We start from the raw sequence: 57671 nt of genomic DNA, 5'->3' as shown, positions 1-57671 counted from the left end.
GCCCTCATCCTGCACCGACGACGACGCCGCGCCCCACCACCAGCCGCGATCGTCCTCGACCTGCCCCGGCTCGCCTGCCGCCATACTCGTCGCCCCTCCCGCCGACGCCGCCGCGGCGCCGTCCGACACGATCCGTCCTCGCGCCGTCACATCGTGGCACGAGTTCTGCGCGCGAAGGCTGTCGCCTCTCTGCCGCCGGATCGCGATCGCGGCCGGGAATCGACCAGTCGGCCCGCGGGCGTCACCGATCGGCGAGCAACGCCGCGAAGCCGTCGAGCACACGCCGCAGGCCGAACTCGTAGGCGTGGTCGGGATCGGCCGCCGCCTGGTGCTCCTCGCCCGCGGCGGTGCCGACCCGTGTCGCCGTCGGGAAGCGGCTCGGGTCGAGCACCTTCGCCAACAGCGGTCCGTTGGCCGCCCACCACTGCTCGTCGTTCATGGCGGAGTCGCGTGCCGCGACTTCCCGATCGACGGCCAGCCGCGCCACGTTGTGCACGAAGCCCAGCAGATACGTCAGTGCGGCGTCCATCTCGACGTCGGTCAGGCCGATGCCCTCGAAGGCCAGCAGTTCGTGCTCGTACTTCGCCATCTGCCCGGGGCCGAGCACGGGTCGGGTCGTGGAGGCGGCGGTGACCCAGGGGTGCCGGGTGAGCAGGGCACGGTTGTCCTCGGCCACGGTCGTCACCCGCTCCCGCCACGATCGGTCGCCGTGGTCGGGCCTGGGCATCGCGAGATAGACGGCGTCGAGCATCAGGTCGAGCAGTTCGGCCTTACCTCGGACGTAGGTGTAGAGCGACATCGGCGCGACGCCGAGGGACTGGGCGACGCGACGCATCGTCAGCGCCTCCAGGCCTGCGCCGTCGGCGAGGGCGATCCCGGTGTCGACCACGGCGTCGACCGTCAATCCCTGGCGCGGTCCCCGACTCGGACGTCCGGTGGTCGGCTCCCGCCAGAGCAGTGCCAGCGTCCGGGCTGGATCGGTCGTGCCGCTGCGCTCTTCGGCCATGGCACGATCCTCTCACGGCAAACGCCGTACGAAGTATGCTGTACGTTGTACGGAGTGGTCGTCGTGGCGTCGACAAGGTGGCGCTGGGACCACGATCCGCGAACGAACTCGGGAGCAGCCGTGCAGATCTCCGCCACCACCGTCTCCTTCACCGTCGAGGACGTCGCCGCGTCCGGCGACTTCTTCCGCCGCCACCTCGGCTACACCACGGCGATGTCCGCCGACGGCTTCGTCTCCCTCACACGTCAGGACGCCGCCGTCGACCTGGTGTTCCTCCGACGCGGGATCGAGGTGCTGCCGGAGTCGCTGCGTCAGCGGCGCGCCGCCGGGACGATCGTCGCGTTCGTCGTCGACGACCTCGCGGGCGAGCAGGAACGACTGAGGTCCGAGGGCGTCGAGATCACCCTCCCGCTGCGGCAGGAGCCGTGGGGCGAACGTCTCTTCATGGTGACCGACCCCAACGGGATCTCCGTCGAGTTCGTCGAATGGGCGACCGAGGACCACGCGGGCTGAGCGCCCGGCCCGCCCCGCGGGCCGACCGCGCGGCCTCGGCGAATCCGATCCGGCGGACGGCCGTGGGGTCGTCGCGTCGGGACCCCGTCGACACGACGCCACCGGTCCACCGCCGGGTTTCCGCGAGGCCTCGGTGCGATGCGTCGCAGACCTGCGACGGCGGGGCGGGCGGGCTCCCGTCTCGGCTCGATGAGGCGGGCCTCGACGTCGCCGTCGTCCGGTCGGCGGGGCCGCGCAGGCGACCGCGACTCTCAGCGAGCGCCGCCCCGCCTCTCGTCCTCGACGCGGGCGTGGAAGAACTCCCGGACGTCCTCGGCGAACAGCTCCGGCACCTCCATCGCGGCGAAGTGGCCGCCGCGCTCGAACTCCGACCAGTGCCTGATGTCGTACAGCCGCTCGGCCAACGGTCGCACCGACAGTGTGATGTCGTGCGCGAACACCGCCACGCCGACCGGCACCGGGCACGGCTCGGTTCGCCGGGGAGTCTCGTGGCTCAGCCGCGCAGCGGAGGCCGCGGTGGCGGTCAGCCAGTACAGCGAGATGTCGGTGAGCATCCGCTCGTCGTCGATCGGCGTGCGGGGGTCCGTCCACTGCGCGAAACGCTCGGCGATCCACACCAGCTGGGCGACCGGCGAGTCGGTCAGCGCGTAGCCGATGGTCTGCGGGGTGTGGGCCTGGAGCGCCTGATAGGGAGGCCGGTTCGCCATCAGGTGCCTCACCGTGTCCAGCCGGGCCTCGTCGGTCGTGGACAGCTGCACCTCGGCACCGGCGACCGGCGGGGTCGGCAGGTAGTTGACGTGCACGCCGACGACCTGCCGGGGCGCCGCCGCGCCCAGCGCCATCGAGATGCCGGAGCCGTAGTCGCCACCCTGCGCGCCGTAGCGCTCGTAACCGAGGCGGTGCATCAGCTCGGCCCAGGCCCGCGCGATCCGGACGGCGTCCCAGCCGCGTTCGTGCGTCGGCCCGGAGAAGCCGAAGCCCGGGATGGAGGGGATCACCAGGTGGAAGTCGCGGGACAGCGGCTCGATCACGGCCAGGAACTCCAGGAACGAGCCGGGCCACCCGTGGGTCAGGATCAGCGCGAGCGCGTCCGGCCTCGATGACCGGACGTGGACGAAGTGAAGCCGCTGGCCCTCGATCTCGGTGATGAAGTGCGGAAGTTCGTTGAGTGCCGCCTCGTGCTCGCGCCAGTCGTATTCGGTGCGCCAGTACTCGGCGAGCTCCTTCAGTCGCGCTAACGGGAAGCCGTGGTCCCAGCCCGCGTCGGCGACCTCGTTGGGCCAGCGGGTGCGGGCGAGCCGGTCGATCAGATCGTCGAGGTCGGTCTGAGGGACGTCGATGCGAAACGGCGTGATCATGGTCTCCGTCCTGGTAGAGCTGATTCGGATCTCGAACGTTAGTCCGACTAACGTTGGCGTGGCGAACGGTAGCACAGTCGTTAGTCGTACCAACGATTCGTTAGACTTTCCGCATGACGAACCCGCCAGAGGAGACGCCCGGTCGGTGGGAGAGGCTGCCGAGCTGGCTGCTCAACCGGGCCGCGGGCCATGCGCATCGGCTGGTGACCGACGGCTTCTCGTCGGTCGACGGTCGCGGCTACCACTACCGCCTGCTGGCGACGCTGGCGGATCGCGGCCCGGCGAGTCAGGCCGAGCTCGGCCGCCGGAGCGGCATCCACCTCAGCGACATGGTCGCCACGATCAACGAACTCGTCGATCGCGACCAGGTGGAGCGCGCCGCGGACCCGTCCGATCGGCGACGCAACATCGTCTCGCTGACCGCCGCGGGCAGACGGCAGCTGCGCCGCCTGGAGAAGCGGCTGGCCGAGACCCAGGACCACCTGCTGGCCCCGCTGTCCGCCGAGGAGCGGCGGCGGCTGACCGAGCTGCTCTCCAGACTGTCGGACCACCACGATCGACGAACCGGCACCGCGGAAGAGCAGTGACGTCCGCCTGCGGACCGGCCGGGGGCTCCTCGAAGGATCACCGGGCACCAGGCCGCCGTCGTTCCTCGGCACGCCAGGGAAGGGCGTCCGCCGCCTGCCCGGGAGAGCCGCAGGCCCGCACACTCGCCGAGTCCCTGGTCCGAGCCCCTGTGCCGGGACTCGGCCGCGGCGAGAGCAGCGGGCCGGCGGGAGCGGCACAGCCGAGCGGAAGCGGCTTCGACGTCGGACGCCCCGGCCCTGTCCGTCCGATCAGGATGACGGGTCTCGGGAATCCGCGCGGGGGTGCTCGGCGCGGCAGTGCCCGCCCGAGTGGGACTCTGTACCGGCCGATCACCAGAGGGAGGACGAGCCGACCTCCTCGGGTGTGGTGGGGTCGGAGCGCGCGTCCCGTCTCCCGGCACGGTGCGTCCCGAGGCCGACCGGTCACCGGGCCGCGCCTGGTCGGTGATCCGCACCGGGCCTGCGCGACCCGGCTCAGCACGGCGCCGGCAGTCCGGCCTTCCCCCTGGCGTACTCGTAGGCGCCGCCGACCTGAACGAGCGTCGCCTCGTCGAGCGGCCGTCCGATGAGCTGCATCCCGATCGGCAGGCCTGCGGCGTCGAAGCCGACGGGCACGCTCAACGCGGGGCCGCCGGTCAGGTTCGCGGGAGCGGCGAGCCGGACGTAGGCGTCGGTCACCGACTCGCGGGTCCCGTCGGCCCAGCGCAGCTCCGACCGGCCGGTCTCCACGGCCGTGACCGGGACGGTCGGCGCGGCCAGGACGTCCACCGACTCGAACAGCGACGCCCACCGCTGCCGGAGGAGCCGTCTGGCCCGCTGCGCCCGCAGATGGTCGGTGGCCGAGAGCAGCTCGCCCGCCTCCAGCACGGTGCGCACGTCGTCGCCGTAGTGCTCGGCGCGGGTGCGCAGCAGATGCCGGTGGTAGGCGGCGGCCTCGGTGAAGAGCAGGCCGGAATGGACGGCACGCAGGTACTCGCCCATCGGGATCGCGACCTCCACCAGCGTGGCGCCCAGCTCGGCGAGCGTCGCGACGGCGGCCCGCACCGCGTGCTCGACCTCGACGTCCACGTGATCGAAGAAGAAGTCACGGGGCACGCCGACGCGCAGCCCGGTCAGCTCGTGTCCCGACAGCCGACGCCGGTTCTCCGCCGCGACGGCCAGGCTCGCCGGATCACGGGGATCGTGCCCGGCCACGGCGTCCAGCATCGCGGCGGCGTCGGCGACGGTGCGGGTGATGGGTCCGACGTGGTCCATCGACCAGGCCAGCGGGGTCACCCCGTGGGTGGACACCAGCCCGAAGGTCGGCTTCAGACCCACGACGCCGCACAGAGCGGCCGGAATCCGGATGGAGCCGCCGGTGTCGGTGCCGAGCGCCGCCGTCGCCGACCCCGCGGCCACCGCGACGGCGGAGCCGCCGCTGGACCCACCGGCCACCCGATCGAACGCCCAGGGATTACGGGTCCGCGGAGTGGTCACGCCGAAGGCGAACTCATGGGTGTGCGTCTTGCCGAGCAGCACGCCGCCCGCCCGACGTAACGACGTCGTCACCGAGGCGTCGACGGCGGGGACGCGGCCCGCGCGGACCTGAGAACCCGCCGAGGTGGGCACGCCCGCGACGTCGATCAGGTCCTTGATGCCCATCGGGATGCCGTGTAACGGGCCACGCGGGCCCGAAGCGGCGATCTCCGAAGACGCCTGGGCGGCCTGGGCGAGTGCCGTCGTCGTCGTCACCGTCGCATACGCGGTGACTCGTTCCTCGACGTCGTGGAGTCTGCGCGCCACGGACTCGACGAGATCGGTCGGCGACAGGATGCCCGCGGCGATCGCCTGGGCGGCCTCGGTGAGGGACAGCTCGTAGGGCTGGGTCATCGCCGGGTGCTCCCGAGGTCGAAGGTCGTCGCGGGCACGGTGTCGTCCAGCTGGGCGTCGAGGGCGTCGAGCGGCGCCAGCGAGAGCCGGATCGCGTTGAGCGTCGCGGTCACCGACGGCAGCCGTTCCGGCGGCATCTCCAGTCCGACGCCGCGGGCCAGACGCGCGACGTCGTCGGTCGTGTACGGGTGAGTCATCGAGGATCGATCTCTCCTTCACGGTCGCCGCTCGGCGAGGCGGGCCGGGCGACGGGTTCGGTCCTTCGGTGGACGCGGGCCCGCCGTGCCGCGGCGGCCGCCCGGTCGAGCGGGCGGCGCCGACGACGGCGCACGGCGGGATCGGCAAGGGGTGTCGAGCGGTCAGGCGCGAGTCCGCAGCGCGCCCATCAGCGTGAGCGCCGCGAGCCCGATCAGCGCCGCGCCGTGCACGGCGGCGGCGGTGACGACGCCCTGGGAGTCGGCGAGGACGCCGGCGAGGATCGTGGGAACGGAGTTGCCGAGGTAGCAGACGATGTAGAACGTCGACATCAGCCCCGTCCGCTCCTGCGGCGACGCGAGCGGGACGAGCATCCGCAGCGCACCCTGGAAACCCGTGCCGAAGCCGACTCCGGCCGTGATCGAGGCGAGGTAGAACAGCCAAGACTGCCCGCCGTACACCGAGAGCAGGGTGAGCAGGACGCCGACGGCCAACGCGGCGGCGCCGACGACCACGGCGCGGTGCGGGGAGATCGAGGCGAGCAGCAGCACCGAGCCCGCGCCCGCGGCGGTGAGCGCGAAGACCAGCAGCCCGCCCGGTAACGCCGAGTCGGAGCCCGTCACGGTCTGGGCGAGCGACGGTCCGAGCGAGAGGTGGAAGCCGCCCAGCGCCCACGCCGCGATCGAGATCGGGACGACGACGGGCAGCACCGGCCGGGTCGCGGCGGGCAGCCGGATTCGGGGCCGCAGCGAACGCAGCGCTCCCGGCCGGCGTAGCGAGGTCTCCGGAAGCCAGATCAGGGCGACCGCCTGAAGGACGAACAGGATCAGCAGCACGAGGAAGACCAGCCGCATCGGGGCGGGCGCCGCCTGCACCAGCAGGCTCGACCCGAGCGCGCCGAATGCCATCCCGATGATCGGAGCGACGCTGTTGACCACCCCGCCCCTGGTCCGCGTGGTGTCGAGCACGCCCGCGGTCAGCGCGGCGGTGGCGATGCCGGTGGCCAGGCCCTGGACGACACGGGCGACGATCAGCCAGCCCGGCGCGTCCGCGATGAGGAAGACCACCATCGACGCCGACACCAGCCCGAGCGAGATCCACACGGTGGGCCGCCTGCCGAGGTGATCGGAGACCCGGCCCGCCACGAGCAGCGCGGCGAGCAGGCTCAGGGCGTACACGGCGAAGACGATGGTGAGGGTGCTCGCCGCGAGGTCCCAGTGCACGCGGTAGAGGTCGTAGACGGGGCTGGGCGCGCTGGACGCGGCCAGGAACGTGATCAGGATCGTGGCCTGGAGCGCGGTCGCGCCGCCGGACGGCAGCACGCGGCGCGGGGTCGGGTGGTCGAGGGCGGTGGTCATCGGGCTCCCAGCTAAAGCAAAGATTGTGCTTTAGTGGACGCTAGGCCATCGCCCCGGCTTAACGCAAACATTGTGCGTTAATCTGGGGCGATGAGTACGCGAGAGGGCAGCAGGCCGGGCGGACGCAGCGCCAGGGTGCAGCGTTCCGTGCACGACGCCGTGCGGGAACTGCTCGCCCTGCGCGGCCGCGAGGAACTCACCGTGCCGATGATCGCCGCACAGGCGGGCGTGACCAGCTCGACGATCTACCGTCGTTGGGGCGATCTGCACCAGCTCCTGTCCGACGTCGCCGTCGAACGCCTCCGACCGGACGCCCTGCCCGACGACACCGGAACACTGCGCACCGACCTGATGACCTGGGCCGAGCAGTACCTGGAGGAGACGGCCTCACCGCCGGGACAGGACTACCTGCGCGACGTGCTCGCCGCCCGCCGCGAGCAGGGCAACTCGTTCCGCTGCTCCGAGTTCAACCGGCAGCAGATCAACCACATCCTGGCGCGTGCCGAGGCCAGAGGCGAGCCGGTGCCGCCGGTCGACACGGTGCTCGATCGCGTCGTCGCCCCGACGGTCTACCGCATCCTCTTCTCCGCCGAGCCGCCGCCGCCGGACTGGGTGCGCGGACTGGTGGCCGAACTCCTGGCGGAATGACCCGACGCCTGAGTGCGTCGACACGGCCGGTCGCCGTCGATCGCGTCGACACCGTGCGCCGGCTGCGACTCCCGAGTGCCGGGCACGGCAGGGTTTCCAGCGTGTCGATCGACCGCTCCGGCCGGACCGCCGCTCTCATCCTCCGCCGCGCCGCGCCGCCTCGGACGACGGCATCGGCGGATCTGGCGGAACTGACGGAACGGACGGCGAGGCAGGTCGAGGCCGGAGACGGGCTGTGGATTCCATCGCCGATCGACCGAGGCGGCCGTCGACGACGCCGACGGCCGGTCTGCGCGACCTCGGCGCAAGTGCGTCCGTCAGCGCGGACGTGTCTCGAGAAGACTCTCGGCCACCGACTCGGCGATCCGTATCGCGTCGTCCTGCGCGTCCTCCGGCGACATCGGCCCTACGCCGCTGTCACCCTCGTCCGTGCTGTCGCCACCCTCCACATGGACCTTCACGGCGAGATTGCGGTCGACGAACGCGGCATGCCCGCCCGCGAACGTCCCGTCCTGGTGCCACGACGCCCCCTCGTCCCCCGCTGAGATCGGGCGAAGCCGCGCCGATTCCGGTGCGGTGTCGAGCTGCCGCAGGTACGAGTCGCGCGCCCGCCCCACCGCATCCGACGGGGCGATCGCGGGGGAGGCCAGCGAGTACCGCACCGAGATGCTCCGCTTCCAGGGAGTCCCCGGCGTCCCCAGCGCCTCGCTGGTGAAACGGACCGAACAGTGTGCTTCGCTCCCGCCATCCGGCAGGTCGATCGGCCCGAGATCGCCGTCCGATCGTCGTTGCTCGAACAGCTCGTCCGCGACCTGAGCCAACGCCTTCTCAACGCCTGCGAAGCAGGGTGTCGGAGTGGTCGAATGCAGACTGAGCCCCGCGAGGTCGCCGTCGCCGGAGCAGCCGGTGACGAGGAGAACGAGGACGACGAGAGTCGGCACTGACTTCTTCACGTCGGGATCACCTTCCAGTTTCCTGCTTCGATGGCCGATGTCGGAATAGGGTCCGGAATTCGAAGTAGCGCCGCTCGCTGTCCGATCTCGAGACTGTTCTGGGCGTAGGTCGGGTCGGCGGAGTGTCGATGTCCGTTCTTGCCCCACCGAGTGCGTCGAGCCCGCTTACAGGCTTGAGATGACGGCGGCGGCCAGCATTCGCGCCATCTGCTCAGCCTCCGTGCCCGGCATCGGCGCCTCTGTGCCGTCCGCATTCCGATCGTTCCCGGAGACGATGACCTCAAGGGTGAGATTGTGTCGACGGGAAACGGCGTGAGCTCCGCTGGCAGGCTGCTCCTGATACCAGGAGTGCGACTCGTCTCCCACACCCGACGTAGGGACGGCCGTCACACCAGGCGGAACTGCATCCAGCTTCCTCTGGTACCTTTCGCTCGCTGCCTTTTCGGGAGCGCCAAGGCGCAGGTCCTCTGTGATGAGATCGTAGGAGAACCTCGCGTGCCGGAGGACGGGTCCTTCCGCTTCACGTAGATCGTCAGGAAAAAAGATGACGTAGCAGTTCATCAAGCCGATGGAATGGTCCCCTGGATCGCCGTTTCCTTCATTGTCGGTATCGTATCGAACCTGGTCGTAGAGTTCTCCTGAGAACTCTTCGAGTGCATCCTCCACGTTATCGAAACAGGAATCAGGAAGTCTGCTCTGATAATCTTCATGGTCTTGGGAAGTGCTGGCGCACGAAGTTGTCAGTAGCGCCACCGTTGCGATGGAGAGTGTTGTCAGCGTCTTCATTTCGTGCGCGCGCATCCTGTCAATCTCACTCTGCCGCGCCTATGCCGGATTCACTTGCCAGTTTCCTGGCTGTGTCGCATTGGGTGGAAGGGGATCCGGGGTGTGGAGTTGGGAGGCCTCCTCGCCGAGAGCGCGTCCGGTGAGCGCATATTCGCCCATCGTTCTGATCGCCTCTTGCAGCAACTCGATGGTTGCGGCGGCGAATGCGGAGAGTGCTTCCAATATCGCGCCGCAGACCGCCCCCCATAGGGTGTACCAGTTCTGGGCGGCTGAGCCGGCGGCATCGAGGACTCCCGTCGCGCAGGTCTTGATGAATTCCAGGCCCTTGCAGTATGTTTCATCGACCGTGGTGCGTAGATCGCCCATGAGTGCGGCCATATTGCGCATAATCCCCTGGGTGCTGTCGATCGTGTCGCTGATGTGGTCGATATAGGTGTTGAAGGATTCTGCGGCCCGGCCGCTCCAATAAGCGTTGAGCTCGGTTTTGGCGGACAGAATCCCTTCATTCGCGTCCTGAATGAGACTGGATGCTTCGGGGCTCCATTGCCCGGCGGTGTCCATGACCCTGCCCGGGTTTCCCAGGCATCGGCGGATCTGATCGAGAAGGACTGGCACCGCCATGTTGCCAGCAAGATGTGCCCAGTTGTTCACGACTGCGGCGGACCGGTAAGGGAAGTCGCCCTCGTCGGCTCCAACTGGTCTTGCGTATCCGGGTAGTTCGATCTCGTTCAAGCTCAACGTGTTTCCCCCTCGCTGTCCAGTCGGCTGTTTATATAGCCGAATTCTGCGAAGTAGTCGGCGTCCCGACTCTCGTATTCGTCTGCTATGTCCTTGAGTGTGTCGACGGCATTGTTCAGGGACTCGAAGCCGCTTTGCAGTCGATCGAGGATGGTGTCGAGCGCGTCGTTGTACATTGAGACGACGTCTTCTTGTTCTCCCAAGTAGCCCAGATCGTCGGTCGCCAGGTGTTGATGCGCGAGCGTGCTCTTCGCCGCTGCCCATGCCTCGGCGACTTCGTGAAGTTCCCTGACGTTGGCGCGTAGTGCCTCAGGTACTACGTGAAAGTCGATCATCGGTTTTCTCGATTCCCTCCCGAGCGCGTCGCTCGGCGCGTTGTATCGCTGTCTTCACCGCGTCCGCCAGTGCGGCTTCATTCGTGTATCGCAGTGATCGGGTGTTCAACTCCACGGAGCGGAGATCGCCCTGGCCGCCGACGGTCACGGTGCCGAGGTCGGTGCCGAGGGGTTCGGAATGGACGTGTTCGCACGCTCGGCGGCTCGGGCCGCCGCAGCGGCCGTGGCCGCCTCGATCTCGGCGACCAGCGCGCGGATATCTGCGCTCGCGGCCATCAGGACACTCCTCCGGCGGGAAACATGGCGGGCATCAGCCCCTGGAAGGTCTTACGGTTCTCTTCCGATGCGGCAGCGCGGGTGCGGCTCACCGCTTGCACGATCTCGCCGCCCAGTTGCCCGGGATGCGAAGACCGTAGGGAACCCGGGTCGATGCGCAGCTCCTGAAGGAAACCCTCGCCGTCGACGACCGCGTGTGCGCGACGAGAATCGGCGGAGGCCTCGAACCGTCGCGTCCGCAGTTCCTCGGTCCTGGTCCGTACTTCGGTGAGCTGTGCGTCGATCGCCTCCTGCATGCGCGTCAGGTCGCCGACCGTGTTCGTCAGAGAACGGCGGAGCCCGTCGATCGGATCGCGCGACGAGTACGGCTGGTCGGTCATGATCGACGAAACTAACAGGAGATTCACGCAGCGTCGTCCTCGCGTGACACCGTGCGATCATGTTCACATCTCGCGCCGTGAGGTATCTGGCGCGACGATGCGCCCTCCGCGCGCGGGCGCGTGATCATCTCACGGCCGAGGCGTCGAAGTGAATCCCGTAGGCGCGACCGACACGCGGTCGAACAGGCCTCGCCTCACCGCCGCCCGCCGTCGAACCCTTCTCGCCACGCATGCCGGCGGCGTAGGGTCGACGAACCGTTTCCGGTTCTCTCGCACCCGACGTTCTTCCCCATGGTGGCGGCATGAGCGTGGTTCTCGGCTCGAAAGCGGCTCTCGCATCGCCGGCCTGGCCCCGCGCGGCAGGCCGTGGTCGAACGACCTGGTCGACGCCGGCTGTCCAAGCCTGCCGTCCGCCGACATCACCGACCGGTTCACCTGCGCCTACCGGGGCTGCTACGTCGACGTGGTGCGTGAACTGGACGTGGTCGCCGCGCTCCTACACCTCGCCGCGCTCCCGCACCTCGACGCGGCCCGCGTCGGCGGGTGAGGGTCCAGGTCAGGGCGTTGCCTGCGCGTCATCGCCGCCGCGCCGCCGCCCGCGATCGTCGACGCCTTCGCGGCGGGCGCCCCCTGTCTCCGCGGGATCATGGAGTCGACCCCACTGACGCATTCCTACCTCTACGAGGAGATCACCGAGCTCCGCGGGCCCACCCGGAGCTCACGGACGCGGTCACCGAGACGGTCGCCTACTACGACGGGATGAACTTCACCCCGCCGTGCGGGCGCCCCTCGCCGGTGCACCTGGGGCTGGAGGACGACGTCTGCCCGCCCGCGACCGGTTTCGCGGTCTGCGGCGCGCGGCGTCGGCAGACAGCCGCACACCCGCCCGCACCGGGGACACGACGCGGAACCGCGGCCGGCGATCGCCAGTGGAGACGTTCCTCGACGGACATCGCAAGCCGACAGACCCGAAGGACTGGGACGGAGCAGACTCGTGAGCGAGTTCGACACCTTCTGGACGGACCTGGACGACGACCTGGCGGGCTTCCCCGCGCGACCCGTGATCGACCCCGTCCCGGCGAGGACCACCGAGCACTTCGCCGGGTACGAGATCCGGTTCAGCGGCCTGGACTCACATCGACTCTTCGGTCATCTCAGCGTGCCGACGGGCGCGGGGCCTTCCCCGGACTGGTGGAACTGCCGCGTCACGGCAGTGTCGGCCACACACCCCGCTACGACGACCGGCTGCGCTACGTGGTGCTCACTCCGATGCATCGGGGGCAGCGTCGAGCCGACAGCCCCTTCCGCGCCCGGTATCCGGGCCTGTTCACCCTCGGCATCGAGGACCCGACCACGTTCGTCTATCGCGCGATCATCGCCGACTGTCTGCGGGCGGTGGAGCTGCTCTGCGCCCGGCCGGAGGTAGATCCGGACCGGATCGGGATCACCGGCGACGACCTGGCGTTGACCACCGCCGCCCGCAGGCCCGTCTTCGCCGCCGTGCGCGTCACCGGTCCGCTGCTGCACGACGCGCCTGTCCGCAGGCACGCCACCGGCGAGTATCCGTTGGAGGAGCTGAACGACCTGCTGCGGCTCCGCCCGCAGGACGAGCCGCTCGTCACCCGGACCTTCGGGGTGTTCGACCCCGTCAGCCATGCCCAGTCCATCCGGGCGGCGACGCTGCTGAGCGTGCCCAGCGGCGTGTCACCCTGGACGGCGGCGCTCGTCGAGGCGCTGGGCGCCCGTCTGGAGACGTACCGACTCACCGACGAGGACCCGGCCGACGCCGTGGCGCTGGACGGCTGGCTGGCGGACAGGCTGGGGGTCCAGACACCGGCGCGATACATCCCGGAGCCGCCGTGAGCGGGCGCGGCGGCGTGGGTGCATGGCGCGGGTGAGGTCCGGGCGCTGAGGTTGGTGCGCGGAGGTCTGATTCGGCGCGGCAGGATCGCATCCTCGGATCGTGCCGCCGCCGTCGGGGGTGTTTCGGCCGTCGTGTCCGATCGGTGCCTGACCCGTCGGCTCGGACTCGGTCGGTGTCGGCCCGCCGCTGCCGGCCCCGCCGGCGTCGGACCACTACGGCGTCCGACTCGGGCGATCGCTCGGAGGGAACAGCACGGTCAGCCGGGGCCGAATGTCGTCGGGGCGACCACGACCGCTTCTCGCGTCCACTCCGGAGGATGAATCCGCCCGGCGGTCGGCGAGACTGGGCCGGCCGTCGGCGAGTACGACGGTGGGCGATCGTCGAGCGAACGGAGCGACACCATGACCTGGAGAGCCGTCACCAGCCCCGAGCTGCCCGCCCCCGCCGGGGCGTACAGCCATGTGATCGATACCGGCACCCTCGTCTTCACCGCGGGCTTCGGGCCGCAGGACCCGGAGACGGGGACGATCCCCGACGGGGTGGCGGCACAGACCGAGAAGGTGATCGACAACGTCGAGCGGGCCCTGGCCGCCGTCGGCCTCGGCCTGTCCGACGTCGTGAAGACGACCGTTCACCTGCAACACCTGGACCGCGACTTCGCCGAGTACGACGCCGTCTACGGCAGGCGCTTCACCGCGCCCCACCCGGTGCGGACCACGGTGGGCAGCACACTGGCGGGCATCCTCGTCGAGATCGACGCGGTGGCCGTGCGTCCGAGCTGACCCGGATTCATGCGACTCGGCCGCTCCCGGACGACGTCGGATCGGTCGACCCGACGTCTCCACCTGATCGGGCCGGAACCGGCGTCCGAGCGGGCGTCCGGGGCGGCGGGGCGCTGTTCGGGCTCAGTCCAGGAAGGCCACCACGCAGACGCCCGGCACCTCGGCGACGATCTCGGCGGGGGACAGCAGCCCGGTCGTCGCGTCGCGCGCCAGCCGGGTGATCGAACCGGAGTTCTGGTTCGCGACGTAGAGGCCCTGCTCGGCGGGGTCCAGGGTGAAGTGTCGGGGCCAGGCGCCTCCCGTGGCGACGGTCTCGAGCAGCCGCAGCGACGCGCCGTCCTCGGCCACCCCGAAGACCGCGATGTCGTCGTCTCCGCGGTTGGAGGCGTAGAGGAAGCGGCCGTCGGCGGACACGGCGATCTCGGCGGGGAAGTTGTCCCCGGTCGCGTCGGCGGCGCGGCTGCTGATCGTCGGTCCCTCGGTGAGGCGACCGGCGGTCGCGTCCCAGGCGCAGACGGTGATCGTGGAGGCCAGCTCGGCGAGGACGTAGGCGTGTCGGCCGTCGGGATGGAAGGCGAGGTGCCGCGGGCCGCTGCCCGGGGGAAGGACGAGCCGTGCCACCTCGGCGAGCGTGCCCGCCTGGAGGTCCAGCGAGTACACGTACACGGAGTCCGCACCGAGGTCCACGGCGATCACGTGCTCGCCGGTGGGGTCGACGAGGATCTGATGCGCGTGAGGATCGCGCTCGGCGCCGACGTGCTGCACCAGATCGGTGGCCGGGCCGATCGAGCCGTCCTCGGCCAACGGATGCACCACGACGGAGCCCGTCGTGTAATTGGCCGTGAGCAGGAGACGCCCGCCGGGATGCACGCTCAGATGCGTGGGTCCGCCGCCCAGGGTGGACTCGGTGCCGACGATCGTCGGCGCGAACGGATCGGCCAGGCTCAACGCGGTGACCCGACCGGTCGGGACGAGTTCGTTGACCGTGTAGAGGAATCGGCGATCGGCCGAGAAGGCCAGCGCGGAGGCGTCCGGCACGTCCGACACCGGGCCGACGAGCGTGAGCCGACCGCCGGCGTCGCGGCTCGCGACGTCGAGGCCGCGACCGGGCGGATCGGTCCAGCCGAAGCTGCCGAGATAGACCGGCTCCGCCTGTCCGGCGCTCGCGGCGGCGGACGGGTCGACGACGCCGCCGGGCGCCCCCGCCGATCGGACGCCGCCCGCCGGTGTCGCGGCGATCGCCGAGGCGCCCGTCGCGGCGGCCAGCATCGCCGTGGTCCCGGTGATGCCCATCGCTGTCAGGAACCGGCGTCGGGTCGGGTCGTCGTCTCGCATGATCGTGATCCACCGCCATCGTCATCGTCGTCAGTGCCCGGGTCAGTGTGTCCAGGGGACTCCGCGGTGGTATAGACCAGAACGGGGGTATTCGCCCCGGTCCGCCGGTCGCGACGAGTGGTCCCGCGATCTCGAGTCGCGGTCCCGCCCGCGTCGTCCCGGTCCGCGAGTCCTCGTCCGACATCCGCCCGAGGAGCCACGTCGACGAGTCGGGGACGGCGATCATCACATCGAGTGATCGACTCGATGTGTACAGCGAGCAATGATGGCGTCTGCGGTCCGACTGATCGAGTGCCGGGCCGACCGAGCGCCGAAGCGTTCCGGTGACAGGCGAGGAGATCGATGATCGACCAGCAGGCCAGTGACGAACGCGCACTCCGGGCGATCGGCCTGCGCACGTGGTCGCCGAGCAGCGAGGTGTTCACGGCCAGAGAGCCGGACGAGACCTGGCCGCTGTTCGGCGGCATGGCCTGGGTATACCGGGGTGAGGGCAACGCGAGCCTGCTGCGCCCGGTGCTGCTCGCCGACGGATTCGACTCCGGCCCGAGCGACCTCGACACCTTCTGGGACGGCATGGACCGCCGAGGCTTCGCCCTCGCCGAGGCGTTACGCGGCCAGGGTCACGACCTGATCCTCATCGGCTTCGACGAGCGCAGCGCCACCGTCGGCCAGAACGCGCGGACGGTCGTCGCCGCGATCGGACGGGCCATCGCCGAGCGTCGAGGCCGGGAGCGCCTGGTCGTCGGCGGCTTCGGGGTGGGAGCCGTCGTCGCTCGCTACGCGCTCGCGAAGCTGGAGACCGACCGGCGGGATCACCAGACGGGTGTCTACCTCTCCTACGACGGTCCGCACGGGGGCGCCTCCGTGCCGATCGCCGTCCAGGCCTTCGCGCACTACGGCAGCCCGTCCCTCGCCGCGCAGCTGAACAGCCCGGGCGGCAGACAACTGCTGTGGCGACACATCGCGTCGGTGGACGGCGTGCCCGGGGTGGACGCCCTTCGAACACGGCTGTTCGCCGAGTTGGATCGGGTCGGCGGCTGGCCGATGCGGCCTCGTAGGCTCGCCGTCGCCAACGGCACGGGCGACGGCACCGGCAACGGCGTCCCGCCCGGCGCGCTCGCCCTGAGCGTCGCCGGACCGGCCTTCGCGGGCACGAACCTCTACACGCAGTCGGACACGCCGGACGCCGTGGTGGCGACATTACAGTCGGCCATCGACACGCCCCGCGAGGTGTTCGCGGAGGACCTCCCCGAGATCGACGGCGCCCCCGGCGGGACGCTGGAGGTCTTCGCACTCCTCGGCGCGGCCCTCCAGGAGCGCGGCGCCGCCCAGGTCCACCACGGCGAGGTCGCGTTCGTGCCCACGCTCAGCGCCCTGGGCTTCGGCGAGGTCGACGGCGCGGGCGATCTCTTCGTCGACGTCTCCGGCCTCTCGGTCTACACGAGCGCGTTCGACGACTTCGCCTTCGCGGACTCGAACACCCGACACTGCACGATCACCGAGGACCTCGCGAGCTGGCTGCTCGACCGGCTGTGAGCGCGGGGAGCCCCTTCTCATCGATCGCCGTCGGCTTCGTTGCCAGTACGTACGCCTGCGGGACGCGATCCCATCGAAGGTCCGGCTCCCGGATCAGCCGGGCGGTGACCACGAATCCGGCCTCGGTCAGCAGCGACGCGATGTGCTCCGGCGGCAGCCGATAGGCGTCGTAGGACAGCGTGTGTCCATAGGCCTGCTCGATGTGCCGCCGCTCGTCGCCCGTCTGGAAGGCGAGCAGCAGGTGCCCGCCGGGAGCCGACACGCGATGGAACTCGGCGAACACCGTCGGCAGCAGCTCCGGAGGGACGTGAATGATCGAGTACCAGGCCAGGACGCCGCCCAGCTCGCCGTCCGGCAGGTCCAGACTCGTCATCGAGCCCACCTCGAAACGCAGCCCCGGATTCCGCTTCCTGGCCACCTCGACCATGCCGGGAGACAGGTCGATGCCGAACACGGACACGTCCAGCGCGTCGAGGTGCGCGGTCACCCGGCCCGGCCCGCAGCCCACATCGGCGATCGGACCGAGCCCCGCGGCGCGCACCAGTTCGGCGAACGCGGCGAGCATCGCCCGGTCCAGCGGCTTCTCCCGCAGCTCCGGCGTGAGCAGTTCGGCGTAGTCGACCGCGACGGCGTCGTAGGCGGTACGGGTGGCGCTGAGGAACGGCGGCTCGGTCACGGCGGCCGAGCGTAGCCGCCGACGACGCGGGCAGGCTCGACTCGCCGCGGCGATCTGCCGTCTCGGCGGAACCGCCGCGTCCGCCGTTCGGGGGCAGGCCGGCAGCCCCGTCCAGCGCGGCTCGGCTGCGCCGATCGGGCGAGGCGGTGTTCCTTCGTCTTCGGTACCCGGTACCCGACTTGCTGCTATCTTCGCTCGATGTCCACCGAGTTCGATCTTGCTCGGCGCTCGCAGGTCTACGCCGCACTGCCGGAGTACCGCAGACGGCTGCGCGAGCTCGACCGCGTGCCCGGTGCCGTCGACGGCTCGGCGGACCTGAGCGAGCACGAGTTCCAGTTGTTCTCGCAGAACGGTGAGGACGGCGTCCTTCTGGAGATCCTGCGTCGCATCGGCGTCACCGACGGATTCTTCGTCGAGTTCGGAGTGGAGACCGGCCGGGAGGGGAACTGCGTCGCGCTCGCCGACGTCGTCGGCTGGCACGGCCTGTTCATGGAGGCCGACGGCGCGCACCACCATCACCTGCATCACAAGTACCGCTGGAGCGACCGGGTGCGGACGCTGCACGCCATGGTCACCCCGGACCGCGTCGAGACGCTGTTCCGCGAGAGCGAGGTGCCCGCCGAACCCGACGTCGTGTCGATCGACATCGACGGCGGGGACTACTGGGTGTGGGAGGCGCTGTCGGCCTACCGGCCGCGCGTCGTGGTGATCGAGTACAACTCCGGGCTCGATCCCGCCCGGGCCCTCGTGCAGCCGCGTGACGCGCCGGCGTGGGACGGCACCGACTACTTCGGCGCCTCGCTCGGGGCACTCGTGACACTCGCCGCGCGCAAGGGATATCGCCTCGTGCACTGCGAGCTGGCGGGCGTGAACGCCTTCTTCGTCCGGGCGGACCAACCGGGGGAGTTCCCGGCGCCGGAGGAGGTACGGCGACGCGGCCCCAACTACTTCCTGACCTCCCACGGCCACCCCGCCGACCACACGGGCCGTGCCTACCTGGAGTTGTGATCGAGCGTCGACACCGCCTGCGACGGGCGTGCTCGCCGCGCCCGGCGGGCCGGACGACGTCGCGGATCACGGGGACCGCACCGGATCGAATGGGCTACCGTGACGGCCGTTCGCGCAGGCCCAACCGCCGAGAAGACTGAGATGGCTGAGATGGCTGACAGGCCCCTGCCGGGGTCGGCACGCAGGCAGGCGGCCCGCCGTGACCGCCCCGAGGTGCCCGAACCGGACGCTGTGGGCACGTCCGAGGCATCGGTCGTCTCGTCGGACGGACCACGTTCAACAGGGTGGCCCGTCGCGCGCGGATTCGTTCCGCCCGGCGAGTTCACTCCCCCCGGCGAATCGGCCGCACCGCGCGAGTTCATGCCGCCGAACGTCGTCGCGGCACCGGAGTTCCCGCCGCCGGAGTTCCCGCCGCCGGAGTTCCCGCCGCCGGACGAACACGGCGAGCGGGCCGCACGATCGGCGCGACCCACCGCGTTCGTCGAACCGGGCGGCGCGCCGCCGGGCGAGACGGTGCGGCCGAAGCCGTCGCCCGGCAGCGGATCGGGGCGCCGGCGGGCACGGCCGCCCGCGGCGGACCCGGGCACGGACCGCGGCGACGGCCGACCGGCCGGCCCGTCGGACCGCCGGGGCAGCGGGGGGACGCCGCCCGCCCGGCCGCGACCGCCGTCAGGACGTGACACCGCGGCAGAACTGCGGGAACGGGCCGCAGCAGCGCCTCCGGACCGTCGACGAGCCGCGACGCACGACGCGGATCGGCCGCACGAACCGCCCGACGGCACTCACCGGCCGCCAGGGGCACGTCGGTTCGGGCATGTCCAGAAGATCGACGATGCGTCGTGGCCGACGGAGGACGTCCCGGACGGCGACCGGCCCGGCCGCGGCGAGCGGTTCCGGCCGGACGGCCGTCCGGAGAACCGCGCCGCCTCCCACGGCGGTGCTCGGACGCCGACCTCCGGGCAGGTGTTCGACCCTCGTGCGTCGACTCCCTCCCCGCCGCCGGAGGCGCCGTCGAGGCCGGGCGCGGTGCCGCCCACCTGGTCGGATCACGGCTCTCCGCCTCGGCCCTCGCCCGGTCCTGCCGGGCGGACCGGTGCGTCGTCGGACTCCGCCGCGTCTCGAGCCCCGGAGGCGTCCCGAGCCCCGGAGGCGTCCCGAATCGCCGCCGAACCAGGCGCTGCCGGGCGGGTGTCCGGACCGCCGCGGCGGGGCGACGGGGCGTCCGCCCGCTCCCACGATCCTCGCCCGACCGGCGAGTCACGAGAACAGGCTCCGGGGCGGCCCTCGACGAGGACGGGCCGTCCGTCGTCGCCGCCGGGGCCTGCGGAGCAGACCGTCCAGCTCGACGAGACCCAGGAGATCCACGGTGCCCCGAGGCCCTCCGCGAGCGCTCCGCCACCGACACCGCAGGCACCCGCACCACAGGCACCCGCACCGCAGGGAGCCACGCGGACCACGGGACCGCCACCGCCCCCGAGCCCGGCGGACCGCCCGCCGCCGTCCGAGCCCGCCGACGAGACGGTGCGGCTCAAGGCTGTCCGCGAGCCGCCGGAGCCCCCGGAGTCCCCGGCGGCCCAGCAGGAGACGCCGCCTGAGGCCCCTCGCAGGCCCCGGCGCATCGTCTTCATCGACATCATCCGCGCCATCGCCGCCCTCTGGGTGTTCTACGGGCACGTCGACATCCTGTTCATTCAGGAGGAGATCGGTCCGACGTGGTTCACCTCCGCGTTCAACTACTTCATCGGTCCGCCGCTGCACCTGGGCGAGGAGGGGATCGGCGCGGCGGCCGTGCCGTTGTTCTTCCTGGTGAGCGGCTTCGTGATCACACCGATCGCGTTGAAGATGGGCACCGGCCGCTTCACCATGAACCGCCTCATGCGGCTCTATCCGCCCCTCATCGTCGCGGTGCTGATCGGTGCGGGAGCCGTGGCGGTGGGCCTGCACCCGCTGATCCTGCGCAGCGAACCCGACGTGACGCTGGGCAACATCCTCACCAACATCACGCTGATCAACTTCTTTCAGCGACCGCTCGGTGCCTTCGTCGGCGTGGGGTGGACGCTGGCGGTGGAGCTGTTGTTCTGCCTGCTCCTCGCGGCGATGCTTCCGTTACTGCGGCGGTGGATCTGGATCGCGCTCGCTGTCGAGATCGAGATCCTGCTCGTCCTCATCCTGCTCGGCAACCACTTCGGCGGCACCCTCGGCGTGGTGGCCTCCGAGCTGCCCTACCTGCTGATCCCGGTCATGGGGCAGGCCATCTGGGCGGGATGGAACAAGAAGATCCACGGCTGGCTGGCCGGACTCTTCCTCGCGGTCTGCTGGGGCCTGTACGTCTGGTCCTCGCACCTCGACCTGGCCGACGACTTCGTGCTGCGGCCCGCGCCGCTGGCCTTCGGGCTGCTGATCATGCTGATCGGGATCGGGATGGAGAATCGGCTGCGGCAGCGGGCGCTGTGGACCTGGCTGTCCGAACGCAGCTTCTCGCTCTACCTGATGCACGCCGTGGTCGCGTTCCCGGTGCTGCGCGGCCTGGTGAACGTGACGCCGCTGTGGCTGACGCTGCTGGCGGGCGTCGCCGCGACCGCCGTGGCCGTGGAACTGTGCTATCGATTCGTGGAACGACCCAGCCACAACCTGGCTCGGCGTCTCTCTCGGCGACCGGCCCGCTGAGTCCGACGAGATCGGTGACAGTCGTCATGGCGAAGTCATGACACATGACACTACCGACGGTGATCGTTCCCGTACAGGATCGACGGCATGGCATCGCACTCGCTTCTCCCGCCCCGCAGCACCCCGACGCGACCCCGGCCCCGACTCCTCGTGCGTCGACACCGGGCCGACAGCGGCGCGGCGACGCCGCCAAGCCGGACGTCGCGCATGCTCGGCGGCCTGGTTCGGCTTCGTCGGCGCCGGTGTGGTCGCCCGCCGCCCGGCGCCGCGTCGTCGCCCGACCGGTGGCCGCCTCGGGCGGCGGGCCGATCGTCGTCACCGGCCGCACCGTCGTCAGTGTCGGCGTTCGTGCGTCGCGTTCGTGCGCTCCGCGAGGTACTGGTCGAAGGTGATCTCGCCGACGGCGTGGTCGCGGGTCAGCAGTCCTCCCGAGCGAAGGGCACGGCCGATCGCGCCGGGCAGCGGCACGGACAGCACTCGGGAACGCCTGCCCTCGGCGGCCAGCGTCCGCCGTGTGAGGTCGGCCAGCGCGATCACCTCCGGGCCGCCCAGCTGGGGAGCCCGGCCCGCGGGTCCGGTCTCGACGAGTTCGACGAGCCTGCGCGCGACGTCCCGCACGTCGATCGGCTGGCAGTCGACGTCCGCGGGCGCGAGGACGATCGGCGACCGCCGCTGCGCGACGGCCGGCCGCGCCACCAGATCGTGAAACTGTGTCGCCCGCTGGATCGTCCACGGCACGCCCGCGCCCGCCACGATGCCCTCGCAGGAGAGTTTGATCCGGTAGTAGGACAGCGGCACCGCCTCGATGCCGACGATCGAGACGTAGACCAGATGCGGCGGGTGCTCCGCGTCCCGCACGGCCTCGGTCAACAGACGGGCCGCCCGCACGTCGCCTCGGCCGTTGGTGGTCGCGCAGTGGACGACCGTGCCGACGTCGGCCACCGCCGCGTCGACGCCCTCGCCGGTCGTGAGATCGCCGATCACCCGATCGGGGCCGGGCTCGCCCGGTGGCCGCGGTCGCCTGCTGAGCACCCGCACCGCGTGACCTCGGGACCGCAGCCGCCGCACCACGGCACGTCCCAGCGTGCCGGTTCCGCCGGTCACCAGAGTCGGTCTGCTCACGATTCCTCCTGGACTCTCGGATGCGCTCGTCATCGCTGCGGCGGGCCGCCTGTGCAGCGCAGTCTGGCGGGTCCGGAGGCGACGCGCAGCGCGGTGATCGGTCACCGCGGCCCTTCGACCGTCGCCCCGTCCGCCGTGCACACGAGACAGGACTGCTTCTGGGCCGTCCGCCGCATCCGGTTGCTCCATTCGCCGACTTTCGTGATCCCGTTCTCCTACTCTCGCGTCATGAGCAGGCTCGTGAGCACCGCGGTGGAGCTGCTGCGTCGCGCCGACGCGACGCGGGCGGGCCCGCTGTCCTCCCTCGGGCTGACGGAGCTCGCCGCGCTCCTCGGAGTGTCGCGGTCGACGTTGTTACGACGGATCGGCAGCAGACGCGAACTCGACGCCGTGCTGCTGGAACTCGGCGCCCGTTCGGTGCTGCGGCCTCCGGTGGCCGACCGCGTCGTGGACGCCGCCGCCGCGCTGATCAGCGACCGAGGCGTCGCCGCGGTGACGCTCGACGACGTGGCGGCCCGGGCTCGGTGCAGTGTCCAGTCCATCCACGTCCAGGTGGGCGGTCGAGACGCCGTGCTCACCGAGACCTTCGCCCGCCACAGCCCGGTCACCGGGATCTCCCGTGCCCTCGAGGACCCGCCTGGCGGCCTGTGCGAGTCGGCGCGTCACGTCTACCTCGCCATGGTCGACGCGGTTCTGGGGATGCCGGTGGTCCGGGCTCTGCTCACCGAGGCGCTCGCCCGACCGGACAGCGGGCTGGCTCGGTTCGTGCGCTCCGGCTGCGTCCGTTCCCTCAGCCTGTCACTCGCCCGTTGGCTCGCGCGCCACCGGCTCACGGGCGGCATCCGCCCGACGATGGGCCTGCGCCAGGTGATCGTGCTGTTCGTCGGGCCGGTGGCCGTGCAGGCGCTCACCGAGGCCGTAGCCGTGGAGAGTCGCGATCCCGTCGTCCGGGGGCGGGTCGCGACCGAGTTGGCCGACTCCTTCTGTCGCGCCGTCCGCCCCGACCCCACCGGCTGACCGGGGGCGGAGCCGTCCGCCGGTCGTCGCCCCGAGGCGCACGCAGGTTACGACGACGAAAGGTCACGCGCGCCGCGGCCCTGCCCGGCGTCGTCTGTCGGGGGTCTGATGTTGGATGGCGCCGTCGGATCGACGGCCTTCCGTCCCGGCCCCTTCGGCGGCGGCAGGTGTCGTACCGCCCGCCGGATGCGCGCGGGCCGGTCGGCGCCGACCGCCGACCGCTGCTTCGGTCGTGCCGACCGGTTCGACGACGGCGCCGTCGTCACGCGGTGCGCCCCGCGTCGCGCGGCGGTCGCCCACCCCTACGAGAGGACGACGACGACATGGCCGAGTACATCGAGATCGGCGCCGTGCGTACCTGGTACGACGAACAGGGCGGCGGTGAGCCGGTGGCTCTGCTGCACGGCGGGTTCAGCGACTCACAGGACTTCCACGGCAACCTCGACGCCCTCGCCGACGATCTCCGGGTGCTGAGTCCGGAACGTCGGGGACACGGACACACCCCCGACGTCGCGGGTCCCATCACCCTGGAGCTGATGGCGGACGACATGATCGGCTTCCTGTCGGCCGTCGTCGGCGGTCCCGCGCACCTCGTCGGCTACAGCGACGGAGCAGCCGTGGCCCTGCTGGTCGCGTTGCGTCGGCCAGACCTGGTACGCAGGCTGGTGCTCGTCAGCGGCGTGTTCCACCGGGACGGTTTCGCCGTGGCGTTCGACGGCGACGGCGAGATGCCGCAGGACGTGATCGACGCCTACGGCGCCGTGTCACCGGACGGTGTCGAGCACTTTCCCGTGGTGGCCGAGAAGATGGCGCACTGCGCGGCGGCCGGCCCGATGCTCACGACGGCCGACCTCGGCGGCGTCCGCAGCCGGACGCTGGTGATGACCGGTGACGACGACCTGGTGACCCTCGAGCACACCCTGGACCTGTACCGGGGTGTCGCGGAGTCGGAACTGGCCGTCGTCCCCGGCACCTCTCATCTCCTGCTGACGGAGAAGCCCGCGGTGTGCACGGGCATCGTGCGCGACTTCCTGACCCGGGACCCGGTGCCCACCATGCTGCCGTTGCGTCGATCGGAGTGAAGGCGAGACCGGTTCGACGACGTCGACCACGTCCCGTCGTCCGGCGACGAGCCTGACCTGCGGTGACGATCGGGCTCGCGGGAGTGCGGCCGGGGCGGTGCGCACTCGCGAGGGCGTGTCCCGGCCGTCTGCCGCCGCGAGGATCGTCTCGGTCGGCTCACCCCGCGGGCGGCGTGACCAGGTCCACGAAGGGCACACCACAGAACTCGAGGTTGACGATGTTCGCCGAACCGATGCTCACCAGGGCACCCTCCTGGCTCACGTCCTGCTGGTTGAACAGTACGGTCACCTGCCGTTCGCCGTCCTCCGTGGCGAAGGACATCGTCGTGTAGCCGGGAATGGCGCCGGTGTGCCCCCACAACCGGGTGCCACAGGTGGTGGTCATCTCTTCGACACCGAGTCCGTATCCGGGCCACAGCTCGTGGCCGGTGGGCACCGTCTCACGGAGCAGCGCCGTCAGCTCCGGGGAGAGCAGCGCACCGGTCAGCAGGCCGCGGAAGAACCGCTGGAGGTCCTCGGCCGTGGACACCACGCCGTAGGAGGCCCAGGCGAACGACGGGTTGATGTCGGTGACGTCGTGGTGCTGCCCGTCGACCACGAGGTAGCCGGCGGGATGCGGCCGTGGCAGCGCGGGATCGGTGACGGGCAGGGACGTGCCGGTCATCCCGGAAGGTCGGACGATCTCGTCGTGCAGCACCTCCGACAGCGATCGATCGGTGATCGACTCGACGATCATGCCCAACAGGATGTATCCGGTGTTGGAGTAGTGGAAGGCCGCGCCGGGCCGCGCGACGGAGCCGAGCGCGACGGCCATGTCGACGAGATCCACGGGCGCGAAGGTACGGCTCCCGTACTCGTCCGGGGTCTCCTCTTCCAGGGTGACCGTGTAATCGGCGAGGCCGGAGGTGTGCCGGACGAGGTGTTCGACGGTGATGAGCTCGTCGTCCGGCACCAGACCGGGAACCAGTCGATCGAGCGTGTCGTCCAGCGACAACCTGCCGTCGTCCACGAGCCGGAGCACGGCGGCCGCGACCATGCTCTTCGTCAGGCTGGCGGCGCGAAACGCTCCCTCGGCGGGCATCGGGGCGCTCGTCACGAGGTCGGCGACGCCCTCGGCGGCCTGTCGGGATCGGCTTCCCTCGGTGATGGTGACGGCGACGCCTGGTGCCCCCGCCTCGACCATCCGGATCATCTCCGCCTCGATGGCGGTGCGGTCGTCGACGGCTCCCGGACCGACCATGGCGTTCGCGTTCGCCTGCGGGGCGCAGAGCAGCAGCGCGACGGTCGATGCCGCGAGTCGACCGTGTCGGCGGGCGTGGGGAGGGCGGGACTTCGACAAGGGATTTCCTCTCGGCACACGGTCGAGACGACCGGGGGACGGACAGTCCGTCCAGTGCAGCGCACGCCCGGACGCCGCCGCACCGGGTGATCGGCCTGCATCGTCCCGACGATCGGATGACGGCAGACGCCGAACGGCGACCTTCGTCGACGACCCGACGAACCGCAGGCGGCTGTCGGTCGCCCGCGTGGTCTGTGATGCTCGGGGCTGCGGGCTGCGGGCTGCGGGCTGCGGGCTGCGGGCTGCGGGGCCGGTGCACCCGACGGCCGTCCTGCACACCTCCGGACGGGGTGCGCGGGGCGAACTGCGGCGGGTGCGCGATCGCTCCGGCGGGTCCTCGCCGGACGCGGGCGTCCCCGCCGACAGGCTGCCCCGTGACAGGCTGCCGCGGTGGCGGCTCCGCGGTGATGGTGCCGGGCGCGGACGTCGGATCGTGCGCGCGAGAGACCGAGAGGAAGGGCGCCGCGGTGGCGAGTCCGCCGAATTCACGGCAACGGCCACGGTTCCGGCGACGGCCACAGCCACAGCCGAGGCGACCGGCCGGCCGGCGATCGGAGCCGGACGGCGGCGGGTTCGGCTGGTCGCGGGCGCGGATCGTCGCGGCGGTCGTCCTGTTCGCGGCGGCCGCTCCGGCCGTGCCTCTCGCCGTGGAGACGGGGGCGGCAGGCCGCCCCGAGACGCTGCTGTGCTGGATCTCGACGGTGATTCAGCTCGGCGGAGGCTCGGCCGTGCTGCTGCGGCCGCGGGCGGCCGCGGCCACCGGTCTCGCGGCCGCCGTCGGCGTCCTGCTTCTGCTCTGGACCGGCGGGCTCGGCGTGACGGCGGGCTACTTCGGCGGGATCAATCCGTGGCCCCCGTCGCGATCCTCATCGCCGTCGGACTGACGGTCCGGCAGGGCGGCCGACGCCCGGGCGTGGTGGGCGCCTGGGCGGTCATCGGTGTCGCGGTACTGATCTCCGTGCGTGGCTGGGATCCGTCGACGAGCACCGTCGCCTCCGGGATGCTGCGGACCGTGCTGCCCGGGCTGCTGGGCGCGCTCATGGCGACGCGGGAGCGGCTGGTGGCCGCCCTGCGTGCGGCGGCGCGGCGCGCCGAGGAGGACCACCGCCGCGAGCTGGCTTCGGCTCGGCAGGCCGAGCGGGCCCGTCTCGCCGACGAGATGCACGATCTCGTCACCCATCGCGTCAGCCTCATGGTGCTGGCCGCCGATGCGCTCCGGCGATCCCCGGATCCCCAGCGAGGCCGAGCGACGGCCCTCATGGTCCGGGAGCACGGGGTCGCGGCCCTCGACGAGCTGCGGGAACTCCTCGGACTGCTGCACGCCGAGCGCACCGAGCCGACAGACCCGGCCGACCACACCGACCAGGGTGTCCAGGTCGACCAGACGGAGCAGACGGAGCAACGCGTCCGGCGTGACCACACCGACCGGGCCGAGCGGGCCTCGGCCGCCGGAGATCGTCCTGAGCCGTCGGCCGCGGACGTCCCCGTCCCCGTCGCCGGTGTCGAGCCGCGACCGAGAGCGGGCGGCGTAGCACCGGACCCGGAGATCGCCGACCTGGTGGAGGCCGCCGCGGCGGCGGGGACGCCGGTCCGTCTCGATCGGACCGGCGAACCGGGCGCGGCGCCGTTGGCCGTGCGGCGGGCGCTGGCGCGGGTGGTGCAGGAGGCCTTGACCAACGGCCGCAAGCACGCGCCGGGTGAGGCGGTGCGCGTCGAGCTGCGCTACGAGGCCGACCTGGTCCGCGTCGAGGTCGTCACCGGTGCCCGGGAACGAGCCGGGCCCGCCGCAGGCCCGCGGCATCTCCCCGACGGCCGATTCGTCGGGTCGCGGCCCGATTCCGACGGACGCACCGCCGAGCACGTGGGGGCGGGCCTCGCGGCCACGGGGTCGGGGCGGGGGCTGGCGGCGTTGCGACGGCGTGTGGGGCTGCTCGGCGGCACATTGCACGCGGGTCCGCTGTCGGACGGCGGGTTTCAGGTGCTGGCGAGCCTGCCGCTGGGCGGAGCGGTGGTGCCGGGCGGGTCGGAACGGCCGGCTAGAGTGGTCCGGTGATCCGGGTCCTCGTCGTCGACGACGAGCCGATGGTGTGCGAGTACCTCGGCGCGATCCTCGCCGGTGGCGACGACGTGGAGGTCCTGCCCGCCGCCCACGACGGGGCGGAGGCCGTCGAGGCCGCGGTACGGGGTGTGCCGCAGGTCGTCCTGCTCGACCTGCGAATGCCCGGCGTCGACGGACTCACCGCGCTTCCACACCTGTGTGCCCTGCCCGAGCCGCCCGCCGTCCTCGTCCTGACCACCTTCGACTCGGACGCGCATGTGCTCGACGCGCTGCGGGCAGGCGCGGCCGGATTCCTGGTCAAGACCACGCCCGCGAGGGATCTGCTCAACCTCGTCCGAGTCGCCGCCGACGGGCACGCCGTCCTCTCGCCCAGGGCCGTGCGCGGGCTGCTCGCACCGACGATCGCCGCGGACGAGCGGAGACAGACCGCTCGACGACTTCTCGACGATCTCACCGACCGAGAGCGGGAGATCCTGGCGCTCATGGGCGAGGGTCTCACCAACAAGGAGATCGGCAGACGACTGCACCTCTCGGAGCCGACGATCAAGGGGTATGTGTCGCGCATCCTGCTCGCCCTGAACTGCGCTAACCGTGCGCAGGCCGTGTTGGTGGACCAGCGGGCGCGGATCAGCTGACACCGTCGCGCGGCACCGCGGCCGTGCTCCCGCACCACCGTGCTCCCGCACCACCGTGCTCCCGCACCACCGTGCTCCCGCACCACCGTGCTCCCGCACCACCGTGCTCCCGCACCACCGTGCTCCCGCACCACCGTGCTCCCGCACCACTGATCACCGTTGCTCGTGCCGCCCGCCGAGACCGCCGCCCGCCAGGACCGCCGCCCGCCGAGACCTCGGAGGCTGCCGGGATCGTCGAGACCGCTCAAGCCGCTGGGACCCCCGGAACCCTCGAGGCCGCCGAGACCCAGGTCGTGCGGAGAAGCCGAGGACCGACGCCTTCAGGCCGAACGCGCACCCTCCCACCCCGGGCCACCCGGCCCGCTGTCCTCCGTTCCTCCGCGCGATCCGCCCCCGCACGCCGGGAGGTGCGCTCACCGGCTCTCGGCCGTCACGAGCAGCTGGAGCTGGGCGGCGAGCCAGGCCTCCGCCCTCGACGAGAGGTCCTCGGTCTCCAGCGTGGCCGCGAACGCCTCCGTCAGAGCGGCCGCGGTGCGCAGGCCGACGCGCCTGAGCTCGTGCGCCGACTCCCGAACCCGGCGGTGCATGCCCGGCGACGGATGTCGTACGCCCCGATGAGCAGCCTCGGCGAGCAGGCTCAGCGCCGTCTCCAGCGCGGAGTCCAAGGGTGTCGCCCGCTCGTCCCGGGCGGCGGCGAGCGCGGCGTCCCCGATGCCGGGCGCCAGGTCGGGAACCAGCAGGGTCTGTCCGGAGAGGACGGCGATCGGGTCGAGCACCAGCCTGCCTCTGTCGCGGCTCAACAGCCCGCTGAGCAGCAGGCTCTCCCCGTCGTGTCGATGCAGTGCCTCGGCCAGGGCGTCCAAGGCGCCGGGCGCCGCGGCGCGGTGGCGGGCCGAGACCGTCATCGTGTCTCCGGCCGCGTCGGCGATCACCGCGTCCAGCCGTTGATCACCGGGGTGGTAGCCGACGTCGACCACGGCGGCGGCCCGGATCACGTGCACGTCCTCGGCCTCCACCCTCGGCCGGATCAGCCGGGGAGGCAGCTCGGCGCGCGCGAGGGCCGCCGCCGCGAAGTCGGTGACGAGCAGGGGCTCGGGGAGCCGTTCCCATGCCGTGCCCAGTGGCAGCACGGTCGTCCTGGCCACCCGTCCGTCGGTGATCTGGAGCAGTCTGCCCGCCGTCCTGGACGCGGACTCGGACACGATGTCGGCGGCGGCCAGGGACCGAAGGGACGTACCGGCGATCCGCCGGGCGGCGAGTTCGTGCCCGGTCGGCCTTCCCTCGCCGGTGGTCGCGTAGCGGCGCCGCAGCACCAGCACGGTCCCGGAGTCCACGTGCGCCAGGAACACCTCGACCGTTCGCTCGGCGGCTGTTCCGGTGATCCTGGCGCCGAGGCTGGTGAGGCGCACCCGACGTAGGGCAGTCCTGGCGGGCTCGCCGGTGCCCAGCACCCTCGATCGTGGGCTCGCACCCGCGTTGACGACGGCCCGATGCCGGGCGTGCAGCTCGACGAGGAGTTCGGCGACCCGCGACGCCCGATGGTGGGCGCTGCGTTCGGCGTAGGCGGTGAGCTGTTCCGCCAGCTCGATCACCGCGGCCGCGGGCCAGTGCAGTTCGCGTCCCGCGAGGATCGCGGCCGTCCGACGGAGTTCGGCGACGAAGGTCGGACCCGCGTGCATCACGCCGTCCACGATCAGCTGATCGGCGGACGGCAGGGCGGGTTCGATCCCGGAGGTCGCGGTGTCGGTGACGTCACCGCCGACGTCCAGGCGGACGTCGTCTCCCGTCAGGCCGTGCTCGTCGGCCGCCCGGAAGGCCCACACGGCCAGGACGACGAACTCGCCTCGGCTCGCCCCGCCCGCGTCGGTGTGCGCGTAGGCGAGTTCGCCGGGTACGAGGAACCGGACGGTGCAGGAGGACAGCTCGACCCTGGGCACGGCGTCGGCGCCGCCCGCGCGGCACACCCTCGCCGGGTAGCCCGCCTTGTACAGGCGACGGGCCGTGGTCATCGCCCTGGCGCCCACCACTTCGCGTAAGGCCTCGTCGTCGACGTCACCGGGAGACCAGGGCGGCGATGCGGGCGCCGCGCCGGTCGTCGCCGCCGCGCCGGTCATCACCGAGCCCGCACCGGCCCGTACCGCCGCCGCGGCCTCCGCTCCCGCGGCCCCGGCCGACGCCGAGCCTGCCGCCCGTGCCTCCGCCGAGGTCTCCGGAGGCCTCGACCTCACGCCTCGACCTTCGGCGACCGGCGGGTCGCCGGACTCCGCGTCGGCGGGCTCCGGCGGCGGCCCGCTTCGGCCCGCCGCCGACTCGTCCGCCTGCGCCGCCTCCTCGGCGGTGCCTGTCCGCGTCTGTCGCTGGTATGCCAGCACCAGCCCGATCCGATGTCGACAGATCGAGGCGGACGCGCAGGTGCAGCGGGCGGCGTCCAGCCCGGCGCCGACGGGCAGCGCCGTCGCCACCCCGTCGGGGAATCGAGCGTGCACCGTGCCGTCGGCGTCGAGCGTCACCTCCGGGACGACGCCCGCGTCGAGATCCTTGGCGGCGCGCTTGACCAGCCCCCGGTTCGCCAGGGAGATCAGTGCCTCCGTCGTCAGGGCCAGCAGGTCCCGCCGGGTCATCGGCCGATCCGCTCGGCGACGAAGTTCGCGAGCTGTCCCGGCGTCATCGCCCCGACCTGGGCGCCGACGTCGGCCAGTCGCGCGGCCGTCGCCCGGTCGTACTGCGGATTCGCGTCCTCGTCGAGCGCGGCCAGCCCCAGCACCACGGTGCCCTGTTCCACGAGCCCGCGTACGGTGCGGACCAGCCACGCCACGTCTCCGCCCTCATAGAAGTCGGTGATCACGGCGACGATGGAGCGACGCGGGGCGTCGACGAGGCTCGCGCCGTAGCTCACGGCCCTGGCGATGTCGGTCCCGCCGCCCAGCTGCACCTTCATCAGCAGCTCCACGGGGTCGGTCACGTCGTCGGTCAGGTCGACCACCGAGGTGTCGAAGGCGACGAGGTGAGTCTTGAGTCCCGGCAGCCCCCACAGGCAGGCCGCCGTCACGGCGGTGTGGATGACCGAGCCCGCCATCGAGCCGGACTGGTCGACGAGCAGGATCAGCTGCCACTGGTCGATCGCGCGCCGCGTCCGCGAGTGGAACCGGGGTTCCTCGATCGCGATCCGCCGTCGGTCCGCCTGGTAGTTCCCCAGGTTCGCTCGGATCGTGCCGTGGAAGTCGAAGTCACGTGCCCGTCTGAAGCGGCTGGGTCTGCGGGCTCGCGTCCCGGTGAAGGACTGTCTGACCTCGGTGGCGAGCTTCGCGAGCAGGTCTCGGACCACCTGTTCGACGATCTTCCTCGCCATGGCCAGGACTTCGGGGTTCATCAGGTGCCTGGTCCGCAGCACCGCGCGGAGCAGGCTCTGACTGGGCTCGATCCGGCTCAGCACGTCGGGATCGGTGACGACGTCCAGGATCTCGAAGCGCTCGACGGCGTCCCGCTGTAGTCGTTCGATGGTCTCGCGGGGGAAGAGTCGATGCACCGCGTCGAGCCAGTCCACGGTGGTCAGCTGCGACGGCGCGTCGCCGCCCCGGCGGTCCCTCGGCGGCCCGCCGCGCCGGACGCCGCGCCGGGCCAGCTCGGGATCGCGCCCGTACAGCCAGCTCAACGCGACGTCCTGATCCACCGCGTCGCCGGTCGGCGGGCCGGTGTGCCGCTCCGCCGGGGCGCCCAGGATCAGCCGCCAGCGCAGGAGTGCCGCCTCGTCCTCGGTCATCGTCGATCCTCCGTCGGAACAAGGCCCTCCCGGGCACACAAGCGGGCCACCCGTGCCTCCAGGGCCGTCGCCTCCGCGATCAGCAGCGGGTCCACCGCCGTACGCAGCAGGCCGCGCGCCGAACCGGCAAGCCCGCGACGGGCGAGCAGCCCCTCGGCGATCGCCTCGCGCTCTCTCGGGGGGAAGAACTCGAACGCGCCGCGCAGCGCGGGCAGGGCGAGGAGGAAGTCCTCGTCGGTCATCGCGGCGACGATCTCGTCCAGCACGGTCAGGACGTCCGCCCGATTCGCGTCGACGTCGGCACTTCGTGCACCGGCGGTGAGCACCTCGTCGCGGGCCAGCAGGAACAGGCCGGTCAACCAGTCGCCGAGGACCCTCGGCAGGGCCGCCGCCCGCGCCTCGGTCCCGGCGTCCGCGCCGATTCCCGAGTCGCCGTCGCCCAGAGACCAGCAGAAGCCGAAGGCGGCGCCGCGCAGGTCCGGCGGGGCCGCCTCGTCCACGCTGATCCGCCGCATCACCGCCACCGCGGCGGCCCGGTCCAGGCCGAGAGCGGTCTCGGCGTGCCGCAGCGCGTCCCTGGTGGCGGCCACGGCCGCGAGCCGGGGGAGGTCGGCGGGGCCGGGCCCTGCCTGGATCGCCTCCGACAGCCACAGCACCCGGGTGACCGAACCTCGGACCAGCGCCCCGAACAACGGGCTGCGCGCCGAGCCCAGCAGCCGATCGTGCCGCCACAGCCCCAGCACGGTGGCGAGGACGCGGCCCAACGCGCCGAGATCCATCGCCCCCGCCACCCCGGCCTCGACGGCGACGGCGACGTTCCGGGTCGACTCCGCGAGCCCGCACGACGCCGCGTCGAACAGCACGGCGGCCAGCGCGTCCACATCGGACCGTGCCGCGGCGGTGCGCTCCTCCAGCAGCGCGGTCACGGCGTCGACGGGCGTGGCCCCGTAGGCCCCCGCCTCGATCAACGCGGTCAGCCGGTGCGGTCCGTCGGCGAGCCGCCAGTTCTCCTCGGCGACCGCCTCCGTGCCGGTCGTCGGCCCGGCGGTGCGCTCGATGTCGGGTATCCCCAACACCCGCAGGCGATGCAGCAGACGACTGCGCTCCCGCCCCTCGTGCCCGGTGAGATCCAGGGTGACCTCGCCGTCGACGAGGCCGTGCCGTTCCAACTCGGCCTGCACCGTGTGCACCAGCGGCGGCGCCGGGGTGTCGGGGTGCAGCTCTCCCACATGGTCGCCGCGCAGCGCGGACACCATCTCCACCACGGCGGGATGCGTCCCCGGTGTGATGCGGCCGCGTGACGTCCAGGGCAGCGGATGTTCCAGATCTTCCGACACCAGAGCCGTGACCAGACCGTCGAGCATGTCGGTCCGACTGGGCACGCGGTGGCCGCGCAGGCGGGCCAGTCCCTCGGCGGCGGCCCTGGCCGCGATCAGGTCCGCGGTGGACACGGGCTGCCCGCGTTCACGCAGCCGGCCGACCACCGCGGTCATCACCGCCTCGGCCGCCCGCTCCGGGCCGTGCTCCCAGAGTCGTCGGTAGTACTCCGGCGACGGCATCCCCGCCTCATAGCCCACGAACGAGTCGAGGCGGGCGAAGGAGTAGGGCACCAGACAGCTCCCGGTCACCGCGTCCTCGGCAGGCCGAGGGACCTCGGGCGGCGCGGTGCGCGCCTCCGGCGTCCCGGCCGCGGCGACCAGGGCGGGGCGGTGGAAGCCGCCGGTGATCACCAACACCGGCCGGTCACCCGCCTCGGCGACCGCCGCCCGCACCCGGTCGGCCATGTACGCCTCCCGGGCGGCGTCCGCCGGGCTCACCTCGACGCCGGCGGCGTCCTCCGGCGTGGAGCCGCCCGCCGTCTCGGGCCGCGCCGCGGCGAGGATCCCGCGGGCGGGATCGCCGTCGGTCTCCTCGACCGCCGGCTCCTCGCCGGCGGGCACACCGCGCAGCAGGTCGAAGTAGGCTGCCAGCCGCTCGGCCAACCCCACGTCGTCCCCGGTCTCGAAGAGGTGGTCCCAGAGGGTGTCGACGTTGTCGACGGCGAACCGACGACACAGCTCGTCGACGACCGCGGAGTACCGGATCTCGGCGTCGGCGTAGCGATTGCGACGTTCGGACAGGGCCGGGTGCCAGGCAGGCAGGTCGATGAACCGGACCTCGGCGCCCTGGGCACGCCCGGCGGTGAGGGCCACCCACTCCGGTGAGTACTCGCAGAACGGCGTCCAGGAGGACTGCGCGCGTTCGGCGTCCCGGTAGTAGCTGAAGATCGCGATCGGCAGCCGATGGCCGAGCAGCAGCTCGTCGATTCGATCGTTGACGTCGGCGGGACCCTCCACCAGCACGATCGCCGGGCGCAGCGTCTCGATGGTCGACGCGACGAGCCGAGCACAGGCCGGGCTGTGGTGACGGACCCCGAGGAACGTGGCGGGCATCAGCCGGGCAGCAGGTGTCGGGCGTCGTGCAACGCCTGCCACTGCGCGCCGTCGGACTTCTTCGGCACCTGCTGCTCCAGATAGCGGCGCAGCCGGGCCAGATCCTCGCCGTCGTCCTTCGCCGCGGTGCCCGCAAGACACTCGACGACGTCGGCGGCGTTGCCCGCCTCGCCGCGTAGGAACCAGCCGCGCAGGCCGACCGCGTGGGCGACCGACACGGCCTCGGCGGTGCTCATCACGGTGGAGAGCCGCTCCATCGACTGGCCCTGCGTGGTCCGGCCGTCGCGCAGCTCGCGGAAGGTGGTCACCAGCACCTCCAGGACGTCCCGGCGGGGCGCGATCTCCACGCCGGACCGGCGCAGCAGGCCCGCCGCCTCGCGTTCGACGAGGTCCAGCTCGGTCCGCAAATCGGCGATGGGGAACACGGTCTCGAAGTTGAACCGGCGTTTCAACGCCGCGCTCATCTCGTTGACACCGCGGTCCCTGGTGTTGGCGGTGGCGATCACGTTGAAGCCCTCCCGGGCGAAGACCATCGAGTCCGCGCCGGTCAGCTCGGGCACCGCCAGCACCCGTTCCGACAGCAGCGACAGCAGCGAGTCCTGCACCTCAAGCGGGCAACGGGTGATCTCCTCGAAGCGCACGATCTTCCCCTCGGCCATTCCGCGCAGCATCGGCGCCTGCACCAGCGACCGGGGCGACGGGCCCTCGGAGACCAGCATCGCGTAGTTCCACGAGTACTTGATCTGGTCCTCGGTGGTCGCGGCGCCGCCCTGAACGGTGAGGGTGGACTCGCCGCAGACCGCCGCGGCGATCAGCTCCGAGAGCAGGGACTTCGCCGTGCCGGGCTCGCCGACCAGCATCAGGCCTCGGCTGGTGGCCAGCGTCACCAGCGCGCGGTCGATCAGCGACGGATCGCCGACGAACTTCCGGCTGACGTCGGCTCGGTCGTCGCCGACGATGAATCGGCGGGCCGCCGACAGGCTCAGCGCCCAGCCGGGCGGTCGATGGCCGGTGTCCTCGGCGCGCAGTCGAGCCAGTTCGTCGGCATGTCGGATCTCGGCGGGCGGTCGTTGCAGGCTGTCCTGGGACATCGGTGGCGGAGGTCTCTCTCGTGTGGGCGGACGGAGGGGTCGGCGGATGTGCGGACGTGGCGGGTCCGATCGCGGCCGAACGGCGGTCGGCGACGGCGATCGATCGGCGGCGAGCGGTGCGCTTCGATGCCCGCCCGAGGCGCGGGCGGGGCGCGTCGTGCCGTCCCGCCCGCGCACCGGCATCAGCCCACGTCGGCCGTCAGCTCGGTGAGTGCCCTGATCAGCTCTGCGGCCTCGATCGGATCGAGATCGCCCAACGTCAGCGGTCCCGCCGTCGCGATCTTGCGGCCTGCCGAGACGAAGACCGTGCTGATCGTCTGGATGTCCTCGGGCACGTCGTACATCGGGAAGCCCGGCTCGAGTCGCAGACTCAGCCCGGTCCGGCCGAACGTCGTGGTGATGATCGTCCGGGCGCCGCCCGTGCCCGCCTCGGGGCTCTCGAATCGCCAGCCGCGCCGCTCCAGCCCACGCACCCGGCCGGTCGGCATGGACCGACCGACGAAGCGCGTCAGGTCCCAGTCCGCCCGGTCCTCCTCGGTCAGGGGGCGCACCGGCCTGCCGAGCTGTCGGAACGGCTGGACGATCTCGTAGTCGGCGAACACCTCCGACCAGGCGGCGGCCGAGTCGCCGAGCCGCAGGGGGTGGGCGACGGAGAACAGCGCGTCCTCGGGCACGGCGGCGAGCGCGGACCCTGCCGCCTCGGAGGTCCCCGGCTCGCCGGGCTCGGCGGCGGACCGACCCGTCCCGACCGCTTCCGCCCCGTCGCCGTTCGTGCCGACGGCACCCGCCGCGAACACCACGACGTCGTCGTGGACGTCGGCCAGCGACCGATCCTCGGCGACCCGCACGGTCGCCACGACCCGGCCGTCCCGCTCGACGAGCCACACCAGCCTGCGCACCAGATGGGTCAGCACCGGGTGTCGCACCAGCGCCTCGAAGTCCGAGCGCCGCCACCGTCGCCCGGTGACCATCGCCGATTCGAGGCGCCGCACCTGCTCGGCGGCGATCGCACGAACCGACTTCTTCAACGCGGTGAACCGCTTGCGGGCGGCCGCCGCCTGATCGGCGTCGTCGCGGGCCCCCGGCGCGGGCAGCGACCTGCGCGGGGTGCCGTCGGCGTTGGTGACGAACGGCTGCAAGGCCTCGTCGAAGCCGACGCGGAAGCGGCGGGCCCCGTAGTCGAGTTCCATGGTGCCGTCGGGCGAGAGCCCGAGATCCGGCACGAGCCGGTCGGCGAGCTGCTCGGAATCCAGGCCGCGTTCGCGGGCCGCCGCCGCCACCGCCCACTTCGCCGATCGCACGAGGGTCGCGGGCTTGGAGCGTTCGGAGATCTCGCGGATCAGCCGCAGGGCGGCGTCGGTGCCCATCCCGGCGAGGGCGTTCAGCCCCTCCTCGGCCAGGGTGGGCTCGCCGTAGCTTCCCCAGGAACCGAGCCTGCCCGCGAGAACCCGCGCGGCCTCGTCGTCGCCGAAGTACCGGACCACGGCGAACACCCACTCCGAGCCGGGCGGGCGTCCGGCCGCCGACCAGTCCTGGAACAGGGCGAGGGCGAATCGGGCCAGCGACTCCCGATCGCAGGCCTCCTCGATGACCGAGAGCCCGGCGTACTCCCGGCGCAGGCCCGCCGTCCCGACCGCGGCGAGCAGGGTGCGGACGGCGTCCACGGGCAGCGCGTGCTTCGTGTCGCGCAGCAGGATCCGAGGCAGCAGCGCGGGGTCCAGCCAGTCGCCGATCACGGGCACCGCTCGGGGAAGCACGTCGAGCGGGTCGGCCGCCAGCAGTTCGCCGATCACCGATGCCGCGTGATCGCCGCAGGCCCGTGCCTCCTCGACGACCTCGGCGGTGGAGGTGCGGGCGGCGAGCCTGCGCAGCCACTCGACGGCGTTCGGTCGGGCGAGATGGCCGCCGGCGTGCCAACGGAGGGTCACCAGATTCGTCAGGTATGGGACCAGCGCCATGCCGTGTCGGTCCAGATAGGCCTCGGCGTGGGCGGCCGCGGGCTGAGCGCCGTCGGCCAGCCTGGCGAAATGCTGGACGGCCTCGAATCCCAGGTACGGCAGCAGCGCGGGCGAATGGGCGTGCGGCGACTCCCGAGCCGTCCGGTACAGCGCCGACGCCGCGAGATCACCGTGCCGGGCGGCCAGTCGCCGAGTCCACGCCGGGTCCACCCCGGTCGGATCCGGGCCGAACCACCGCAGCGGCCCGCACACCAGGTCGGCCGGGCCGTCCACGAACAGCGCGATCGCCGAGGAGGGATCCAGACTGCGGAAGGAGGCCACGAGCCGCGCCCAGTCCGGGTCCGGTCCCAGCGGCGAGGAGCCGGTCTCCGCGGCGGCCCATTGCGCGCGTTCTCCTGGCAGCCAGACCGGTCCGCGATCCGCGGGCGCCGTGATCTCCAGGAACACCGGTTCGACGGCCGTGCCGCCCGGCCGCCAGGGCGGTTCGGTGAACAGACCGGGCAGCCGTGCCGCATCGGCGGGCGGTCGATGATCCACCGGGCGCGACACGGCGGCGAGCGCGGCCCGACGAGCCTGCTCGACTAGCGGGTCGGATGCTCCCGTATCGATCCCGTCGTCGGTCAGCTCCCACAGCAGCCGGGCCGCCCCCGGACCCGGATCATGCTCCTTGCCCGCCACGGTGATCGGGCCGCGTGCCGCGATCACGGGCAGCCGTCGCCAGGTCCGCTCCGGATCGCGCCGCGTCGCGGTGGCCGCGGCCGCGTAGGCGTGCCGACGGCCGAGGCGGGCGGCGATCAGGTCGAACGCCGCGTCCCCCGGCAGGTGGGCGAGGATCTCCAGGAGCACATGCTCGCCGGGGCCGGTCCGGCTCGGCATGTCCAACAGGACCGAGACCAGCGGCAGCAGCCCCGCTCCGACCCGTTCGGCCAGCGTGACGAGGTCCTCGGCGGAGATCGGCAGCGTGCCGACGACGGCCGGGTCCGTGAGCGGCAGGGCCGCGAGCTGAGCCGGGGTGCTCACCGAGCGCAGCACGAGCCCGCAGTGCGTGGGCAGCGCCTCGGCGATCCACGGCGCCGCGCACAGCGCCGTGACGCGGTCCTGCTCGCCGGGCATCAGGTAGCAGGCGACGAGATGTCGCAGCCTGTCGTCGAAGCGGGCCTCGGCGGCCTCGGCGCCCGTCTCGTCGGAACGCCCCGGCGTCGTCGTGGCGACGGACGGCACTCCGACCCCGGAATCCAGTGCCGCCCGCGCCGCCTCCGCCTCGGCGTCGTCGGCCGAGGCCAGCAGCTCTCTGACGCGGCGGACGACGGGTTCGAACCGCCAGGCGTCGGCGAACGCCGTGTCCGGGCCGCGCCGTCCGAGGCGCCACACCGGCGGCGCGCCGCGCGGGACGGCGGCCGCGGTCACTCGAATGCCAGCGAGTTCGACGACCGCCATGGCCGTGAAGGCGGCTCCGTGGTCCTTGAACCAGACGTCGGCGAACGCGGCGAGGCTTCTGAGGTGCTTGGCATCCACCGTGGTCGCCACGACCGCCAGCACGGCCGCCGCCCCAAGCGGGGTCGGCTCGCCCTCGCGGTACTCGGCGGCCGCCGCCGTCAGCGCGGGATCGTCGGGGCCTGCCGGATCGAGCACCGCGGCGAGCGCGGCCTCGGCCTTCGTGAGCATTCGCTTCACCTTCGCCCGGGCACCGCGATCCAATGTCGCCGACGAGGTGACACCGCCGTCCCGACGGGGGTCGAGCCGTGGCACCCATTCCGGTGGGACGAGGAAGCCGACATCGTCCGGGGTGACCGTCTGCGCCCTGCTCACGTTTCCTCCTTGATCAACGATGCCGAGACGTTAACCCAGACGAGTGACATCCGAATCCGGTTCGTCATCTGTCGGGCGTGGGCTGAGGCATCCACCCCGGGCCGGAGGGCGATCGCCACGATTGCCGGGGCCAACTGCCCGGATAGGCCGGCGTGGACCAGGGGTTCTACGGCACCATGGGGTCAGCGCGAGCGGGGAGGAGTCCTGACTTGGGGGTCGCCGATGTCGTCGAGCAGCTTCGGCGGGCGCACGCCCGGCTGACCGAGGCCCTCCAGGCGACGACCGAGGCCGATGCCGCGATCGTCGCGGGTGCCACGCTGTTCGACTCCGCCACCGTCGGCTCCGGACAGCCGGTCGTCGAGCAGGCGGCGCGCCACGCCGATGCCGCACGCGACGACGTGCAGGCGGCGCACGTGCTGTTAGACCAGGTGCGCGAGCTGATCGACGGATACTGTCGGGCGATCGCGGGTCACGGCATCGACGAGGCCGGTGTCTCCGCCGCCGCCGTCTCAGGCCTGCCCGCGTCGCAGGCGGAGCCGACGCCGCCCCCGGTGCCCGCCGGGACGACGATCGACCCGGAGGCCCGATATCCGGGATGGATCGCCGAACTGCGCCGCAACGGGACGCCGATCGACCCCGAGCGGGTGCTCCGCATGACCAGGCTGCGCAACGGGCGGATCGTCTGGCTGCGGTCTCGCGCGGACACCGAGAACTCGATGCCCGGCTTCGACACCGATCGGACCGACGAGTTCGAACGGACGGGAGTCGACGCCGACCGGGTCGTCGACCTCGTGTTCCGCGCCCTCGACGTCGGCGAGCCCGTGTCCGAGTCCGGTGACGCCCCGCCGTCCGAAGGGGACGCCGTCGGCGATGCGGCGCTCGGGATGGTCGCGAACGGCGACGGTGTCGGCGCCTCGCACCGGCTGGTGCTCGAGGTCGACTTCGAACGGACCCGCCGTCGTGTGGCCGTCACCGTCGCCGCCGACGGCCGGATCAGCGACGCACGTCCGCTGCGGGCGCGCCTCGGCCCGTCGTCCACGATGTGACCACGGGGCGGTCGCCGCCGGTCGCCCGGTCCCGCTACTCCGCCACGCCGCTCAGACTCGTCAGTTCGGTCAGCAGCTCGGATGCGGTGATCGCGTCGAGCTCCCCGAACGGGAGGCTGCGGTCTCGGCCGTGGAACCAGCGCCGCGGGGAGGCCGCCGTCAACCAGATCCGTTCCAGCGTCTGATCGCCCATCGCGTCCCGGTCGCCCGCGGACAGACCCGGGTCCAGCTCGGCCACCACACGCAGCCCGCCCGGCACCGGCCGGGAGATCCACGGCACCTCGCCGTTGTCCTGCGGCGCGGCCTGCTCCCAGCCCCGGCTCGTCATCCCGAGTATTCGACCGGGCGGAACGGCGGGTCCTCGCTGGAACCGACTCAACTCCCGTGCCCCGCGCTCCTCCTCGCTCAGCCGATGCACCGGCCGGGCGAGCTGGGGGAACGGCTGGGTGATCTCGTAGTCGGCGAAGACCTCGGCCCACGACTTCGCGTCGGAGTCGGTCAGATGCAGCGGATGGGCGACGCCGACGGCGCCGCCCTCGGGCAGGACCACGGGCTCGTCGTCGACGTCGGCCAGACTCCGATCCTCCGCGACCCGGAAGGATCCGACGATCGAACCGTCCTCCTCGATCAGCCACACCAGCCTGCGCACCAGGTGCCAGAGAAGCGGATGGGTCAGCAGGTGGTCGCGGAAGTCCCCCGTGCTCCAACGCCGTTCGCCGACCATGGCCCGCTCCAGCCTGCGGATCTGATCGGCGGCGAGCATGCGGACGTCCTTCTTCATCGCCGTGAACCGCGCGTACGCCGCCGAGGCCTGCTCCGCGTCGTCACGGGCGCCGGGCTTGGGCAGCGTCTTGCGCCGCCTGCCGTCCTCGTCGCGGACGAACGGGGCGAGGGACTCGTCGAAGCCGACGGTGAACCGGCGGGGACCGTAGTCCAGTGTCAGGCTGCCGTCGGCAGCCAGCCCGCAGTCCGGGACCAGCCGATCGGCGAGCTCCTCGACGCCGAGACCGCGTTCGGCCGCGACCTCGGCGATCTTGCGCGCGGCCCTGCCCCGCAGTGCCGCGAACCTCACCTTCTGCGAGAGCGCGTGCAGGTGCGTCAAGGCCACGTCGGTGCCGATGCCCGCCAGGACGTCGAGGCCGTCCACCGCCCGGTGATGGAGCGACTGCCCCGGCCACACCCGGATCAGCGGGGTGAGCCGCCGCACCGTCTCGTCGTCGCCGATCATTCCCAGCGCGGTGAGCACCCAGCCTTCCGCCGGCCCCATCCCGTGGCGCCGCCACTCACTCAAGAGCTGCCAGCCGAACTCCGCGAGCGACGCCGGATCACAGGCCTCCCGGACCGCCTCGACGCCCGCGTACTCCCGCCCCGGGGCGGACAGCGCCAGCATGGTCACCACGTGCTCGACCGCCGAGTCCGGCAGCGCGTGCCTCCGTCCGCGCAGCAGGATCGGCGGGAGCAGCGCGAGTTCCAGCCAGTCGGGCAGCGCGGGCAGCCGGGCGGGCAGGTCGTCCAGCGCGTTCGTGCTCAGGAGCGTGCGCACGGCCCCGCCTGCCCGCTCGCCGAACTGAGCCTCGGCCGTCGCGGCGGCCTCCTCGATCCGTCCCGCGGCGGCGATGCGCAGCGCCTCCCGAGCCTGGGATCGTCCGGTTCCGGCCTTGCCGAACGCGGCGGGGACGAGGGCACGGACGGCGGCGAGTCCGTGTCGTTCGAGCCAGGCCAGGGCGAAGGGCCGAAGTGACGTGCGGGGTGGCAGCAGGCCTGCCACCAGTGTGGCGACCCGTACGCCGACGAACGGCAGCAGCGGCGTGGGGTCGACGTCGGTTCGTCGTTCCACCCCGTCGACGACGTGGTCGAGCGCGGCGGCACCGAACCGGGCCGCGAGCGGGCGGAGCAGACCCGGCCACTTCCGGAGGGCGTGGCGTCGGCGCCGCAGCAGCGGGGCCACCAGGTCCACGGGCGCCTGGAGGAAGAAGGCCGTCTCCGCCGCGGCATCGAAGCGGTCCGCCAGCAGATCCTCGATCGCCCGCGGCCAGTCGGTGTCCGGTCCCCATCGTCGGGTGCCGGGCGGCAGGGGGGTGTCCGCCCACGCCTGCCGCTCGCCGTCGGCCCAGGAGACCGCGTCGTCCGGCGGGCTCAGCCTCAGCACCACCGGCTTACCGCCGTCGCGCCGCCTTCGCCACGGCGGCTCGACGAGAAGCTCGGGCAGCGCGGAGTCGGGTGCGGTCTCCGGGCGGGCGGGAATCGTCGTGCGGAGCGAGACGACGAGATCCCGGCTGTCGGCGGGCAGGCTCGGCAGCAGCTCGTCGACGAGCGCGCCGGCTGTCGTGACATGGCGTCGTAAGACGTCGGCGGCGACGGACGCCTTCGGCGATCCGCCGGTCGCCACCGCGGCGAGCCTGCGCAGCGCGCGGGCCGGAGCGCGTCGGATCAGGGAGAGCAGCAGGGGATCGGGGCGCTGCGGCTCGCCCTCGGCCACGACCAGGTCGACGGCCTCGTCGGCGGGCAGACTCGCCAGGACCTCGAGCAGGCGTCGACGCCCCGTGGCGCTCTGCCGCTCGTCGTCGTTCAGGGCGCGTACGAGCGCAGGCACCGCCGCCGTTCCGACGGCGGCGACGACGGTCTTGAGGTCCGCCTCGTCACGCAGCAGCATGGCCGGGTCGTAGCGGCGGGTCAGCATGGTGAGCTGTTCCTCGGTGGAGACCGACTGGATCAGCAGCCGCCATGCCGACCGGGCGGACGTCGCGCAGGCCTCGTCGACCCAGTCGGTGCGGGTCGGCAGCAGGTAGGCGGTGGTGTCCAGGCCGGGGAGACCGCCGCGCAGCCCCGACAGCGACTCGGCCGCCGCGTCGTAGTCCCGGTCGGCGGCTCCGGCGAGCAGCGTCCGGACCCGCAGCAGGACGGGCATGGCGGACGACACGCTGCGCCACACGGCCGGCTCGGCCTCCTCCGGCGCCATCGACGAGGCGATTCCCCTGATGTAGAGCGATTCCTGCCGCGGGCCTCCGCCGCCGACCACGATGGAGGCCAGCAGGCAGGCGGCCTCGGCGGCGAAGACGATGCCGTGCTCGTGGGTCCAGGCGTCGGCGAAGGCGGCGTGGGCGGTGGTGCCCAGCACGTAGGTCTCGGGCTTGCTCACCACGGCCGCCACGGTCGCGACGCCCGACGGGGTGGGCTCACCTGCCAGCGTCGCGCGGGCGGCCGCGACGAGGTCCGCCGGGCTTCTCAGATCACCCAGCGCCGTCTCCAGCTTGCCGGTCGCGCGCTCGGTCAGTTCGGCGGCCTTCGCGACGCCGCCGGGATCGACCTCCGCGGCATGCCGCACGGCGCCCCGGCGAACGGCGATCACCGAATGCCAGGAGTCGGGGACGACGAACGCGTCCTCATCGGGTCGTGCGGGAGGCGTCTCGGGCATTGCCGCTCCTTGGGACGTCTGAACAGGGGCCCCGCTCCGCCAGACGCCCCGCCGGGTCTCCGCATGCCGAGGTTTCGCCGAACGGCATGGTCGGAGCCTGTTCTCGGGCGATGCGCGCGACGGCGGTCGCCCGTGTCAGGCGGAGATCGTCGGCCGCCGGGAAGACTAGAGGAGCGATCCGACACGATCGGGTGACGGTCGAGTCGTCGTCCCGGGGCGCCGTGCGTCAGACACCGGGGCGCGGCTCCGGGAAGCGCAGCCGCTCCGCGAGCACGTGCAGGTACATCAACGCCAGGTCGGTGCCGATGCCCGCCAGCACGGTGAGGCCGTGCACCGCGCGCCGCCGGTGTCCCTCGTCCGGCCACGCGCGGATCAGCGGGACGAGGCGCCGCACCGTCTCGTCGTCGCCGATCGCCGCCAGCGCCGGCAGCACCCAGTCGCCGACGGGCGGACGCGCGCAGCGCTGCCACTCCAGTAGGAGCGCCCAGCCGAAGTCCGCGAGCGACCGCGGGTCACAGGCGTCGCGGATCGCCTCGACGCCTGCGTAGGTCTGGCCGAACCGGCACATCGCGAGCATGGTCAGCACGTGCTCGACCGCCGAGGCGGGCAGGACGTCCGTTCGCCCCCGTAGACGGATCGGCGGCAGCAGCCCCCGATGCAGCCAGCCGGGCGACGGATCGGGCACCCGGTCGGGCAGCTCGTCCGCCGGACCGATCTCCAGGAGCGCGCGCACCGCGACGGCGGCCTGCCCGCCGCACTCGTCCTCGGTCATCGCCACGACCTCCTCGACCCGCCCGGCGGCGGCGACTCGCAGCGCCCGCTCGGCCTGGGATCGTCTCGCGCCCGCCTGCCCGAACACGGCGGGCAGCAAAGCCCGGACGGCGGTGATGCCGTGCCGATCCAGCCACGTCACGGCGTGGGGACGCATCGCCGTGCGGGACAGCCAGTCCGCCATCAGTTCCGCCACCGGAGTGCCGACGAACGGCTGGAGGAGCAGCCCCGACTCGAAATCCGGTTGTCGTCGTGCCTGGCCGAGCACCTGCCCGCTCACTGCTCGCCCGAACCTGGCGACGAGCAGGCGTAAGGTCCCTGCCGAGATCCGCCGTCGAAACCGCCAGCGTGCCAGCGTCGAGGCGACCAGTTCGCGCGGCGCCTGGGCGAAGAACGCGGCCTCCTGCGCGGGATCGAATCGTCGCGACCGCAGCGCATGGACCTCCCGCGCCCAGTCGGTGGCCTGCCCCCACCGTCGTTCGCCGACGGGCAGGGGAGCCGCCGCCCACTCCTGCCGTTCACCGTCCGCCCAGTGGACGTCGAGCGCCATGGGGGTCGGGTCGGCCGACACGTCCGTCGTGGCGGGATCGCGTGGTCGCCGCCACGGCGGTTCGACGAGCAGGGCGGGCAGCGCCGAGGCGGGCGCGACCGTGCGTCGCGCCTCGTTCGCCTCGGCGACGGCCGCACGGGCCGCCGTCACCCGCGCTCGGCTCGCGGCGGGCAGTTCCGCCGAGACGCGCTCGACGACCGAGGCCGCCGTCACGACATGGCGGCGAAGCAGCTCGTCCGCCCCGTCCGATCCCGCCCCGATCGATCCCGCCTCGTCGTCCGTCGCCGCGGCGGCGAGCCTGCGTAGCGCCCGGACCGGGAACCGCCGCATCATCTCCGACAGCGCAGGCCAGGCTCGACGGTCGCCCGCGCGCGCGGCCAGCAGGTCGAAGGCCGTATCGGAGGGCAGCAGCGCCATGGCCTCGACGATCCGCCGGTGCGACTCGACGTCCGTCGCCGTGTCGTCGAGCGCCGCCGCGAGCACCGGAGCCGACGCGGCCCCGACGGCGGAGACGACGGTGCGCAGCGCCCGCTCGTCGCGCAGCAGCGTCGCGGGACCGACGTGGTCGGCCAGCGTGGTCAGCTGGTCGAGCGTCGAGACCGAGCGGATCAGCAGCGGCCACCATGACGGCGCGCTCGCGGCGCAGTCCGCGTCGACCCAGTCCGTGCGACTCGGCACCAGAAACGAGGCGGGGACACGAGCCGCCTCGTCGATCCGGTGTGCGGCCAGCGTCGCGACGACCCGCTCGTGATCCTCCCGCGTGGCGACCGCCATCAGGGCACGCATCCGCGCCAGGATCGGCAGAACCTCCAGCGCGCCGTCCGCCGGGAAGTCGCCGTCGGGCCGCGAGCCGAGATGCGGCGGCCGGTCGCCGCTGCCGCCCACGACGGTGACGCAGGCCAGCAGACAGGCGGCCTCGGCGGCGAACACGATGCCGTGCTCGTGGGTCCAGGCGTCGGCGAACTCGGCGTGCGCGCAGGCCGTCCCCTGGACGGGCACCCTGCTCGTCAGGGCGGCGAGGATCGCGACGCCCGCGGGTGTGGGGCTGCCCGCCAGCGCCGCGCGGGCGGCGGCGGCGAGCGGGGCTGGGCTGCGTGGATCGTCGAGTGCCGCCTGGACCCGCGGGGCCGTCGTCGAGAGTATCCAGCGGACCTGATCCGACGCCTCGACGTCGAGTGCCACGGCGGCATGCACGCCGCCACGGCGGGGCATGATCCCCGCATGCCATGACGTCGGGATGACGAGTTCGTCCTCATCGGACCGTTCGGCGGGTCTCGTCTCGGCCATGGCTGCTCCTCGGTCCTCGGTCGTCGTCTCGACAGGGAGCCGAGACGACGACGAGACGGGCGTTCGCGGCCCGACCCTTCGACCGCCCAGCCCGTATCGGCTCGGGGAGGGGGCGCGAGCCGAACGGCGGCGGGTCGCGTCGGTGGTGAGCGAGAAGGCTAGTTCGTCGCTGAGGAGCCGGGCCGGTGGCGGTCGAACCCCGTCGCGTCGAGTGTGCTGCGCGCCGGTCCTCGTCGACGGCCCCGCCCGACCGCCCGCGATCATCCGTTGGGAACGTCCGTCGAGGAACGGTGGCGCCTCCGCGGTCAAGTCCACTATCACTGTTGCTTCAGTCTCGAACGAAGTTGATGCGCTACGGAACGTCGCAGACGATGCGTCACTCCCGAGCCGGCCGTGGCGGTCCCGCGACGCGACAGGATAGCGTCGACGGATGGTCGAAGACCGGTCCGCCGCCGCCGTCGCGGCGGCGTTCGGCCTGGGCACCGTGCTCGACGAGTGGGAGTCCGTCCACGGCGGCCGGTCGCACCGATCGTGGCGGCTCCGAACGTCGGAGGGCGACTGGATCGTCAAACGACTGAACCGCTCTCGTGAGTCGTGGTGGCTGGCCGACCACACGATCGCCGCCGAGATCGAGCTGGCCGCCGTCCGGCGGGGCATCTCGATGCCGCGGCCGGTTCCACCGCGTGATCCCGTCGCACCGCTGCTCGCCGACCTGACCATCGACGGCGGCCCGGCCAGCTTCCTCGTCCACGAATGGTGTTCGGGTCGCGCGCCCACCGCCGCCGACATCACCCCCGACCTGGCCGACTGGGTGGGGTGGACGCTGGCGGACCTCCACTCGCTGTCGCCGGACGTCCCCGTCGACGCGGTGCCCCCGCAGACGGTCCACTCGGTCGGCGAGTGGGCTGCGTGGCTCGACGGCGCCGCTCCCGACGTCGCACCGGGCTTCCTCGGCTCCGTGCGGACTCGACTGCCCGACGTCGAGCGGGCCGTCGAGATCGTGACCGCCGCCCTGACGGGACCGGGTAGGGGGCTCACCCCGGTCCGCACCCACCGCGACGTCAAACCCGACAACGTTCTGCTGACCCGGACCGCGCCGATCCTGGTGGACTGGGACGGCGCGGGGCCGGACGTCGCCGAATGGGAGGCGGTCCGGGCCGCCTCCGCCTTCGGTCGGGCCGCCGCGAGCCCGGCCGCCGCTGCCGTGTCCCCGTCGTCCTCGGCGTCCCCGACCGCGACGGCGCCCGGCCCGGCGACCGGCGGCGGGCGTCCGCCGGGCCTGCCCCCGGCGAACCCGCCTGCCGCGTCTCGGGCCGCCGCCGGGGATCGCCACGTCTTCGGGCGCGTGCTGCGGGCGTACACCGCGCGGAGCGGCCGGCGCATCGCCCCGACCACGGACGCCTTCGCCGGACTGCTGCGTACTCAGCTCGGCGGGGCGGCGTGGATGCTCTTCCGCGCGCTCGGTCACCGCCCGGTCACGCCGCTCGAACGCGCCGCCGCCCACGATCACGCACTGGAACTCCTCGCCGACCTGCACGTCTCCCTCACCGAGATCCCGACGTGGACGCGCTGGCTCGCCGAGGCGCAGGACGCGCCCTGACGGCGGCGCCGGATCGTCCGGAGGCGAGGGGAACGCCCGTCCGCCACACGAGGCTGCGGACGCGCGGTTGTGGATGTGAAGAGTCGGTCGTGAGGCGAGGCCGCGTCAGCCGGTCGACCGCTTGCGCCGGGCCAGGTCCGCCCCGACGGCGGCGGACCGCGCGGCGGCAGGCGCCGGACCCGACAGCCGTCAGCAGTCATCGGAGCGCACCGCCTCACCCCGTCGCCGTCCCCGGCCGAGGACGCGGCAGCCCCGAGGAGACGAGGAGGTCCGTCCCCTCGGGGCGCCGAGGTGAGCCGAGGTGTGCGGCGCGTCGCGCCGCCGAACTCAGGGCGTCGGCCGGACTCGGAGCACGTCCAGCTCGTTGACCGCCGACTTCGCCGAGGGCACCGGCCCGTGCCCGCTCAGGACCTCCAGACCCAGATACCGCGTCGTGACCGGATCGAAGCGCACCACGGTCTCCATCGCGGTGTTCTCGAAGCGCCCCCTGGCCACCGACCGCCAGGTCGTGCCGTCGTCCGAGGCCAGCAGTCGGTAGTCCCGCACCGGGTAGCCCTCGCCCTTCGGCGGCGGCAGATAGCGGATGCCCGCCACGTCCAGTTCTCGGCCCAGGTCGATCTCCAGCAGCGGTTCGCTCTCCGGGAACGCCTCCCAGCCGGTGTACGGGTCGCCGTCCACGGCCCGCTGCCCGCTGTTGCGGCCCTGCACCGCCCGCCAGCCGACGTGACTGTGCATCCCGGTGTTCTCGCCGAAGCCCACCGCGTCGGGATCGGCGTCGCCGACCTGGTCGTATCGGTCCAGGAACGACACGACGTCGTCGCCCGGCGCCCCCCAGGTCCGGTCGGCCAGCGTCGCCAGGGGGCGCCGCGCGTAGAAGTCGAACCAGCTCTCGGACTCCTCGTGGGCGCGGTCGGCCCAGCGCGAGAGCTTGTAGCCGAGGAATCCGGGGTCGTTCTTGAACTCGTAGTGGTAGACCTCGCGGGGATCGAAGTAGGCGTACTGGCCGGGCCGGGTGCCGAAGCCCGGGCTGACGTACAGGTCCGCCTCCTCGGTGCCGATCGTGGGATAGCCCTGTGCCACCCGACCATCGGGAGCGTTGAGCCATTCGTCCACGATGACGTCTCGGGAGGGATCGATGCTCGTCTCCCGGTTGAAGTCCCACCACTGCCACACCTCGGTGGTCTTGCCGTGGCTGGTGATCACGTCGTTCAGCGTGTCGATGAACTCCACGAACACGTCGGCCGTGTACTCGTAGCCCCGTTCCTGCTGGTAGGCGACCAGCTCGGGGCACTGCAGCTGATCGGACACGTCGGGGATCTCGTCGCCGCCGATGTGGAAGATCGGCGCGTCGAACAACGGCAGCATCTCCTCCAGCAGCTCGGTGGCGAACTGGATGGTCTCGGGCTTGGTGACGTCCATGGTCCAGTTGCCGGTGCCCGAGCCCTCCCAGGGCATGTTCGACGGGTAGGACATCGACTCGCAGGCGAAGGCGACGTCGGGTCGGTAGGTGCCGATGTGCGAGGCGTGCCCCGGCATGTCGATCTCCGGGATGATCGTGACGTGATACCGGGCCGCGTAGTCCTGTAGTTCCCGGAGCTCGGCCTGGCTGTAGGACTGCGGGGACGCCAGGCCGGGGAATCGCCTGCTCTCGATGCGGAAGGCGTTCCAGTCGGTCAGGTGCAGGTGGAAGGTGTTGAGCTTGTACCAGGCCATCTGGCGGATCTGCTGCTTCAGGTAGGACAGCGAGAAGAACTTGCGGATGTCGAGCATCTGGCCGCGCTGCCCGTGGACGAGCGGCCAGTCCAGGGCCCGGCCCTGAGGCAGCGTGCCGAACTCCGGTGCGCTGCGCAGGGCCTGCAACAGGGTGCGCGTCCCGTAGAAGACCCCCGCCTCGGCTCCCGCCGAGATCCAGACTCGCTCGCTGATCTCCATCCGATACGAGTCGTCCTGGATTCCCCAGCCCGGTTCCAGGTGTAGTCCGATGTCGCCCGCCGCCGCCCGGCCTTCGATCACCGGCATCGACGGCAGCCCGTCGGCGGCCAGCTCCTCCGCGAGCTGGTCGCCGAGTGCGCGCAGCTCGGGGCTCTCGACGACGATGGCGGACTCGTCCGTGAGTTCCAGGCTGCCCTGGCCGCCCGTCCACTGCTGGATCGCCGGGACGGTCAGCGGCGCGGCGTTCACCGCCGTGTCCTGAGTGGAACCGCCGTCGGCCGAGGCCGACGGGGCGTCGAGCCCGAGCGGGAGCAGACTGGCCGCCAGCACGACGGCAATCGATCTATGCAGGTCCATGGGGCTCCTTCTTCGTCCATTGCGCGCCGTTCTCCCAGTAGTGCCGGATGCTCTCCAGCGGCCGCCCCTTGGTCTCCGGTGCGAGCCGGAGCACGAACACGAAGGCGAAGGCGGACAAGGCGAGGAAGATGCCGAACGTTCCCGTGCCGCCGATTCCGTCCATCAGCGGCAGGAAGAACTGCGCGACGATCATGTTCGCGACGAGGTCCGCGGTGAGCATGAGCGAGGCGCCCTGTGCTCGCAGCCTGGCGGGGAAGCTCTCCGAGGCATAGACCCAGACCAGCGAGCCGAAGCCGAAGTTGAACGCGGCGGTGAAGACGAGGATGCCGACGAAGCCCCAGATCGAGCCGCCCTCGGTCAGCGAGCCGGTGGCGAAGACGGCCATCATCAGCACGCAGGAGGCGACCATCGCGCCGATTCCGCCGAGCAGGATCGGGCGTCTGCCCATCCGGTCGACGGCGAACAGCGCGCACACCGTGGCGACCAGCGCGGCCAGCTGCACCACCGAGGGCAGCCCCAGGAGGGCGCCGTAGCCGGTGAAGCCCATGTCCGCGAAGATCATCGGGCTGTAGTAGGTGATCGCGTTGATGCCGGTGATCTGCACCAGGAAGCCGAGGACGAGCACGAAGGCAGTGGCCGTCGAGTACGGCTTGCGGAACATCTCCCGGATGACGCCGCCCCGCTCCGCGGCGATGTCGGCGTCGATCTCGGCGAGTTCTCGGTCGACGTCGACGGTGGGGTCGGTGAGAGCGAGCGTGGCCCTGGCCTCCTCGCGTCGCCCCTTCATCAGATACCAGCGCGCGGTGTCGGGCAGCCGTAGCAGCAGCAACAGCACCAGGACCGAGGGAAGCGCCGACATCGCGAGCATCAGCCGCCAGTTGCCCGAGTCCGCCAGCGACCAGTCGACGAGATAGCCGAGCAGGATGCCCGTGACCGTGGCGACCTGATAGCCGACCACCAGCGCGCCTCGGATCGCCGCGGGCGCCGACTCGGCCACGAACACCGGGGCGACCACGAGGGAGAGTCCGATGGTGACGCCGAGGAAGAACCGCACGATGTCGAGACTGACCACGTCGGACACCAGACCGGACGCGGCCGCGAACACCGCGTAGCCGATCGCGACGATCACCATCGACTTCTTCCGGCCGATGGCGGTGGCCAGTTTGCCCGCGACCAGCGCGCCGACGATGTTCCCGGCCACGAGCACGGTGGTGATGCTGCTCAGCTCCGCCGTGGACAGGTCCATCTCCTCGCCGATGAACAGCAGCGCCCCGGCGATGTTGCCGATGTCGTAGCCGTAGATCACGCCGATGGCGGCGGCGGCGATGGCGATCTTGCGCCCGACGGCGGAGGTTCTCGGGCCGGTGGGGGATGGAGACATGGCACTCTCTCCTCATCGTGTGCCGCGTCTCGCTCTGCCGGGCAGGCTGGGCGCGGGGTCCGACCCGCGGACGGTCGGCGGGTCGGCGGGCCGTCGGGGCGGTCGTGGGAATCGGACGTCGTGGTCGCCGCGGGCGGGCGACCGGGGCCGGTCAGGGTGTCGACCCGACCTCCGGGCTCCTCGGTGTCGTCCGGTCCGACGCCGAACCGGGGCGGGCGGGCGGGGCCGCCGGTGGGCGTTCGGGCGGGCGGCGGCTCGACGTTCGCGGGAGCGCGACGCCCGGCCGCCGGGGCGGTGTCCCGGCGGGATGTCGGGGGTTCGGGAGCGTCGCGCCCGATGTTCCGGCGGCAGGCGCGTCGGCGAGCCGGGGCCGGGCGGGCCGCGGGTGGGAACAGCGTCGACGGCGTGAGCCTGCGGCTCTCGCGATCGAGCGTCGGACGTCGGAGTGTCGGCTGCCGTCGACAGTGGAATCGGCGATCCGCGTCGGGACGAACGACTGAGTCATCAACACTCCTGCCCACCGCGGAGTACTTTGATCGTCACTCGACGTTAAGTGATCGATCATGCGCTGTCAACGCGAGTTCTGTGCATGATCGATCAGTGCTGCCGTCGCCGTTTCGTCCTCCGCCGAGCGGTCCGAGGTCCTGTTCCGCCGGGTGCACCATGTCGCTGCGCCGATCGAGGCAGCGGGCCGCGGTGTCGGGGGGAGATCGGGCGGTCGACGTCCGGGGTGGGCGCCGCGGCGGGTGCCCCGGACGTGGAGGTGCAGCGGGGCGGGCCGCGGCGTCCTGAACTGCTCGGATTCGGCTGTCGTCCTGCTCGGTGTCGTCGTCGGGTCGGCGGCGCCGCCGGTCGCGGGTGCTCGGCCGTTCGGGTGGCGCTCGTGGTCGTAGTCGTCCGGGCCCCGCGCCCGACGCCGATGGGCGATCGCCGCGCCCTCGGACGTGCGCGTCCCGACGCGGTCGAGTCGTCGTGTCGACTTCGGCTGATCATGAGTGCGCGAAGTTGATCGAAAATGGCTACCATCGATCAGGATCGCTCGATTCGCGCTCTGCTGATCACGCGAAGTGATCACGTCGCGGACGTCAACACCACGCGGGAGATGGGGAGTCACGCATGTCGCCGTCGATGATGGATGCGGAGATCGCGAGTCAGCCCGAGCACTGGCGGCAGGCGGCGGAACTCGTCCCCGCCTTCGCCGACCGACTGCCGGAGCACGGCAGCACGGTCGCGGTCGTCGGTTGCGGGACGTCCTGGTACATCGCGCAGGCCTATGCGGCGTTGCGTGAAGGGGCGGGACTCGGCCACACCGACGCCTTCGCGGCCTCGGAGTTCCCGACCGGCCGTCGATATGATCGCGTGCTCGCGATCACCCGGTCCGGCACCACGACCGAGATCCACCGGCTGTTGGCGCGGCTCGACGACACACCCAGCGTCGTCGTCACCGGGGTGCCCGCCGCGATCCGGGACACCGCCGACGCGGTGGTGGATCTGGCCTTCTGCGACGAGCTGTCCGTCGTGCAGACCCGCTTCGCGACCTCAGCCCTGGCACTGCTGCGGGCCCATCTCGGGGAGGACCTGAGCCGTGCCGCCGCCGAGGCCGAGCGGGTTCTTCAGACCCCGGTGCCGGAGTCGGTGCGCGGCGCGGGCCAGTTCACCTTCCTGGGCACCGGATGGACGGTGGGCATCGCGTCGGAGGCCGCCTTGAAGCTTCGTGAGTCGGCGGCGTGCTGGTCCGAGGCCTACCCGGCCTTGGAGTACCGGCACGGGCCGATCAGCGTCGCCGAGCCCGGCCGCGTGACCTGGATCTTCGGTGCCGCGCCCGCCGGCCTGGCGGAGGAGGTGCGGCGAACCGGGGCGATCGTGGTGGACGACGACCTCGATCCGATGGCCGATCTGGTCCGGGTGCATCGACTCGCGGGCGCCCTGGCCGCCGACCGGGGGCTGAACCCCGATGCCCCGCGTCATCTCAGCCGATCCGTCGTGCTGGCCTAGCGACTCGGCGATGACGGCGTGCACAGGCCTGTCGAGCGATGCCCGCGGGATCGACGCACTCGGCCCCGCGTGCCGGACCGGGGCGCCGAGCCGCGCACAGGGCTGCCTCGCGCGCGGCCACGCCGCCCAGACCGAGGAGCGCCGCGGGTCGGCGCGGCGGTCGGGCTCGGGAACGGCACAGGGCCTCGGTGCGGGAACTCGGTGCAGGACCTCGAACCCGGCGGAGGACCACGCGCGCACCCGGCAGACCGGGACCGGCCCGGTCGCGTCGAAACGCACCATCGGGCGGCCGTGCCCGCGGCTCTGGCGACGGGGCCCGCCGAGCCGGGGCACCGGGATCGGATGCCCGGCCGCACCCGACGGCTCGTCGGCTCGGCCACGCCGCGATCCGCCGACGGCCGGTCGGCTCCCGGCCACGCCGCGGTCGGCACGCCCGTCTGCTCGTGACCACCGCGAACCAGCGCATCGGAGGCCTGCCGTGATCCTGGTCGTCACCGCGAACCCGGCTCTCGACGTCACCTACACCGTGCCCGTGCTGACCCCAGGCACGATGTCCCGTGCCTCGTCCGTGCATCGTCGTGCGGGCGGCAAGGGCGTCAACGTGGCACGGGTGTTGCACGCGCTGGGCGCGCCGACCCTGGCGCTGGTCCCGTGCGGCGGCGGCGACGGCAGACTCGTGGGTGCGGACCTGGCCGCCGCCGGGCTGCCGCACGAGTTGTCGTCGATCGCCGGACCGACCCGCCGGACCGTGACGATCCTGTCGGCCGCCGACGGCACGGTGACGCTGGTGAACGAGCCGGGGCCGCTCGTGTCCGCGAGCGAGTGGGACGCGGTGGTCTCGGCGGTGCGTCGCCGGGTGCCCCGGGCCTCGGCGCTCGTCTGCGCGGGCAGCCTGCCGCCCGGCGCCCCGGTGGACGGCTATGCCGAGCTGATCGACCTCGCGCGCCAGGGCGGGGTGCCCACCGTGCTGGACACCTCCGGCGAGGCACTGCTCGCGGGAATCGCCGCGGGCCCCGACCTGGTCAAGCCGAACGCGACGGAGCTGTGCGAGGCCACCGGCACGGACGATCCCCTGACCGGGGCGCTGCGGATGCGGGCGCGCGGCGCACGCACGGTGTTCGTGTCCCTGGGGGCGGAGGGGATGCTCGCGGTCACCGACGGCGCCGCCTGGCGGGCCGGAGTCCCGCGTCGCCTCCGCGGCAACACCACCGGTGCCGGTGACGCGGCCGTCGCCGGGGCCTCGATGGAGCTCGCCGCCAGGCGGCCCTGGCCGGAGGTGCTGCGCAGCGCCGTGTCGGTGTCCTCGGCATCCGTGCTGGGCGCCTATGCGGGCGACCTCGACCTCGATCATCACCGGCGCGAGCACCGCGCCGTCATCGTGGAGGAGATTCATGCCGCTCGTGTCGACGTCTGACATCGTCATCCCGGCCGCGGACGAGGGCATCGGGTGCGGGGCGTTCAACGCCGTGGCCCTGGAACACGTCAGCGCGATCATCGCCGGTGCCGAGGCGGTGCGGACGCCGGTGATCCTCCAGGTGAGCCACAACGCCGTCCGCCATCACGGCGCGCTCGGGCCGATCGGCGCCGCGCTGGTCGCCGCAGCCCGGGCCGCGCGCGTCCCGGTGGCGGTGCACCTGGATCACGCCGAGTCCGCCGAGCTCGTGCGGGAGGCCGTCGCGCTCGGGTTCTCCTCGGTGATGTTCGACGCCTCGGTGTTGGACTACGCCGACAACGTGCTGGCCACCCGCGCGGTGGTCGAGCACTGTCGGGCTCATCGGGTCTGGGTGGAGGCCGAGTTGGGCGAGGTGGGCGGCAAGGACGGTGCGCACGCCCCGTGGGTGCGGACCGATCCCGAGGAGGCCGAGGCCTTCGTGACCGAGACCGGCGTCGACTGTCTGGCCGTGGCCGTGGGCACCTCCCACGCGATGGACACCCGCGATGCCCGACTGGACCTCGGTCTGATCGCCGCGCTGCGTGCGCGGGCGGGCGTGCCGCTGGTGTTGCACGGTTCGTCCGGGGTCGCCGACGACCATCTGATCGAGGCCGTCCGCCACGGCATGACGAAGATCAATATCGCGACTCGATTGAATCAGGTCTTCACCGAGGGCGTGCGCGAACGGCTGGCCGAACGACCCGCGGAGGTCGATCCTCGCAAGTACCTCGGCGCGGGCCGGGAGCGTCTGACCGCGGAGGTCTCCCGATTGCTGAGCCTGTTGTCGACCCGCTGACCGGTGACCCGGCGGCGCGGTGTTCTCGTGTTGGGCGGTCTCGTGCCGCCGGCATCCGGGATGCGTACCCGCTCGCCGAGCCGCCCCGCGTGCGCTCGGACGCCGCGGCGCCGCGTCGGGCCGACACAGGCGGTGCGGCCCGCCCCGGTCCCGACCCGGCGGCCGTCGGGCTGCGCGCCGGACGCCCGATGCCGGACGGGGGATGGGGGACGCGCGGAGTCTCGAACACCGGATGAATTCGCCATGCCCGCTCACACCGCATCCTGGGCGAGGGCTTCCGCGCCCGCCGCGTCACGAGCACCTGCTCGCCGGTCCGGGGATGACGGGCGGCGCGCCGACGAGACGAACGGAAGGGCGGCCGAGCGCCGGAGTCGACGAGGGCCGTGGCCTGCGGGAAGATCCGCAGCGTTCGCACGGCGGCGCGGGCCCTTCACGCCGGCCGTCCGTGTCACCTCGCTCAAGCGGTGATGACCCGCAGCCCCTCCGCGGCGAAGGCGTCGAGCACGGACTGCTCCGCCTCGGCGTCGGTGACCAGGGTGTGCACCTCGGAGGTCGCGCAGATCCGGGCGAAGGCGTAGCCGCCGAGCTTGGAGCTGTCCGCGACCACGGCGACATGCCTGGCGCGCGACACCATCAGCCGATTGATGCTGGCCTCGCCCTCGTGATGTGCGTAGGCACCCCGCACCGGATCGACGGCGTCCACCCCGAGCAGGACGAGATCGAGGGTGATCTCCTCCAGGACCGGGACTGCCAGCGGCCCGGTCAGCTCGAAGGACTGCTGTCGGGCGACGCCGCCGGTCACCACGGTCTTGATGTTGTGTCGCACCACGAGGTCGCCCGCGATGTTGAGTGCGTTGGTCACCACCGTCAGCGCCGGGGACTCGCCTCGCTCGGCCAGGTCCTGGCGGGTGGCGATCGCGCGACCCACCTCGGTGATGGTCGTCCCGCCGTTGAGCCCCGCCACCATGCCGCGTTCGACGAGTTCGGCCGCCGCCTCGGCGATGCGCTGCTTCTGCGGTGCGTTGCGGGCGGCCTTGTGACGTAACGGCAGATCGTAGGCGACGTTGCTGGCCACGGCCCCGCCGCGCGTCCTGGTGAGCAGCTGACGTTCGGCCAGATGCTGGAGGTCGCGCCGCACGGTCGCGGCGGAGACGTCGAGCTCGGCGGCAGTGGCCTCCACGTCGATCCGGTCACGCTGTCCCACCATGTCCAGCAGCGCGTTCAGCCGCTCGTGCCGATCCACCGGGACCACCCCTCGCCGCGCCCGTGCCAGTCCCGGCAATCTACCGCGCGACCCCGCTGCGCCGAGGCGCCCTGGAGTCGAGAAGACTGGAGCCGAGGCGCCTCGAGTCGGGACGCGCGGGCCGGGCGGCCGACGCGGGATCAGTACCCGACGCGGAAGGTCGCGTCCCGCCGGTCGGTCTCGGTGGAGACCACGTCGACCCGCAGCAGGTGATCCGCGTGCCGCAGATGGCGATCCGGGAAGTTCGCCGAGCGGAACGACGTCCACGCCGGGTCGGCGAGGCCGGGGACCCGACGGAAGGTGGCGTCGGCGGCGAAGGCGGCGCCGCCGTCGTCCGCCGCCAGGACCACCGCGAACCCGGTGTGCCGCAGATAGTGGCCGGGATGGCTGATCGAACGAAAGGAGACGCCCGCGCCGTCGGCCAGTCCGGGCACCAGCGACCACTGCGAGTCCGGGTACGGGTCGAAGGGGTACGGGTCGATGCGGCCCGCGTATCCGCTGTGGCGGATGTAGTGGTCGGGCAGGTTGTAGGACTTCACCCGATTCCAGGCGGGCGCGCCCCAGCGCGCGAGCAGGGCGTCGTGCTCCGCGCGCGTGATGCCGCAGATGGTGGGGTGTTTGGCGTTGAGCGGCTGGTCGTACTGCGCCTTGGTGAGCGCGGTCCAGGAGTCGACGTCGATGTTCCCGCTGCG

At 72.3% G+C, this 57671-nt stretch carries 45 protein-coding genes and 1 pseudogene (1 of these 46 only partly in view); 20 read left to right on the top strand and 26 right to left on the bottom strand.

Going from position 1 to position 57671, the window contains the following annotated elements; all coding sequences use genetic code 11:
* Nucleotides 1–241 precede the first annotated feature (241 nt).
* Entirely contained in the window at nucleotides 242–1006 is a 765-nt protein-coding gene (locus tag AHOG_RS18160; RefSeq protein ID WP_093942427.1) for a TetR/AcrR family transcriptional regulator, read from the bottom strand.
* Between the two features lie 63 nt (nucleotides 1007–1069).
* On the opposite strand from AHOG_RS18160, the gene AHOG_RS18155 reads away from it, so the two are divergent.
* Nucleotides 1070–1519 carry a VOC family protein gene (locus AHOG_RS18155; protein ID WP_245856300.1) on the top strand — a complete coding sequence of 150 codons (450 nt, stop codon included), beginning with the start codon at nucleotides 1070–1072 and terminating at the stop codon, nucleotides 1517–1519.
* 251 nt (nucleotides 1520–1770) lie between these two features.
* Here the strand turns inward: AHOG_RS18155 and AHOG_RS18150 are convergent, their stop codons facing one another.
* Nucleotides 1771–2877, bottom strand: a complete 1107-nt coding sequence (locus AHOG_RS18150) for an epoxide hydrolase family protein (protein WP_093942425.1) — start codon at nucleotides 2875–2877, stop codon at nucleotides 1771–1773.
* Nucleotides 2878–2990: 113 nt separating this feature from the next.
* On the opposite strand from AHOG_RS18150, the gene AHOG_RS18145 reads away from it, so the two are divergent.
* Complete coding sequence (locus AHOG_RS18145; RefSeq protein WP_093942424.1) at nucleotides 2991–3464, top strand: MarR family winged helix-turn-helix transcriptional regulator; 474 nt, start codon at nucleotides 2991–2993, stop codon at nucleotides 3462–3464.
* 474 nt (nucleotides 3465–3938) lie between these two features.
* Here AHOG_RS18145 and AHOG_RS18140 read toward each other — a convergent pair whose 3' ends face one another.
* The 3 genes from AHOG_RS18140 to AHOG_RS18130 form a co-directional block, all read right to left on the bottom strand.
* Complete coding sequence (locus tag AHOG_RS18140; protein WP_093942423.1) at nucleotides 3939–5333, bottom strand: amidase; 1395 nt, start codon at nucleotides 5331–5333, stop codon at nucleotides 3939–3941.
* Nucleotides 5330–5530, bottom strand: coding sequence for a hypothetical protein (locus tag AHOG_RS18135; protein ID WP_093942422.1), 201 nt, complete (start codon nucleotides 5528–5530; stop codon nucleotides 5330–5332). Before AHOG_RS18135 ends, AHOG_RS18140 begins: the two co-directional genes overlap by 4 nt.
* A gap of 162 nt (nucleotides 5531–5692) precedes the next feature.
* On the bottom strand, nucleotides 5693–6886 hold the full coding sequence (locus AHOG_RS18130; protein ID WP_093942421.1) for an MFS transporter: 1194 nt from the start codon (nucleotides 6884–6886) through the stop codon (nucleotides 5693–5695).
* A 90-nt stretch (nucleotides 6887–6976) separates the two neighbouring features.
* Between AHOG_RS18130 and AHOG_RS18125 the strand changes: the two genes are divergently transcribed.
* Nucleotides 6977–7534 carry a TetR/AcrR family transcriptional regulator gene (locus tag AHOG_RS18125; protein WP_093942420.1) on the top strand — a complete coding sequence of 186 codons (558 nt, stop codon included), beginning with the start codon at nucleotides 6977–6979 and terminating at the stop codon, nucleotides 7532–7534.
* 317 nt (nucleotides 7535–7851) lie between these two features.
* Here the strand turns inward: AHOG_RS18125 and AHOG_RS18120 are convergent, their stop codons facing one another.
* From AHOG_RS18120 to AHOG_RS18100, 6 genes are all read right to left on the bottom strand, one after another.
* Complete coding sequence (locus AHOG_RS18120) at nucleotides 7852–8487, bottom strand: hypothetical protein (RefSeq protein ID WP_093942419.1); 636 nt, start codon at nucleotides 8485–8487, stop codon at nucleotides 7852–7854.
* Nucleotides 8488–8652: 165 nt separating this feature from the next.
* Entirely contained in the window at nucleotides 8653–9288 is a 636-nt protein-coding gene (locus tag AHOG_RS28725) for a hypothetical protein (protein ID WP_157736902.1), read from the bottom strand.
* A 24-nt stretch (nucleotides 9289–9312) separates the two neighbouring features.
* Nucleotides 9313–9924, bottom strand: coding sequence for a WXG100 family type VII secretion target (locus tag AHOG_RS18110; protein ID WP_157736901.1), 612 nt, complete (start codon nucleotides 9922–9924; stop codon nucleotides 9313–9315).
* A gap of 83 nt (nucleotides 9925–10007) precedes the next feature.
* On the bottom strand, nucleotides 10008–10346 hold the full coding sequence (locus AHOG_RS18105) for a hypothetical protein (RefSeq protein WP_093942416.1): 339 nt from the start codon (nucleotides 10344–10346) through the stop codon (nucleotides 10008–10010).
* Between the two features lie 144 nt (nucleotides 10347–10490).
* Nucleotides 10491–10622 carry a hypothetical protein gene (locus AHOG_RS30275; RefSeq protein WP_260404071.1) on the bottom strand — a complete coding sequence of 44 codons (132 nt, stop codon included), beginning with the start codon at nucleotides 10620–10622 and terminating at the stop codon, nucleotides 10491–10493.
* A complete protein-coding gene (locus tag AHOG_RS18100) occupies nucleotides 10622–11002 on the bottom strand; it encodes a YbaB/EbfC family nucleoid-associated protein (RefSeq protein ID WP_093942415.1) in 381 nt (126 codons plus the stop codon). Before AHOG_RS18100 ends, AHOG_RS30275 begins: the two co-directional genes overlap by 1 nt.
* Before the next feature lie 148 nt (nucleotides 11003–11150).
* Between AHOG_RS18100 and AHOG_RS18095 the strand changes: the two genes are divergently transcribed.
* From AHOG_RS18095 to AHOG_RS18085, 4 genes and pseudogenes are all read left to right on the top strand, one after another.
* Nucleotides 11151–11549, top strand: coding sequence for a hypothetical protein (locus AHOG_RS18095; protein WP_093942414.1), 399 nt, complete (start codon nucleotides 11151–11153; stop codon nucleotides 11547–11549).
* Nucleotides 11546–11839 (top strand): annotated as a pseudogene (locus AHOG_RS30565) (acetylxylan esterase); the annotation flags it as partial. The gene AHOG_RS18095 and the pseudogene AHOG_RS30565, both read left to right, overlap by 4 nt.
* Nucleotides 11840–12193: 354 nt before the next feature.
* The gene (locus tag AHOG_RS30040) at nucleotides 12194–12865 is read left to right on the top strand and encodes an acetylxylan esterase (protein ID WP_245856299.1); all 672 of its coding nucleotides are present in this window, start codon (nucleotides 12194–12196) and stop codon (nucleotides 12863–12865) included.
* A 402-nt stretch (nucleotides 12866–13267) separates the two neighbouring features.
* On the top strand, nucleotides 13268–13648 hold the full coding sequence (locus AHOG_RS18085) for a RidA family protein (RefSeq protein ID WP_093942412.1): 381 nt from the start codon (nucleotides 13268–13270) through the stop codon (nucleotides 13646–13648).
* 123 nt (nucleotides 13649–13771) lie between these two features.
* On the opposite strand, the gene AHOG_RS18080 is transcribed toward AHOG_RS18085, so the two are convergent.
* Entirely contained in the window at nucleotides 13772–14983 is a 1212-nt protein-coding gene (locus AHOG_RS18080) for a lactonase family protein (RefSeq protein ID WP_245856298.1), read from the bottom strand.
* Nucleotides 14984–15325: 342 nt separating this feature from the next.
* On the opposite strand from AHOG_RS18080, the gene AHOG_RS18075 reads away from it, so the two are divergent.
* A complete protein-coding gene (locus AHOG_RS18075) occupies nucleotides 15326–16519 on the top strand; it encodes a hypothetical protein (protein WP_211290440.1) in 1194 nt (397 codons plus the stop codon).
* Here the strand turns inward: AHOG_RS18075 and AHOG_RS30035 are convergent.
* Nucleotides 16479–17195: a class I SAM-dependent DNA methyltransferase gene (locus AHOG_RS30035; protein ID WP_245856297.1), complete on the bottom strand. Its 717-nt coding sequence runs from the start codon at nucleotides 17193–17195 to the stop codon at nucleotides 16479–16481. The genes AHOG_RS18075 and AHOG_RS30035 overlap by 41 nt on opposite strands.
* Before the next feature lie 198 nt (nucleotides 17196–17393).
* Between AHOG_RS30035 and AHOG_RS30030 the strand changes: the two genes are divergently transcribed.
* Entirely contained in the window at nucleotides 17394–18203 is an 810-nt protein-coding gene (locus AHOG_RS30030; RefSeq protein WP_245856296.1) for a hypothetical protein, read from the top strand.
* Between the two features lie 1521 nt (nucleotides 18204–19724).
* The gene (locus AHOG_RS28720) at nucleotides 19725–20870 is read left to right on the top strand and encodes an acyltransferase family protein (RefSeq protein ID WP_157736899.1); all 1146 of its coding nucleotides are present in this window, start codon (nucleotides 19725–19727) and stop codon (nucleotides 20868–20870) included.
* Nucleotides 20871–21203: 333 nt separating this feature from the next.
* On the opposite strand, the gene AHOG_RS18055 is transcribed toward AHOG_RS28720, so the two are convergent.
* Entirely contained in the window at nucleotides 21204–21992 is a 789-nt protein-coding gene (locus AHOG_RS18055; RefSeq protein ID WP_211290439.1) for an SDR family oxidoreductase, read from the bottom strand.
* Between the two features lie 228 nt (nucleotides 21993–22220).
* Here AHOG_RS18055 and AHOG_RS18050 point away from each other — a divergent pair, with 228 nt between their 5' ends.
* Together AHOG_RS18050 and AHOG_RS18045 are read left to right on the top strand one after the other, a co-directional pair.
* Complete coding sequence (locus AHOG_RS18050) at nucleotides 22221–23009, top strand: TetR family transcriptional regulator (RefSeq protein WP_157736898.1); 789 nt, start codon at nucleotides 22221–22223, stop codon at nucleotides 23007–23009.
* A gap of 323 nt (nucleotides 23010–23332) precedes the next feature.
* Nucleotides 23333–24091 (top strand): alpha/beta fold hydrolase, encoded by a 759-nt coding sequence (locus tag AHOG_RS18045; RefSeq protein WP_093942408.1) that lies wholly within the window; start codon nucleotides 23333–23335, stop codon nucleotides 24089–24091.
* Nucleotides 24092–24248: 157 nt separating this feature from the next.
* Here the strand turns inward: AHOG_RS18045 and AHOG_RS18040 are convergent, their stop codons facing one another.
* Nucleotides 24249–25430: a serine hydrolase domain-containing protein gene (locus tag AHOG_RS18040; RefSeq protein ID WP_093942407.1), complete on the bottom strand. Its 1182-nt coding sequence runs from the start codon at nucleotides 25428–25430 to the stop codon at nucleotides 24249–24251.
* A 635-nt stretch (nucleotides 25431–26065) separates the two neighbouring features.
* Between AHOG_RS18040 and AHOG_RS29150 the strand changes: the two genes are divergently transcribed.
* Genes AHOG_RS29150 through AHOG_RS18030 form a run of 3 tightly spaced genes read left to right on the top strand, consistent with a single transcriptional unit; the run spans nucleotide 26066 to nucleotide 28124 of the window.
* Nucleotides 26066–26314 carry a hypothetical protein gene (locus AHOG_RS29150; RefSeq protein WP_169725878.1) on the top strand — a complete coding sequence of 83 codons (249 nt, stop codon included), beginning with the start codon at nucleotides 26066–26068 and terminating at the stop codon, nucleotides 26312–26314.
* Entirely contained in the window at nucleotides 26278–27483 is a 1206-nt protein-coding gene (locus AHOG_RS29145) for a sensor histidine kinase (protein ID WP_169725877.1), read from the top strand. The genes AHOG_RS29150 and AHOG_RS29145 overlap by 37 nt, the downstream gene beginning before the upstream one ends.
* Nucleotides 27480–28124, top strand: coding sequence for a response regulator (locus tag AHOG_RS18030; protein WP_093942406.1), 645 nt, complete (start codon nucleotides 27480–27482; stop codon nucleotides 28122–28124). The genes AHOG_RS29145 and AHOG_RS18030 overlap by 4 nt, the downstream gene beginning before the upstream one ends.
* Before the next feature lie 413 nt (nucleotides 28125–28537).
* Here AHOG_RS18030 and AHOG_RS18025 read toward each other — a convergent pair whose 3' ends face one another.
* From AHOG_RS18025 to AHOG_RS18005, 5 genes are all read right to left on the bottom strand, one after another.
* Nucleotides 28538–30745: a hypothetical protein gene (locus AHOG_RS18025; protein ID WP_093942405.1), complete on the bottom strand. Its 2208-nt coding sequence runs from the start codon at nucleotides 30743–30745 to the stop codon at nucleotides 28538–28540.
* Nucleotides 30742–31884 carry a VWA domain-containing protein gene (locus tag AHOG_RS18020; RefSeq protein ID WP_093942404.1) on the bottom strand — a complete coding sequence of 381 codons (1143 nt, stop codon included), beginning with the start codon at nucleotides 31882–31884 and terminating at the stop codon, nucleotides 30742–30744. Before AHOG_RS18020 ends, AHOG_RS18025 begins: the two co-directional genes overlap by 4 nt.
* Nucleotides 31881–34316, bottom strand: a complete 2436-nt coding sequence (locus tag AHOG_RS18015) for a DUF5682 family protein (RefSeq protein ID WP_093942403.1) — start codon at nucleotides 34314–34316, stop codon at nucleotides 31881–31883. Before AHOG_RS18015 ends, AHOG_RS18020 begins: the two co-directional genes overlap by 4 nt.
* Entirely contained in the window at nucleotides 34316–35407 is a 1092-nt protein-coding gene (locus AHOG_RS18010) for an ATP-binding protein (protein ID WP_093942402.1), read from the bottom strand. Before AHOG_RS18010 ends, AHOG_RS18015 begins: the two co-directional genes overlap by 1 nt.
* Before the next feature lie 182 nt (nucleotides 35408–35589).
* Nucleotides 35590–39174 (bottom strand): DUF4132 domain-containing protein, encoded by a 3585-nt coding sequence (locus tag AHOG_RS18005; protein ID WP_093942401.1) that lies wholly within the window; start codon nucleotides 39172–39174, stop codon nucleotides 35590–35592.
* A 209-nt stretch (nucleotides 39175–39383) separates the two neighbouring features.
* On the opposite strand from AHOG_RS18005, the gene AHOG_RS18000 reads away from it, so the two are divergent.
* Nucleotides 39384–40220 (top strand): hypothetical protein, encoded by an 837-nt coding sequence (locus AHOG_RS18000; RefSeq protein WP_093942400.1) that lies wholly within the window; start codon nucleotides 39384–39386, stop codon nucleotides 40218–40220.
* Between the two features lie 34 nt (nucleotides 40221–40254).
* Here AHOG_RS18000 and AHOG_RS17995 read toward each other — a convergent pair whose 3' ends face one another.
* Nucleotides 40255–43635: a DUF4132 domain-containing protein gene (locus AHOG_RS17995; protein WP_093942399.1), complete on the bottom strand. Its 3381-nt coding sequence runs from the start codon at nucleotides 43633–43635 to the stop codon at nucleotides 40255–40257.
* 226 nt (nucleotides 43636–43861) lie between these two features.
* The gene (locus AHOG_RS17990; protein ID WP_093942398.1) at nucleotides 43862–46243 is read right to left on the bottom strand and encodes a hypothetical protein; all 2382 of its coding nucleotides are present in this window, start codon (nucleotides 46241–46243) and stop codon (nucleotides 43862–43864) included.
* Nucleotides 46244–46673: 430 nt separating this feature from the next.
* Here AHOG_RS17990 and AHOG_RS17985 point away from each other — a divergent pair, with 430 nt between their 5' ends.
* On the top strand, nucleotides 46674–47843 hold the full coding sequence (locus AHOG_RS17985) for a phosphotransferase (protein WP_093942397.1): 1170 nt from the start codon (nucleotides 46674–46676) through the stop codon (nucleotides 47841–47843).
* Nucleotides 47844–48170: 327 nt separating this feature from the next.
* Here AHOG_RS17985 and AHOG_RS17980 read toward each other — a convergent pair whose 3' ends face one another.
* On the bottom strand, nucleotides 48171–50132 hold the full coding sequence (locus AHOG_RS17980) for a family 20 glycosylhydrolase (RefSeq protein ID WP_093942396.1): 1962 nt from the start codon (nucleotides 50130–50132) through the stop codon (nucleotides 48171–48173).
* Nucleotides 50119–51513 (bottom strand): sugar porter family MFS transporter, encoded by a 1395-nt coding sequence (locus AHOG_RS17975; RefSeq protein WP_093942395.1) that lies wholly within the window; start codon nucleotides 51511–51513, stop codon nucleotides 50119–50121. Before AHOG_RS17975 ends, AHOG_RS17980 begins: the two co-directional genes overlap by 14 nt.
* Before the next feature lie 1116 nt (nucleotides 51514–52629).
* On the opposite strand from AHOG_RS17975, the gene AHOG_RS17965 reads away from it, so the two are divergent.
* The 3 genes from AHOG_RS17965 (at nucleotide 52630) to AHOG_RS17955 (ending at nucleotide 55736) form a co-directional block, all read left to right on the top strand.
* On the top strand, nucleotides 52630–53508 hold the full coding sequence (locus tag AHOG_RS17965) for an SIS domain-containing protein (protein WP_093942393.1): 879 nt from the start codon (nucleotides 52630–52632) through the stop codon (nucleotides 53506–53508).
* Nucleotides 53509–53986: 478 nt separating this feature from the next.
* Nucleotides 53987–54922 carry a 1-phosphofructokinase family hexose kinase gene (locus AHOG_RS17960; RefSeq protein WP_093942392.1) on the top strand — a complete coding sequence of 312 codons (936 nt, stop codon included), beginning with the start codon at nucleotides 53987–53989 and terminating at the stop codon, nucleotides 54920–54922.
* Nucleotides 54900–55736 carry a class II fructose-bisphosphate aldolase gene (locus AHOG_RS17955; RefSeq protein WP_093942391.1) on the top strand — a complete coding sequence of 279 codons (837 nt, stop codon included), beginning with the start codon at nucleotides 54900–54902 and terminating at the stop codon, nucleotides 55734–55736. The genes AHOG_RS17960 and AHOG_RS17955 overlap by 23 nt, the downstream gene beginning before the upstream one ends.
* A gap of 457 nt (nucleotides 55737–56193) precedes the next feature.
* On the opposite strand, the gene AHOG_RS17950 is transcribed toward AHOG_RS17955, so the two are convergent.
* Together AHOG_RS17950 and AHOG_RS17945 are read right to left on the bottom strand one after the other, a co-directional pair.
* Nucleotides 56194–56979 (bottom strand): DeoR/GlpR family DNA-binding transcription regulator, encoded by a 786-nt coding sequence (locus AHOG_RS17950; RefSeq protein WP_093942390.1) that lies wholly within the window; start codon nucleotides 56977–56979, stop codon nucleotides 56194–56196.
* A 140-nt stretch (nucleotides 56980–57119) separates the two neighbouring features.
* Nucleotides 57120–57671: the 3' portion of a glycoside hydrolase family 43 protein gene (locus AHOG_RS17945; RefSeq protein ID WP_093942389.1), read on the bottom strand. It continues 816 nt past the right edge of the window; only the last 552 of its 1368 coding nucleotides appear in the window; its start codon lies off the right edge, out of view; it ends in the stop codon at nucleotides 57120–57122.

It is taken from the genome of Actinoalloteichus hoggarensis (genome assembly GCF_002234535.1).
In the GTDB taxonomy this organism is placed as follows: Bacteria; Actinomycetota; Actinomycetes; order Mycobacteriales; family Pseudonocardiaceae; genus Actinoalloteichus_A; species Actinoalloteichus_A hoggarensis.
Note: the sequence above shows the minus strand (reverse complement) of the source record. Positions and strands in the feature narration are given on the sequence as shown.

What these genes read in the sequence shown, in the direction of transcription:
- AHOG_RS18160 (WP_093942427.1), bottom strand. Translation starts at nt 1,006, where the DNA reads ATGGCCGAAGAGCGCAGCGGCACGACCGATCCAGCCCGGACGCTGGCA.
- AHOG_RS18150 (WP_093942425.1), bottom strand. Translation starts at nt 2,877, where the DNA reads ATGATCACGCCGTTTCGCATCGACGTCCCTCAGACCGACCTCGACGAT.
- AHOG_RS18145 (WP_093942424.1), top strand. Translation starts at nt 2,991, where the DNA reads ATGACGAACCCGCCAGAGGAGACGCCCGGTCGGTGGGAGAGGCTGCCG.
- AHOG_RS18140 (WP_093942423.1), bottom strand. Translation starts at nt 5,333, where the DNA reads ATGACCCAGCCCTACGAGCTGTCCCTCACCGAGGCCGCCCAGGCGATC.
- AHOG_RS18135 (WP_093942422.1), bottom strand. Translation starts at nt 5,530, where the DNA reads ATGACTCACCCGTACACGACCGACGACGTCGCGCGTCTGGCCCGCGGC.
- AHOG_RS18130 (WP_093942421.1), bottom strand. Translation starts at nt 6,886, where the DNA reads ATGACCACCGCCCTCGACCACCCGACCCCGCGCCGCGTGCTGCCGTCC.
- AHOG_RS18125 (WP_093942420.1), top strand. Translation starts at nt 6,977, where the DNA reads ATGAGTACGCGAGAGGGCAGCAGGCCGGGCGGACGCAGCGCCAGGGTG.
- AHOG_RS28725 (WP_157736902.1), bottom strand. Translation starts at nt 9,288, where the DNA reads ATGCGCGCGCACGAAATGAAGACGCTGACAACACTCTCCATCGCAACG.
- AHOG_RS18105 (WP_093942416.1), bottom strand. Translation starts at nt 10,346, where the DNA reads ATGATCGACTTTCACGTAGTACCTGAGGCACTACGCGCCAACGTCAGG.
- AHOG_RS30275 (WP_260404071.1), bottom strand. Translation starts at nt 10,622, where the DNA reads ATGGCCGCGAGCGCAGATATCCGCGCGCTGGTCGCCGAGATCGAGGCG.
- AHOG_RS18100 (WP_093942415.1), bottom strand. Translation starts at nt 11,002, where the DNA reads ATGACCGACCAGCCGTACTCGTCGCGCGATCCGATCGACGGGCTCCGC.
- AHOG_RS18085 (WP_093942412.1), top strand. Translation starts at nt 13,268, where the DNA reads ATGACCTGGAGAGCCGTCACCAGCCCCGAGCTGCCCGCCCCCGCCGGG.
- AHOG_RS18080 (WP_245856298.1), bottom strand. Translation starts at nt 14,983, where the DNA reads ATGCGAGACGACGACCCGACCCGACGCCGGTTCCTGACAGCGATGGGC.
- AHOG_RS18075 (WP_211290440.1), top strand. Translation starts at nt 15,326, where the DNA reads ATGATCGACCAGCAGGCCAGTGACGAACGCGCACTCCGGGCGATCGGC.
- AHOG_RS30030 (WP_245856296.1), top strand. Translation starts at nt 17,394, where the DNA reads ATGTCCACCGAGTTCGATCTTGCTCGGCGCTCGCAGGTCTACGCCGCA.
- AHOG_RS18050 (WP_157736898.1), top strand. Translation starts at nt 22,221, where the DNA reads ATGAGCAGGCTCGTGAGCACCGCGGTGGAGCTGCTGCGTCGCGCCGAC.
- AHOG_RS18045 (WP_093942408.1), top strand. Translation starts at nt 23,333, where the DNA reads ATGGCCGAGTACATCGAGATCGGCGCCGTGCGTACCTGGTACGACGAA.
- AHOG_RS18025 (WP_093942405.1), bottom strand. Translation starts at nt 30,745, where the DNA reads ATGACCCGGCGGGACCTGCTGGCCCTGACGACGGAGGCACTGATCTCC.
- AHOG_RS18020 (WP_093942404.1), bottom strand. Translation starts at nt 31,884, where the DNA reads ATGACCGAGGACGAGGCGGCACTCCTGCGCTGGCGGCTGATCCTGGGC.
- AHOG_RS18015 (WP_093942403.1), bottom strand. Translation starts at nt 34,316, where the DNA reads ATGCCCGCCACGTTCCTCGGGGTCCGTCACCACAGCCCGGCCTGTGCT.
- AHOG_RS18010 (WP_093942402.1), bottom strand. Translation starts at nt 35,407, where the DNA reads ATGTCCCAGGACAGCCTGCAACGACCGCCCGCCGAGATCCGACATGCC.
- AHOG_RS17995 (WP_093942399.1), bottom strand. Translation starts at nt 43,635, where the DNA reads ATGCCCGAGACGCCTCCCGCACGACCCGATGAGGACGCGTTCGTCGTC.
- AHOG_RS17990 (WP_093942398.1), bottom strand. Translation starts at nt 46,243, where the DNA reads ATGGCCGAGACGAGACCCGCCGAACGGTCCGATGAGGACGAACTCGTC.
- AHOG_RS17985 (WP_093942397.1), top strand. Translation starts at nt 46,674, where the DNA reads ATGGTCGAAGACCGGTCCGCCGCCGCCGTCGCGGCGGCGTTCGGCCTG.
- AHOG_RS17980 (WP_093942396.1), bottom strand. Translation starts at nt 50,132, where the DNA reads ATGGACCTGCATAGATCGATTGCCGTCGTGCTGGCGGCCAGTCTGCTC.
- AHOG_RS17975 (WP_093942395.1), bottom strand. Translation starts at nt 51,513, where the DNA reads ATGTCTCCATCCCCCACCGGCCCGAGAACCTCCGCCGTCGGGCGCAAG.
- AHOG_RS17965 (WP_093942393.1), top strand. Translation starts at nt 52,630, where the DNA reads ATGTCGCCGTCGATGATGGATGCGGAGATCGCGAGTCAGCCCGAGCAC.
- AHOG_RS17955 (WP_093942391.1), top strand. Translation starts at nt 54,900, where the DNA reads ATGCCGCTCGTGTCGACGTCTGACATCGTCATCCCGGCCGCGGACGAG.